The 57,671-nt window shown below is 40.5% G+C and carries 51 protein-coding genes and 1 tRNA gene (2 of these 52 cut by a window edge); 13 read left to right on the top strand and 39 right to left on the bottom strand.

Annotated features, from left to right (window positions below; translation table 11 throughout):
- The 4 genes from PR833_RS00910 to PR833_RS00895 form a co-directional block, all read left to right on the top strand.
- Window positions 1–134, top strand: partial view of a Bug family tripartite tricarboxylate transporter substrate binding protein gene (locus tag PR833_RS00910; protein WP_163885680.1) — the end only. 841 nt of this gene lie to the left of the window's left edge; the window shows 134 of its 975 coding nt (coding positions 842–975); its start codon lies off the left edge, out of view; it ends in the stop codon at window positions 132–134.
- 12 nt (window positions 135–146) lie between these two features.
- The gene (locus PR833_RS00905; protein ID WP_004921207.1) at window positions 147–578 is read left to right on the top strand and encodes a tripartite tricarboxylate transporter TctB family protein; all 432 of its coding nucleotides are present in this window, start codon (window positions 147–149) and stop codon (window positions 576–578) included.
- A gap of 10 nt (window positions 579–588) precedes the next feature.
- Window positions 589–2,106, top strand: coding sequence for a tripartite tricarboxylate transporter permease (locus PR833_RS00900; RefSeq protein ID WP_004921210.1), 1,518 nt, complete (start codon window positions 589–591; stop codon window positions 2,104–2,106).
- Window positions 2,107–2,283: 177 nt separating this feature from the next.
- Window positions 2,284–2,727: a hypothetical protein gene (locus tag PR833_RS00895; protein ID WP_004921211.1), complete on the top strand. Its 444-nt coding sequence runs from the start codon at window positions 2,284–2,286 to the stop codon at window positions 2,725–2,727.
- Between the two features lie 58 nt (window positions 2,728–2,785).
- Here the strand turns inward: PR833_RS00895 and fabB are convergent, their stop codons facing one another.
- Window positions 2,786–4,000, bottom strand: a complete 1,215-nt coding sequence (gene fabB / locus PR833_RS00890) for a beta-ketoacyl-ACP synthase I (protein ID WP_004921214.1) — start codon at window positions 3,998–4,000, stop codon at window positions 2,786–2,788.
- Window positions 4,001–4,204: 204 nt separating this feature from the next.
- Here fabB and mnmC point away from each other — a divergent pair, with 204 nt between their 5' ends.
- A complete protein-coding gene (gene mnmC, locus PR833_RS00885; RefSeq protein WP_272525822.1) occupies window positions 4,205–6,253 on the top strand; it encodes a bifunctional tRNA (5-methylaminomethyl-2-thiouridine)(34)-methyltransferase MnmD/FAD-dependent 5-carboxymethylaminomethyl-2-thiouridine(34) oxidoreductase MnmC in 2,049 nt (682 codons plus the stop codon).
- Between the two features lie 325 nt (window positions 6,254–6,578).
- On the opposite strand, the gene PR833_RS00880 is transcribed toward mnmC, so the two are convergent.
- The 29 genes from PR833_RS00880 to hutI form a co-directional block, all read right to left on the bottom strand.
- Window positions 6,579–6,977: a CrcB family protein gene (locus PR833_RS00880; protein WP_272525821.1), complete on the bottom strand. Its 399-nt coding sequence runs from the start codon at window positions 6,975–6,977 to the stop codon at window positions 6,579–6,581.
- 11 nt (window positions 6,978–6,988) lie between these two features.
- On the bottom strand, window positions 6,989–7,369 hold the full coding sequence (gene crcB, locus PR833_RS00875; RefSeq protein WP_053110469.1) for a fluoride efflux transporter CrcB: 381 nt from the start codon (window positions 7,367–7,369) through the stop codon (window positions 6,989–6,991).
- Window positions 7,370–7,414: 45 nt separating this feature from the next.
- On the bottom strand, window positions 7,415–8,011 hold the full coding sequence (locus PR833_RS00870) for an ATP-binding cassette domain-containing protein (protein ID WP_053110471.1): 597 nt from the start codon (window positions 8,009–8,011) through the stop codon (window positions 7,415–7,417).
- 34 nt (window positions 8,012–8,045) lie between these two features.
- The gene (locus PR833_RS00865) at window positions 8,046–9,281 is read right to left on the bottom strand and encodes an SLC13 family permease (RefSeq protein ID WP_053110472.1); all 1,236 of its coding nucleotides are present in this window, start codon (window positions 9,279–9,281) and stop codon (window positions 8,046–8,048) included.
- A gap of 102 nt (window positions 9,282–9,383) precedes the next feature.
- Complete coding sequence (locus PR833_RS00860) at window positions 9,384–10,559, bottom strand: ion channel (RefSeq protein WP_053110474.1); 1,176 nt, start codon at window positions 10,557–10,559, stop codon at window positions 9,384–9,386.
- 143 nt (window positions 10,560–10,702) lie between these two features.
- Window positions 10,703–11,698, bottom strand: a complete 996-nt coding sequence (gene yut, locus PR833_RS00855) for an urea transporter (RefSeq protein ID WP_053110476.1) — start codon at window positions 11,696–11,698, stop codon at window positions 10,703–10,705.
- 245 nt (window positions 11,699–11,943) lie between these two features.
- On the bottom strand, window positions 11,944–12,909 hold the full coding sequence (locus PR833_RS00850; RefSeq protein WP_053110478.1) for an urease accessory protein UreD: 966 nt from the start codon (window positions 12,907–12,909) through the stop codon (window positions 11,944–11,946).
- Between the two features lie 2 nt (window positions 12,910–12,911).
- Window positions 12,912–13,544, bottom strand: coding sequence for an urease accessory protein UreG (gene ureG, locus PR833_RS00845; protein ID WP_053110480.1), 633 nt, complete (start codon window positions 13,542–13,544; stop codon window positions 12,912–12,914).
- 30 nt (window positions 13,545–13,574) lie between these two features.
- Window positions 13,575–14,261 (bottom strand): urease accessory protein UreF, encoded by a 687-nt coding sequence (locus PR833_RS00840; protein ID WP_053110482.1) that lies wholly within the window; start codon window positions 14,259–14,261, stop codon window positions 13,575–13,577.
- Window positions 14,262–14,287: 26 nt separating this feature from the next.
- Window positions 14,288–14,959: an urease accessory protein UreE gene (gene ureE, locus PR833_RS00835; protein WP_272525820.1), complete on the bottom strand. Its 672-nt coding sequence runs from the start codon at window positions 14,957–14,959 to the stop codon at window positions 14,288–14,290.
- A gap of 81 nt (window positions 14,960–15,040) precedes the next feature.
- Window positions 15,041–16,759: an urease subunit alpha gene (locus PR833_RS00830; RefSeq protein ID WP_272525819.1), complete on the bottom strand. Its 1,719-nt coding sequence runs from the start codon at window positions 16,757–16,759 to the stop codon at window positions 15,041–15,043.
- Window positions 16,760–16,821: 62 nt separating this feature from the next.
- Window positions 16,822–17,247 carry an urease subunit beta gene (locus PR833_RS00825; RefSeq protein WP_053110488.1) on the bottom strand — a complete coding sequence of 142 codons (426 nt, stop codon included), beginning with the start codon at window positions 17,245–17,247 and terminating at the stop codon, window positions 16,822–16,824.
- 20 nt (window positions 17,248–17,267) lie between these two features.
- Entirely contained in the window at window positions 17,268–17,570 is a 303-nt protein-coding gene (locus PR833_RS00820; protein ID WP_053110491.1) for an urease subunit gamma, read from the bottom strand.
- 384 nt (window positions 17,571–17,954) lie between these two features.
- Window positions 17,955–18,734: an ATP-binding cassette domain-containing protein gene (locus tag PR833_RS00815; RefSeq protein WP_053110493.1), complete on the bottom strand. Its 780-nt coding sequence runs from the start codon at window positions 18,732–18,734 to the stop codon at window positions 17,955–17,957.
- Window positions 18,734–19,540, bottom strand: a complete 807-nt coding sequence (locus PR833_RS00810; RefSeq protein WP_053110496.1) for an ABC transporter permease — start codon at window positions 19,538–19,540, stop codon at window positions 18,734–18,736. The genes PR833_RS00815 and PR833_RS00810 overlap by 1 nt, the downstream gene beginning before the upstream one ends.
- Window positions 19,537–20,505 (bottom strand): ABC transporter permease, encoded by a 969-nt coding sequence (locus PR833_RS00805; RefSeq protein WP_272525818.1) that lies wholly within the window; start codon window positions 20,503–20,505, stop codon window positions 19,537–19,539. Before PR833_RS00805 ends, PR833_RS00810 begins: the two co-directional genes overlap by 4 nt.
- Window positions 20,505–22,052, bottom strand: a complete 1,548-nt coding sequence (locus PR833_RS00800) for an ABC transporter substrate-binding protein (RefSeq protein ID WP_231136223.1) — start codon at window positions 22,050–22,052, stop codon at window positions 20,505–20,507. The genes PR833_RS00805 and PR833_RS00800 overlap by 1 nt, the downstream gene beginning before the upstream one ends.
- A gap of 144 nt (window positions 22,053–22,196) precedes the next feature.
- The gene (locus tag PR833_RS00795) at window positions 22,197–23,441 is read right to left on the bottom strand and encodes an ammonium transporter (protein ID WP_053110501.1); all 1,245 of its coding nucleotides are present in this window, start codon (window positions 23,439–23,441) and stop codon (window positions 22,197–22,199) included.
- Between the two features lie 774 nt (window positions 23,442–24,215).
- Window positions 24,216–24,734 (bottom strand): GNAT family N-acetyltransferase, encoded by a 519-nt coding sequence (locus tag PR833_RS00790; protein WP_061063878.1) that lies wholly within the window; start codon window positions 24,732–24,734, stop codon window positions 24,216–24,218.
- Window positions 24,735–24,792: 58 nt separating this feature from the next.
- On the bottom strand, window positions 24,793–25,065 hold the full coding sequence (locus PR833_RS00785) for a YfcL family protein (protein ID WP_004921219.1): 273 nt from the start codon (window positions 25,063–25,065) through the stop codon (window positions 24,793–24,795).
- 29 nt (window positions 25,066–25,094) lie between these two features.
- Window positions 25,095–25,643, bottom strand: a complete 549-nt coding sequence (locus tag PR833_RS00780; RefSeq protein ID WP_004921221.1) for an elongation factor P hydroxylase — start codon at window positions 25,641–25,643, stop codon at window positions 25,095–25,097.
- 16 nt (window positions 25,644–25,659) lie between these two features.
- On the bottom strand, window positions 25,660–26,463 hold the full coding sequence (locus PR833_RS00775; RefSeq protein ID WP_014656286.1) for a TSUP family transporter: 804 nt from the start codon (window positions 26,461–26,463) through the stop codon (window positions 25,660–25,662).
- 170 nt (window positions 26,464–26,633) lie between these two features.
- A complete protein-coding gene (aroC, locus tag PR833_RS00770; protein WP_004921225.1) occupies window positions 26,634–27,731 on the bottom strand; it encodes a chorismate synthase in 1,098 nt (365 codons plus the stop codon).
- A 74-nt stretch (window positions 27,732–27,805) separates the two neighbouring features.
- A complete protein-coding gene (gene prmB, locus PR833_RS00765; RefSeq protein WP_004921227.1) occupies window positions 27,806–28,738 on the bottom strand; it encodes a 50S ribosomal protein L3 N(5)-glutamine methyltransferase in 933 nt (310 codons plus the stop codon).
- Window positions 28,739–28,899: 161 nt separating this feature from the next.
- Entirely contained in the window at window positions 28,900–30,297 is a 1,398-nt protein-coding gene (locus PR833_RS00760) for an amino acid permease (protein ID WP_272525817.1), read from the bottom strand.
- Window positions 30,298–30,503: 206 nt separating this feature from the next.
- Window positions 30,504–32,036, bottom strand: coding sequence for a histidine ammonia-lyase (gene hutH / locus PR833_RS00755; protein WP_040133301.1), 1,533 nt, complete (start codon window positions 32,034–32,036; stop codon window positions 30,504–30,506).
- Between the two features lie 12 nt (window positions 32,037–32,048).
- Window positions 32,049–33,734 (bottom strand): urocanate hydratase, encoded by a 1,686-nt coding sequence (gene hutU / locus PR833_RS00750; RefSeq protein WP_004921233.1) that lies wholly within the window; start codon window positions 33,732–33,734, stop codon window positions 32,049–32,051.
- Window positions 33,735–34,114: 380 nt separating this feature from the next.
- Complete coding sequence (gene hutC, locus PR833_RS00745; protein ID WP_004921235.1) at window positions 34,115–34,858, bottom strand: histidine utilization repressor; 744 nt, start codon at window positions 34,856–34,858, stop codon at window positions 34,115–34,117.
- A gap of 365 nt (window positions 34,859–35,223) precedes the next feature.
- On the bottom strand, window positions 35,224–36,462 hold the full coding sequence (gene hutI, locus PR833_RS00740; RefSeq protein WP_272525816.1) for an imidazolonepropionase: 1,239 nt from the start codon (window positions 36,460–36,462) through the stop codon (window positions 35,224–35,226).
- A 243-nt stretch (window positions 36,463–36,705) separates the two neighbouring features.
- Between hutI and smrB the strand changes: the two genes are divergently transcribed.
- The gene (gene smrB, locus PR833_RS00735; RefSeq protein ID WP_004921238.1) at window positions 36,706–37,248 is read left to right on the top strand and encodes an endonuclease SmrB; all 543 of its coding nucleotides are present in this window, start codon (window positions 36,706–36,708) and stop codon (window positions 37,246–37,248) included.
- Window positions 37,249–37,345: 97 nt separating this feature from the next.
- Here the strand turns inward: smrB and sixA are convergent, their stop codons facing one another.
- The 4 genes from sixA to PR833_RS00715 form a co-directional block, all read right to left on the bottom strand.
- Window positions 37,346–37,831, bottom strand: coding sequence for a phosphohistidine phosphatase SixA (sixA, locus tag PR833_RS00730; protein WP_004921240.1), 486 nt, complete (start codon window positions 37,829–37,831; stop codon window positions 37,346–37,348).
- 424 nt (window positions 37,832–38,255) lie between these two features.
- Window positions 38,256–40,445 carry a fatty acid oxidation complex subunit alpha FadJ gene (gene fadJ / locus PR833_RS00725; protein WP_004921242.1) on the bottom strand — a complete coding sequence of 730 codons (2,190 nt, stop codon included), beginning with the start codon at window positions 40,443–40,445 and terminating at the stop codon, window positions 38,256–38,258.
- Window positions 40,445–41,764, bottom strand: a complete 1,320-nt coding sequence (fadI, locus tag PR833_RS00720) for an acetyl-CoA C-acyltransferase FadI (protein ID WP_004921245.1) — start codon at window positions 41,762–41,764, stop codon at window positions 40,445–40,447. Before fadI ends, fadJ begins: the two co-directional genes overlap by 1 nt.
- 386 nt (window positions 41,765–42,150) lie before the next feature.
- Entirely contained in the window at window positions 42,151–42,447 is a 297-nt protein-coding gene (locus tag PR833_RS00715; RefSeq protein WP_004921249.1) for a YfcZ/YiiS family protein, read from the bottom strand.
- A 352-nt stretch (window positions 42,448–42,799) separates the two neighbouring features.
- Here PR833_RS00715 and fadL point away from each other — a divergent pair, with 352 nt between their 5' ends.
- Window positions 42,800–44,131 (top strand): long-chain fatty acid transporter FadL, encoded by a 1,332-nt coding sequence (gene fadL / locus PR833_RS00710; RefSeq protein WP_272525815.1) that lies wholly within the window; start codon window positions 42,800–42,802, stop codon window positions 44,129–44,131.
- Window positions 44,132–45,048: 917 nt separating this feature from the next.
- Here the strand turns inward: fadL and mlaA are convergent.
- The gene (mlaA, locus tag PR833_RS00705; RefSeq protein WP_014656294.1) at window positions 45,049–45,801 is read right to left on the bottom strand and encodes a phospholipid-binding lipoprotein MlaA; all 753 of its coding nucleotides are present in this window, start codon (window positions 45,799–45,801) and stop codon (window positions 45,049–45,051) included.
- Window positions 45,802–46,339: 538 nt separating this feature from the next.
- Between mlaA and PR833_RS00700 the strand changes: the two genes are divergently transcribed.
- The 6 genes from PR833_RS00700 (at window position 46,340) to PR833_RS00675 (ending at window position 54,622) form a co-directional block, all read left to right on the top strand.
- Window positions 46,340–46,414 (top strand) — tRNA-Arg (locus PR833_RS00700).
- Between the two features lie 946 nt (window positions 46,415–47,360).
- On the top strand, window positions 47,361–47,573 hold the full coding sequence (locus tag PR833_RS00695) for a HEAT repeat domain-containing protein (protein ID WP_104873590.1): 213 nt from the start codon (window positions 47,361–47,363) through the stop codon (window positions 47,571–47,573).
- A 1,495-nt stretch (window positions 47,574–49,068) separates the two neighbouring features.
- Window positions 49,069–50,301 carry a YjgN family protein gene (locus PR833_RS00690; RefSeq protein ID WP_272525814.1) on the top strand — a complete coding sequence of 411 codons (1,233 nt, stop codon included), beginning with the start codon at window positions 49,069–49,071 and terminating at the stop codon, window positions 50,299–50,301.
- Window positions 50,298–51,338, top strand: coding sequence for a M48 family metallopeptidase (locus tag PR833_RS00685; RefSeq protein WP_014656295.1), 1,041 nt, complete (start codon window positions 50,298–50,300; stop codon window positions 51,336–51,338). The genes PR833_RS00690 and PR833_RS00685 overlap by 4 nt, the downstream gene beginning before the upstream one ends.
- A 346-nt stretch (window positions 51,339–51,684) precedes the next feature.
- The gene (locus PR833_RS00680) at window positions 51,685–52,998 is read left to right on the top strand and encodes an NAD(P)/FAD-dependent oxidoreductase (protein ID WP_272525813.1); all 1,314 of its coding nucleotides are present in this window, start codon (window positions 51,685–51,687) and stop codon (window positions 52,996–52,998) included.
- Between the two features lie 373 nt (window positions 52,999–53,371).
- A complete protein-coding gene (locus tag PR833_RS00675; RefSeq protein WP_272525812.1) occupies window positions 53,372–54,622 on the top strand; it encodes an SLC13 family permease in 1,251 nt (416 codons plus the stop codon).
- A gap of 41 nt (window positions 54,623–54,663) precedes the next feature.
- Here the strand turns inward: PR833_RS00675 and PR833_RS00670 are convergent, their stop codons facing one another.
- From PR833_RS00670 to PR833_RS00655, 4 genes are all read right to left on the bottom strand, one after another.
- Window positions 54,664–55,458, bottom strand: a complete 795-nt coding sequence (locus PR833_RS00670) for a MoaF C-terminal domain-containing protein (protein ID WP_272525811.1) — start codon at window positions 55,456–55,458, stop codon at window positions 54,664–54,666.
- A gap of 9 nt (window positions 55,459–55,467) precedes the next feature.
- Window positions 55,468–56,247: an SDR family NAD(P)-dependent oxidoreductase gene (locus PR833_RS00665; RefSeq protein ID WP_004921272.1), complete on the bottom strand. Its 780-nt coding sequence runs from the start codon at window positions 56,245–56,247 to the stop codon at window positions 55,468–55,470.
- Window positions 56,248–56,431: 184 nt separating this feature from the next.
- Window positions 56,432–57,169: a cyclase family protein gene (locus tag PR833_RS00660; protein WP_040133306.1), complete on the bottom strand. Its 738-nt coding sequence runs from the start codon at window positions 57,167–57,169 to the stop codon at window positions 56,432–56,434.
- A 208-nt stretch (window positions 57,170–57,377) separates the two neighbouring features.
- Window positions 57,378–57,671: the 3' end of a MetQ/NlpA family ABC transporter substrate-binding protein gene (locus PR833_RS00655; RefSeq protein WP_004921277.1), read on the bottom strand. The gene runs 594 nt beyond the window's last position; the window shows 294 of its 888 coding nt (coding positions 595–888); its start codon lies beyond the right edge, outside the window; the stop codon is at window positions 57,378–57,380.

The following is a 57,671-nucleotide window of genomic DNA, read 5'->3' as shown; positions in this document are numbered from 1 at the left end:
ATGAGTTCAAGAAACAACGTGAGCTACGCGGGTTATTTGAATATAACTTAACAGGTCAAGAGCTGGATAGTTATGTCAAAAAAGAGATCGAGCAATACCGCGAACAAGCTCGTTCATTTGGCTTAGCGAAATAACGGAGGCCAATAATGAGCCAACGCATATTCGCCATTGTCTGGCTAATATTGTGTGGTATCGGCCTCTATATTGGCTGGGGGATACAAAGTGAATACGCCTATGAACCACTTGGCCCCCGCCCTTTTCCGATAGCCATACTTTCGTTAATGGCTTTATGCGCATTCATCTTACTTGTTGGTAAACAAGAAGCGATTGAATGGCCTAAGGCATATGTGTTACGTCGCTTAGTATTACTCATCCTTTCATTGGTTATCTATGCTTGGGTATTTGAGTGGCTAGGCTTCCCGTTATCGACCTCTCTATTGACTATCAGTATTGCGTTGCTGTTTGGCGCGACACCTATTGCTGCCATCATTTCCGGCCCAGTATTAGGTATCACGCTTTTTTATGCTTTCGACAAGCTACTGGATGTCACTTTGCCAATTGGCAACTTGTTTAATTAAGGAGATAGCCATGGAAACTTGGATGTACCTTTCACAAGGCTTTGAAGTGGCACTAATTCCACAAAACCTAGTGATCGCACTTATCGGTTGCTTTATTGGTACGGTTGTCGGTATGTTGCCTGGATTAGGGCCAGTAAACGGCGTTGCAATACTTTTACCGCTCGCTTTTGCCCTTAAACTGCCTGCTGAATCGGCTTTAATATTGTTGGCAACCGTCTACCTAGGCTGTGAATATGGCGGTCGAATCTCGTCTATTTTATTAAACGTGCCCGGTGATGCTGCCGCGATTATGACAACCCTTGATGGCTACCCTATGGCAAAACAGGGTAAAGGTGGGGTGGCGTTATCAATTTCAGCGGTAAGTTCCTTTATCGGCTCTACCATCGCTATCTTCGGGATCATTCTATTCGCCCCATTACTTGCACAATGGGCGCTGGCGTTCGGCCCCGCCGAATACTTTGCGCTCATGGTATTTGCCATCGCGTGCCTTGGCAGTATGATGAGCCAAAACCCAGTTAAATCCCTACTGGCTGCATTAATTGGCCTCGCATTCGCCACGGTGGGTGTTGATGCAAACTCTGGTGAGTACCGCTTTACTTTCAATAGTGTCAATTTATCGGATGGCATCCAATTTATTGTGCTCGTTATTGGGCTATTTTCCGTTAGTGAAATTCTATTGATGTTAGAAGGAACTGCAACAGGCCAAGGGCTGATCCGTAAAACAGGCCGTATGCTGTTCAATCGTAAAGAAGCTAAAGCTTGTGCTGGTCCTACGTTACGCTCCTCTTTTATCGGTTTTTTTGTCGGTGTCCTCCCCGGCGCGGGTGCTACCATCGCCAGTGCTATCACCTATATGACAGAGAAAAAAATCAGTGGGGCTAACAACCAGTTTGGTAACGGTGATGTACGAGGTGTTGCAGCGCCGGAAGCCGCTAATAATGCTTCAGCCTGTGGCTCATTTATCCCGATGTTGACCCTTGGTGTTCCCGGTTCAGGTACGACCGCCGTTATGATGGGCGCATTAACACTGTATAACATTACTCCAGGTCCTGGCATGTTCACGGAACAACCGGATATTGTGTGGGGATTAGTCGCGGCATTGTTGATAGCCAATATCGTTTTATTGATCATGAATATTCCATTAATTGGGCTATTCACACGCATGCTCTCTGTGCCACTTTGGTTCTTAGTACCGACAATCGCCACCATATCAGCCGTTGGAGTATACGCGGTTCACAGTACTACATTCGACTTACTACTCATGATGGGACTTGGCATATTTGGCTATATCCTACGGAAAATGAATTTCCCATTATCGCCGTTGATCCTTGGCTTTGTTCTTGGCGAGATGTTGGAACAAAATTTACGTCGCTCTTTATCTATCAGTAATGGTGATTTCGATATTCTTTGGAGTAGTTCGATTTCTCAATGCTTACTGGTAATGGCTGTACTTGTTCTCGCTCTACCACCAATTATTAAATTAATACGTAAAAAGCGCCAACACCAACCATCCACCCTCTCGGATTAAGCTTATATTATCTCATCGATTTCTCTGTAAACTTTGCCCCGACCGGTAGTTAGGGGCATTTTTTATTACTGAGCATCACATTGCATTTAGTACAAGGCGTTAAACATTCAGCAAGTCAGCCAATGTTCCCTTTACCTATTTATACTCAGTGAGCACTCTTAGACGACATTATTTGTTATGCTTAAATTGTTACAAGCTTTTTTTAAATGGCAGCCTAAGCCACTTCATCATAATCAATTTGTGACTGTATTCAATAAGCTATACCAAATCAGTAGCGAGTACCCTGCCACAATAACGTATAAAGATAATGGTGAGCTATTAGCGAAGGCGGTTGGTAAAGTCCATCTGTATTGCGATGGCAAATTGGTACTACGCCTCACTAAGAATGTCAGTGTCATTACAATTGGCGTAGTGGATAACAAAGCAAAAGTGATTAATATTAAAAAAGATGTGTTCCGTTTTCCGTCAAATACATCATCATCACATCCGCCCTATTTATCACCAAGCAGTGATTCAGACAGCCATCATCATACAAGTCGTTCTGACGATAATCATAGTGGCCACTTTTCAGGCGGTGATTCAGGTGGAGGAGATTGTGGCGGTGGCGGCGGCGGTGATTGACCATAAAAAAAGCGAGAATCGAGGTTCTCGCTTTTAATTTGATAGCGTGAAAGACCAATTAGCCTTTATATTTGCTCATCACTAACGTTGCGTTAGTCCCCCCAAAGCCAAAGCTGTTAGACATAACTGTCTCTAATGCTTGCTCTGTCGGTTTTGTAACAATATTCAGCCCTTGAGCTTTAGGGTCTAAGTTTTCGACGTTGATACTTGGTGCAATAAAGCCATGCTCTAACATTAATAAGCTATAAATGGCTTCGTGAACACCCGCAGCACCTAAAGAGTGCCCTGTCATTGCCTTAGTGGCAGAAATAGCGGGTGAGTCATTACCAAATACTTCTTGAATCGCTTCGAGCTCTTTCGTATCCCCCACAGGGGTAGAAGTACCATGTGTATTGATGTAATCAACCTTACCATCAATGCCTTGCATAGCCATTTGCATGCAACGTACTGCACCTTCACCTGAAGGGGCAACCATGTCCGCACCATCTGACGTTGCGCCATAACCAACAATTTCAGCGTAGATATGGGCACCACGAGCGAGCGCGTGCTCAAGCTCTTCAACCACCACGATACCACCGCCACCTGCAATAACAAAACCATCGCGGTCAGTATCGTAGGTTCTTGATGCTTTGCTTGGAGTATCATTGTATTTTGTTGACAATGCACCCATTGCATCGAATTCACAGGTCATTTCCCAGCTCAACTCTTCACCGCCACCTGCAAATACAACGTCTTGTTTACCTAACTGGATCAATTCAACTGCATGACCAATACAGTGTGCAGAAGTGGAGCAAGCAGAGCTGATTGAGTAGTTCACCCCTTTAATTTTAAAAGGTGTTGCTAAGCAAGCTGAGATCCCAGATGCCATAGCTCGTGTAACCATGTAAGGGCCTACACCACGAAGGCCTTTTGCACGCATACCATCAGAGCCAGCAACTTGGTTACGCGGAGAGCCCCCGCCAGAACCAACCACTAAACCAGTACGTAAATTCGAAACTTGTTCGTCTGTTAAACCCGAATCACTAATTGCCTGCTCCATAGACAGATAGGCGTAAACTGAGCAATCACTCATGAAACGGCGGATCTTACGATCAATCAGACCGTCAGTATCCATTTTTACATTACCCCAGACGTGGCTACGCAGCCCCGCCTCTTTGAATTCTTCTGAGAAAGTGATCCCGGAACGACCTTCCTTCAGAGAAGCCAGTACTTCTTCCTGGTTATTACCAATACTGGAAACAATACCCAGGCCAGTGATGACTGCACGCTTCATTCATTACCTCATGTCTTTTAATAATGTGAGTACGGGATTACAGGTTGTCACTTTAGCTTACACTTGTAAGCTGAACAAGTCCGATCAGGGTAAATATTTGTATTTTTTTTTCATCGAACATAATAACATTTTTGTTCAAAGGTAGCCTTGATGCCTGTTCGGCGCTAAAATTCAATGATTATTTGGATAAGAACAGGCATAAGTGTGAAAAAGTCAGCCGTGCAAACAGCCCGCCTTAGCTGGAATGATGAAGGTACGCCAGTATCAGAACAATTTGATGATGTCTATTTTTCTAATCAAGATGGACTTGAAGAAACTCGCTACGTTTTTTTACAAGGAAATCAATTTCCAACGCGCTTTGAAACACATCCTTTTGAAACCTGTGTTATTGCCGAAACAGGCTTTGGTACTGGGTTAAACTTTCTTACTTTATGCCAATGTTTTGAAGAGTTTAAGCAAAATCATCCCAACGCAAAACTACAACGCTTACACTTTATCAGTTTTGAAAAATACCCCCTCAGCCAAGAAGACCTAAAAGCAGCCCACAGCCGTTGGCCTGAGCTAGATCCACTCTCCCAAATGCTCTGTGAAAAATGGCCTGATCCCCTACCCGGTAACCAACGTATTATCTTAAAAAATGGGGAAATCATTCTTGATTTATGGTTTGGTGACGTAAATGAACAATTACCTCTACTTAATAGCAATTTAAACAATAAGATAGATGCTTGGTTTTTAGATGGATTTGCACCTTCTAAAAACCCACAAATGTGGAGCGAACAACTGTTCACTGCAATGGCTAAATTTGCCCGCCAAGGAGGCACTTTTGCGACCTTTACCTCTGCGGGTTTTGTGAAACGCGGATTACAACAAGCGGGTTTCACTATCAAAAAAATTAAAGGTTTTGGTCGTAAACGGGAAATGTTAACAGGCAGCTTAACGGATAAGCATGACGAAATGATGACACCTTGGTTCGCTCGTCAGCCAGCTGCAATACCAACCGATGTTGCTATCATAGGCGGAGGTCTCGCCAGTTTAACCACCGCCTATGCCTTAAATCAGCGCGGTGCTAACGTCACGCTCTATTGCAAAGACCAACAAGTGGCACAGAATGCTTCTGGCAACCGCCAAGGGGCGGTCTACCCACTTCTCAATGGGCGTGATAACCCTCTAGAGCGTTTTTTCGTCAGTGCGTTCCCTTATGCGCACCGCTTTTATCGTCATCTTTCCCAATCGGGGATCCCATTTGATAGCCAGTGGTGCGGTGTTTCTGAGCTAGCCTACCATGAAAGAAGCCGCAAAAAGATTGATGCGATGCTGCAAACTGAGTGGCCTGCTGCGTTCGCGGCTGCAAAGACACGTGAGCAGTTAACCGAGTTAGCAGGTCTTGATGTTAACCATGCTGGTATTCATTATGCTAAAGGAGGATGGCTTTGCCCCGCTCAATTATGTGAAAGCCTTATGCGCTATCTCGCTGAAAAAGGCGTTCAATTTCATTTTAATCACGATGTTGAGCAATTACAGCATTCTGAGGAAGGGTGGACTTTATCAGCGAATGTTTCCGGCAAACAGCAACAATATTTGCATCAAACGGTTGTCATTGCTAATGGTCATTTACTTACCCAGTTTCAACAAACCCAACAACTTCCAGTGACCCCCGTGAAAGGGCAAGTGAGTCATATCCCAACGACACCATCATTAAGCCAACTTAACAATGTATTATGCTATGAAGGTTATTTAACCCCAGTAAATCCCAATAACCAGCAGCACTGTATTGGGGCAAGTTACCAGCGTAACCACTTAGATTTTGCATACAGTGAAGTAGACCAGCAAGATAATCGCCAAAAACTGCTCAATAGTTTGCCCGATGTGAGTTGGCCAGAAGAGGTTGATGTTTCTGCTCAACAAGCTCGCCAAGGGATCCGCTGTGTGATCCGCGACCATATGCCACTAGTGGGGAATATCCCTCACTTTACGCAATTAATGGCAGCTTATGAAAATTTACCTGAACAGATGGAAAAACAGGCAAATATTGTACTCGCCCCAACCTATCCTAATCTCTTTATCTTAGGGGCGTTAGGCTCACGAGGGCTTTCAACCGCGCCTTTGTGTGGTGAGTTACTCGCCGCACAAATCTTTAATGAACCACTGCCTTTAGATGATGAAACATTAGCCGCATTGCACCCTAACCGCTTTTGGGTGAGAAAATTGCTCAAAGGCCGTGAAGTTAAAGTAAAACCATCGACGACCAAATAAACCAACGGTTAAAAAGCCTCTTGCAACATAGAGGCTATCATTGTGTATTGTCTCTAAACGAATTACTTTAGGTTGTTTTTTATGCGTTTACAGTACCACCGACTAAACCAATTAGTAATGTAGATATAGCAGAATATGATTAACGTGATGGTCAAAATATCCATATTTAACGTCTTCGTATCGAAACCAATAATGCTAATAAACAAAGTTGGCGATAAGATTAATAATAATAAATCAAAAAATAGCTGTAGACGATATGGCTTAGCTGAAATAACATTCCAAATCGTTTTATGAATACTCATTAAAGTAACCTCTTATTCTGAAATCAAACGCTATGGCTAGGGTTATTCTTGCACTGCTTGCTACCTAATATATAACCGAAATAAATAACAATAAACCCAACGACGACACTCAATATTAAATATACGATGCTGGTCCATAAATATTGAGGGGATTTCATTATCTCTACTGCACCGTACACAAAACTAGAAAAAGTAGATAATCCACCCATCACTCCAGTGGCAAAAAAAGCATTCATTGATTGACCAATGCGTTTACTGGTGAGTAACCCTGCAACAATACCCAATAAAAAGGAAGCACTAATATTGGCAATGAAGATATCTAAAGGAAACTGGTCTGCCATTTTCGGTACAGAAATCATTAATAGCTCACGAAAAATTGCACCAATAGCACCACCGATAAAAACTAAGATTGCAATATTCATATTTTTATCCTTTAGTTAATCAACCATGCGCCAAAAAATGCAGCAATCAGACCTGCAATAATTGACAACAATAAATAAAACAACGCTAACATTTTTTGTTTTGTTTGCGTCAGTTTTAGCGCATCAAGCTGCATACTACTAAATGTAGTATAGCCACCTAATAAGCCAGTTAATATAGCTGATTGTAGAAATGAACCATAACGGTCATCCCAATCTAACAAAAAATAACTGCTTAAAAAGCCGATTATAAAAGCACCTGATACATTAATAATGAAGGTCGATAAAGGAAACTTACCGTGATATTTTTCACCGACTAAACGTCCAACCCACCAACGCAATAATGAACCGATCCCACCACCAGCACCAACTAAGGCTATATCAAAAGCTACCATATTGAGTACCTCAATTTATTTAATTTAAAATATACTTGTTCTACTTCAAGTAGAAGATATTTCCCAAACTGACGTACATACCTTTTCTAACAGCATTTTATTATGACTAAAAATAATCATCGCTAATGGCCTGTCTTGTGATAATTCAATCAGAAATTGCCAAATATCTTTTTGTAAATGAGCATCAAGCTGAGCAGTTATTTCATCGGCTATTAATATTTTAGTGCGAGGATCTAGCGCTCTTAATAGAGCAATACGTGCAAGTTCTCCCCCTGAAAGCTCACTCGGACGTCTTTCTAACCATTCCGCTTTAATTGACAAACGCTCAAGATATTCAGCGCTTGGTTCCCATGCATCATTGACACTTGAGCCGACAGTTCTGTATGGATTAAAACTTTTCTCTGGATGTTGAGGCACTAATTGTATTGGACAATAACCTGTTGCCGGTAATGCCTTCCCTTCAAATAAAATCAAACCATTAGAAGGAGCTTGCCATTGCGCTAATACTCGGCCTAACGTGGTTTTGCCAAAGCCACTTGGTGCAGAAAGCCCTAAGCGCTCATTATTATCTAAGCAAAAAGAAAGATCGCTCCAGAGTGTATTCCCTCCCTGAGTGATATATATATTTTTTACTTCTAACATCTTTCCTTCCCCTTACACCTAACAATAGTCACTATTAGCTAAATAATATCCAACCGGTCGCAATCGACATACAGATTAAGGCAATAATACCGCCTGACTTTGTAAACTCTAAAAATGAAATTTTAATACCATGTTGGGCTGATTGATCGACAGCAATAATGCCCGCAAGGCTACCAAAAACAAAAATATTACTTGAAAAGCAAGCGCCAAAAATCAATGCTGCACCTAGTGGATCAGCGTTACCATCAGGGGAAACGAATTGAATTAACAGCATCACGGTTGGTGTTGTACCAATAAAGATACTCATAATACTTGAGACCCAAAATAGCGTAATAGGGCTACTTAGATCGATACCTTTATTTAGCAGATAATGCAAAATTTCCTGCGGAACACCAGTCTTAGCAAATGCAGCATTAATAATAAATAGGCCCATAATTAACAGTAACAAATCACCATTAACATGTTTTAACATGTCACTAGAGGCGATTTTCCTATTTAATAATAAAAAACAAGCCGCAGAGAGTGCCACTAACTCTCTAGGTAAATCTGTAAACAAAAACGCAATAATGACAATGGTAATCACAATAGCTGCTTTACCTGTTTCCCATTGATTAAATGGGATCACCGTATGCGTTTTAGGAGGTAACGACGCTTTTTGACTTTCAGGTAAATACCAATTTTTATGATAAATTAAGCTAATTGCACACCAAACAACAGGTAAAGAAAGCAATACAGGAATAGCGGTAATATGCAGCACGCCTATAAATGAAAGATCTAAGCCTTGCGCAACTATCATATTTTTAGGACTACCAATCAATGAACCTGCTGCCCCATTGTTTGCTGCGAAACAAAAGCCCAATAAAAATGGGATTGGATTCAGCCCTCTTGCTAATGTGATTGAAATTAACAATGGCGTCATTGCTACGACCACCACATCATTAGTCAATACCGAAGCAAGTACAGCACCAACAATAATAAAGACCAGTAATAACTTGGGTGGACTAATTTTGAGGATAGCCATTTCATTCGCGACTTTATGATAAAAGCCAGAAACGGTGAACGAAGCTGATACCACCATCAAACCAAACAGTAATCCAACTGCTTGATAATCAATAGAATCCCAAGAAGCTCGTGGGGTAATAAAACCAAAACCAATCATTGCCAAGGCGCCTGCAACAGCCGCCCCCGTGCGGTCAATTTTTATTCCTGGGAACGTGCCAAAAGCCATCGCGATGTAAACAAGCACGAAAATAATAATAATTGAATCCATATTTAGCTCACCATTTTTATTTTTGTATTATTTCACTTGAACCAAAATAAAATAATGAGCTGTGGTCATTCCACTGCTCATATTCAGATTTCTACTCATCTTCTAAGAATCTAGAATATTGTTCGAGAAAATAATGTTTTCAATTATTTGGCTATTGATACTCTCACCAAAAATCATTTTAATTAATACTTCACTACCTAACGATGATAAAGAGATCAACAGATCAGCATGCAGTAGTTTCAAGTTTTCGTAGTTATTATCATCATTGACTACCATAACACTTTTGATATTAGCACCAACGATCTCTTTAGCCGCCAGCATCGCAATCGTATTTTCGGCATCTGAATCTCCAAGTATAAATAATGCTTTAGCATCTGCTAAATTCACTTGGTTTAAACTTTTCTTATTGATTTGTGATGTCGTGATCACTGGAGCATTATCTGGATAATTATTTTTGTGTTCTTCTTTACACAGCACCATCACATCTAAATCACGCTTTTTTAATCCATGATAGGTATTTAACGCTAAAGGGCTAGCACCGACAATTACATAATGATCTTTCATACGGAATAATCTCTTTTTGACAATTTCTTGTGTACTCTTTGCAAACACTCCTAAAAAATAAACAATAGAAGTGGTAAAAATTGTGATACCCAATATCACAATAGAAATGGTAAATAACCTTGCTTCTACACTAATAGGAACAATATCTCCGAATCCTACGGTTGTCATACACACTAGCGCAAAATAAAACGCAGAAGAGATATCGGTTATATGAGGTTGGAATTGATCGCCAAGATACAATGATCCAAATACTGAATATCCCAGTAAAGCAATCAAACTGACAAAAGCAACAAAGCCTGCACCTGATAAGCTATGACGGTGAAATATTTTCCAATTTGCAATCAATGCAATTAATATCAGCAGTGAGAGCGTTCCCGTTAATACATTCTCTCTCGCTAAGAGCAAGTTAATGAGAACGAGAACAAACAGCATAAAGCAACTAAATACCCATCCTATTCTGATACCTAAATAAATAGGTAATGCCAAAATAATCAACACGACCCCGATAGCAAACCGAGGGATATCCAGTAATTTAATGAAACCTAATGACTGTAACCAATCAACAAAATTATGGTGTTGTGGGGACAAATTAATATTATATGACGCTAAGATAGGCAGTATTATCAATAGCCCATCAAGCAATAGCAACAATGCTAATGTTGTTCTTATCATCGTCATATTTCGAATGTATTTATAAATCGCATTCTTTTTCATATCGATATGACCTAAATTTATATTTTATACTCTCAATAATTCGAATTGCAGGTAGGTGACCAGCAAAGATAGTCGGAGAGAACTTAAATAACTGACTAGCAGAGCGTAGCCCTCCTCTGCAACTCGAAAGATAACGAGTATAATTATGATTGCCTATGTTCAGGCATAATATCTTGGTTCGGTACTAAGAATAACCATGATGCTAAAACAAATGGCATGGTTAATGTAGGTATACCAAACGGCTCCAGAATAATATCTAATGCACCTTGAACAAAAACAGTGAAGATAACTCCGATGATAGCATAGACTACCACTCGATAACTCGGCTTATTAAATGTTGAACCTAAAGCAATTGCAGTTAAAACGGCACTAAATGAATATAATCCAGTATGGATGCTAACAAAATCGCCTTTCAATAACGTGGCAATAATAAATGCTAATAGCGAACCAACAATAGCAAACACAGCAGCCCATATTGAGCTAACGGCAAGTCCAATCACAAAAATAATACCAACAATCACACTACTTAGTAAAAAGACCTCAGAAATGCCCCGGAAGATATCAGCAACAATATCACTGTGTGGAATACTACCAATTGGCTCAATAAATTGTTGTGGAAGCGCCGGTGCAGGTAAAGCAACACCTTTTATGCCTAAAAAACTGTAACTCGCTAATAAGATAGTCCAAGAAACTAATACAAAAGGAGCGGTTAATGCAGCAACTTTCCAATTTTTCAAGAAATCCATTAATGATATGGTAGCGATCACCGAAACAATGCTACCTAAAATAATCGATAACCAAACAAAAGGGGTATTTTCTAAAAAAGTAGGTAAAGCCACACCAACTAAACAACCATTATAACCATACAACCCCGAACGCAATGAGCTTGTATCCAACTTACTGATATACGCAGTCAGTGTTGATACCACTGTGCCTAATAGGCAGCCAAAGGCTACAGCAGGCATGCTTTCTAAAAATGCTCCGATAAAGATCGCGATAAAAAATAGCAGTCCAGTTAATGGATTATTTTGAAACATCACTTGAGCACAGCCGCGAAGTGTGACATCAATAAACTGTACTGTAATATTTTTATCAGCGAGCTGATTCCAAGCATTTTTATTTATTGTTGAAGTGTTCATCGTAATGTCCCTTCTATTCCTTGGCATAGGTATAGGTAGGATCGTTAATCAACGATCCTACCTGTCATTATTTGACGAATATCTTTGTAACTTAATAAGCTAAATAAGTTTATATACTCTAAATAATTTTAGGTGCAGCCAAGCGACGAACGAACTGATCACTAGCAGCATAAAAAACTATATAACTGACGTAAGAGAACGCAGTCACCATTCCTTAATGAAACAAAGTATGGCGAGTATACTTTTTAACGCCATAAAAAAGGCTTCTGTAATGTTATTCCCAGTATTTCTTCACGTGCGATTTGCCAAAAATATCTAACAGCCTCTTTCACTTTTGGACTATCAACACCCAATGCTTTAAAAATTAAACCGCAATCATTAGGTAATTGGGTTGCCCCAAATGCAATATTATTCTCTGTATCATAAATAGCTTCTAGACGCTCTAAAATACGACTATGGTGAATTTTGGGTGTTAGCAAAATAACATTGCCAAACGTATCAAATTTATCCATCACCGCAGTGGTCATTAATTGTTCTTTTTTAGGCTCTAGAATATATTTCTCAACAAATAGCTCTTTATTCGATGAAGATTCTGCTCTGATATGCGAAGAAAAAATATCAAAACCAAATTGCTCATCTTGGTGATGATATTTGCGCCCCGACATCAATATTTCAGAATATATCATTGTCGCACTCGGATGAATATTAATCCGAGTATCAGTAATAAAGCGTGAATTGCGATGAGGTATAATTGGATCAGGTAAATACTCTAAATAACCATCTTCTTCAACGATAATATTTTGGAATTGTGTTGCATAGTTTGCTTCCATCATATGCACTTTCGTTGCAGATTGTGTGGTTACATGAGCACACGCCTCCTTTTCAACAATAATATCCAACGCTTGGCGGTCGCCCTGCAATAGACAACCTGAAGTAGAAATCATGGTGACACAAGGTAACTGTGGCATCATTTCATCCCAATAGAGTGCTTTTTGCACCAGAGATGGAACACGCCGCTCCATCTCTACTAGTTCGCTGCGATATTCGCCTCGTGCAAATCTTAGCTTGAGATAACCACTTTTACCCACTGCACCGCTTTGCATTTGTTTAGGCTCATCTTGATAGATGGCAAGTTCAGGTGCATTGTTACCGAGTGTATGTGCTTGAACACGTGATGGTGTATTTGCGATATCTGCCCTGAATTGAGTCATACTTAGCCCCTTGATGATTGATGGGTAAACAAGAATTTATCCATAATCATATCAACCAGTTCTACAACACCTTCGCCAGTTTTGCAGTTCGTCATCACATATGGACGATTACCACGAACCACTTTAGTGTCGTGCTCCATCACTTCAAGGCTCGCGCCAACGTAGGGGGCTAGGTCAATTTTGTTAATGACTAAAATATCAGCCTGTACTAACCCTGGACCATTTTTACGTGGAATTTTTTCGCCTTCAGCCACATCGATAACATAGATGTAAAAATCAGCCAATGCTGGACTAAACGTTAATGTTAGGTTGTCACCACCACTTTCAATCATGATCACATCGCTATCAGGAAAACGCTCTTCCATATCTTCTACCGCAGCAATGTTCATACTTGGGTCTTCACGAACAGCTGTATGTGGACATGCACCTGTTTCAACACCCAAAATTTTCTCTTCGTCTAAAATTCCTTTTAAAGTGCGTTTAACTTGTTTCGCATCTTCAGTGGTCACAATGTCATTAGTGATAATTAACGGTTTAACTCCACGCTCAATGAGGATCGGAGTAATTACTTCAATAATTGCTGTTTTTCCTGAACCTACTGGCCCACCGATACCAATCCGAGTCATTTTTTTCATCATTGTTCCTCAAAATTTTTTAGTTAATCATCAGTTCATAAACAAGCGAACAAACGATTTTGTATGCACTGCTGCCAGCACATCAATCACCGGTACATACGAGGCCATTTGTTGAATATCGCCACATGATGCAATGTCACAAAAGATGTCAATATCTTCATTCAATTCAAACAGAATATGTTGTGTTTCATAATGCGTAACACGCATCAAGCGCATTGCCGCACTCAAAATAGTCATGGCAATACCATATTGGTGCATGACCACCACATCTCTTTCTGTTATTCCTTGAACTGCCATTACAATAGCCTGTGTCACTGGCTGGGTTCCTGCTGCTGTGCCATTTTTAATTTGTTCTAGCCACCAAGCAACTTGCTGGTTTTCAAATATATGTACTGAGATCTCAGCGAGTTTCTTTCCCATACGGGTCGTCATTATTCTCGCTTCTTCATTTAATTTACGATTGTGCACAGCCCAATCGATATTAATTAATGCTTCATTATCTTGCGCGATAACGGCTCGATGGGCAGCAACTACCGCAATACCATCAGAGCTGGCCGCAACATTGAGTGATGTACGGACAAATGACTTTAGCGTTTCTTTATCGTGCACAACGCCTTTTTGTATTGCCGACTCTACGCCATTTGAAAAGGTAAATGCACCTATAGGTAGTGCCGAGTCACCAAATTGCATGATCCTAATTAAATCAGATGCCTTCATACCACAATCCTTAACTGCAATGACCATTAATACTTATGTGTATGGCTATGCCCATGGTGATGGTCATGATCGTGATCGTGGTCATGGTCGTGATCGTGGTCATGAGAGTGGCTATGTGCATGTTGGTGAATTTGGCCAATTGCCACATGGACATGCGTATCCGTATCTTCCGCACCACCAAATAATAAACGCGCTTCTGAATGCGTCAGTTTTGGTAAAATAGACTCACCTCTTACAAAGGCGAAAGTATCTTGAGAAAAACCATGGGTACGCATGACCGATTCCATGACTTTTTCACTCACAGTTAGTGGCACATAAACTTGATTATCTTTTAAAACGGCTTTCCAGTGCTGGTTTCCTAATGCATGTCCTAGTTCAAAACTGACTCGAATTTGTTCTTCAGCATCCAAACTTTGCAAGCGCTGTAAATTAACCACCATCACGTCACGCAAAGAAATTTGCACAATAACCATCGTATTGGCAGCTTCATCAAATAAAATAACATCGCCATCAGAAAGTAGGACATTACGATCTAATGCAATACCAAGATCGAGACCATTTTCTGTATGTTTACGACAACGACTTTTCTGTGCTTCACGTTGGTCAAGTATCAAAACATCCAGCAGTGCTTTTTGACTTTTTTCTTGCCAAACTGGATCTTGTTTCACATTTCCAAGAATTTGTTCAATGATGATCATCGCATTACCTATTATGTTAATTCTGCCTGCTTGAAGGCAGGCAGAAAATAAAACAATCAAATTACTGGTTGTGTCGCAGTATTAACCAAAGAAATAACGTTGGTTCATGGCTGCTTCACTAATCGGTTGGCAAGTAGCATGTTCGCCATTCACTTTTACGGCAAAAGTTTCAGGATCAACTTCAATATTCGGAGTTTCACCATTGCGAACTAAATCACGCTTACCAATCGCACGGCAGTTGTTCACCGCCACAACTTGACGCTCTAAACCAGCTTTTTCTTTAACGCCATCATCTAATGCTGCTTGGGAAACAAATGTGACACAAGTGTCATTAACTGTTTTACCCATAGCGCCAAACATTGGACGATAGAATACGGGTTGTGGTGTTGGTAGTGACGCATTTGGATCCCCCATTGCCGCCCAGTTAATCAAGCCACCTTTAATAACCAGTTTTGGTTTAGCACCAAACATTTTTGGATCCCACAACACCAAGTCAGCCATTTTACCAACTTCGATTGAGCCTAAGATGTGACTAACACCTTGTGCAATCGCTGGGTTAATCGTGATTTTTGCAACATAACGTAAAACGCGGAAGTTATCATTGCCCGGTGCATCTTCAGGTAATTTACCACGTGAAGCTTTCATTGCATTCGCAGTTTGAATGATCCTTAACCAGTTCTCACCAACACGACCCATCGCCTGTGAGTCACTAGAGAACATAGAGATTGCTCCCATATCATGCAATACGTTTTCTGCTGCGATAGTTTCTGGACGAACACGACTTTCAGCAAACGAAACGTCTGATGGTATGTTTGGGTTTAAGTTGTGGCAAACCATGATCATATCGAACAATTCTGATTGGCTATTAACACCAAAAGGAAGTGTTGGGTTAGTTGAACTTGGCAGCACGTTTGGTTGACTAACAACTTTAATAATATCTGGTGCGTGACCACCACCAGCACCCTCAGTGTGATAGGTGTGGATAGTACGACCTTCGAAGGCTTCGATAGTATCTTCTACATAACCACCTTCGTTGAGGCTGTCTGTATGCACAGAAATTTGCACATCAAACTCATCAGCGATACGCAGTGCATGACGAATTGCGTTTCCTGTTGCACCCCAGTCTTCGTGTACTTTTAAGCCTGCTGCACCAGCAACTAATTGTTCAATTAATGGTTCACGAGTATATGAGTTACCTTTACCCAAAATACCGACATTGATTGGCAAGCCTTCAATGGCACGCAGCATAGTGCGCATGTTCCATGGACCTGCGGTTACTGTGGTACCGTTAGTGCCATCAGTTGGCCCAATACCACCACCAAAGAAAGTTGTTACACCGTTTGATAACGCAGCATAAGCCTGCTGAGGTGAAATTAAATGAATGTGGGTATCGATACCCGCAGCGGTTAAAATTAAGTGTTCACCTGAGATAGCATCAGTGGCTACACCCACCACCATTCCAGGGGTGATATTATCCTGAACATTCGGGTTACCACTTTTACCAACCCCAACAATTTTACCGTTTTTAATCCCTACGTCGGCTTTGATCACACCTAAACGTGCATCAACAATAGTGACGTTGGTAATAACGAGATCAAGAACCCCGTTATCACTGGTAAAGGTGTTATTTGCCCCCATACCATCACGTAAAGATTTACCTCCACCATAGACAGACTCTTCGCCATATCCGCGTAAGTCTTTCTCGATTTCAATATACAGATCTGTATCACCTAAACGAATTTTATCGCCGACTGTTGGGCCAAATAGGCCGCTATATTCTTGTCTAGAAATTTGTGGCATTTTATTTACCTTTATAGTTAATAAGGTACATAGCTATTTATCATTATCGATAAACAACACAATTACTGTTCTTTATGTTTATAACCGCGAGCAATCGCTTCATTTAATGCAATCGCTTTTGCTGGACGCTCTGTTGTTGCGACATTATTACCTGCCCAACCATCAACGAGGTTATTAAATCCATAAACAGTTTGTTTTCCACCGAAAGGAATAAGCGATACTTCAATTTCATCGCCTGGCTCAAAACGTATTGCAGTAGTAGAAGCAATATTTAAACGCTTACCATAAGCCGCAGCACGATCAAATTCTAATGCGTGGTTAACTTCAAAAAAGTGAAAGTGAGAGCCTATTTGTACCGGACGGTCACCGGTATTTCGCACTTTTAGTTTCGTTTCAGGTTTGCCTACATTAAATTCAATTGGGGCGTCCGCTAAAATAACCCCGCCTAAAGGTGTAGGTGCTTTTGTATCTGTTTTCGCGTTGCTCATATGCTCACCTCGTCATCAGCTTATTTTATCGGATTATGAACAGTAACCAGACGTGTACCATCAGTAAAAATAGCTTCAACTTGTACGTTTGGAATTAAATCCCACACACCATCCATAACATCTTTTTTCGTTAAGACAGTTGCGGCTTCTTTCATCACATCTTCAACGGTTTTACCATCACGTGCACCTTCTAAAGCAGTCACCGTAATAATGGCAACCGCTTCTGGATAGTTTAATTTCACACCACGGTCACGACGTTTTTGTGCAACGTCTGCGAGTGTATAAACCATCAATTTTTCAATTTCCCTTGGGGTTAATTGCATAACGCCTCCTCGATTGATAAAAGTTTGTATTTATCAATACAGATAAATATTTATTACACGCGTTAAATAGCCATATTCAAAATAATTCGAAATAAGGTCGGCAACACGCGAAAATAGACGGAGCATAAATAAACCATATGGCCCGACTAGTTGAACGTAGTCATCCCCTGAAACTTAAAGTATGACAAATATAAACAATCCGTTGCGCTATAAATCCTTGTAAAAACCAAATAACAAGTTTGTTGCATTTAAAAAATAATCATTCATATTAAAGCCATCTTATTTCACCAATAAAATAATCATTAAATGATCAATCAAAATAAGATGGTTAATGTTATTAATGATACTTAATTAAAAGTTTGTTATTTTTAAATACTAAAATGATTATTGTTTAAAATTCATAAATTGGTGCTCAGGCAAAGAACGCCATAGAGATTGGAACCATTTACCACCTCCACCATTTTGTAATTTTTCACTCGTTAATACTTCTTCAAGTGACCCATTGCGTAAAAGTGCAATGCGGTCGGCGAAACGTACAGCCATCGCAAGATCATGCGTTACCCACAAAATACCTTTTCCATCTTGGCAAAGTGACTTGATATGCTCCAATAGCTGGATTGCATGTTCATCATCCAACCAAGAAGAAATCTCATCGGCTAAGATATATTCAGCACGTGATAATGTCGCACTACAGGCTAAAACACGTTTTGCCATTCCACCTGATAATTGATTTGGATAATTATTCACCACACTGGATTGCAAGTTATATTGCTGCAAATGCAGCGCTACATCGTGCATTTTGATATGCTGCCCACTTAGCACTGCCGCCCGTTCTAGTTGAGGGCCAATTCTAATTAAGGGATTTAGAGCACTTACACCCTGTGGTATATAACATAAAGAATTACCACGATACTGCTGCTTAGTTTTTTCAGTTAGCTTATTACCATTTAAGACAATATTGCCATGACAACGCATATTATCTGGTAATAAACCTAAGCCACTTTGTAACAATAGGCTTTTACCTTCACCACTGCCCCCCACTAGCGCAACCATCTCACCGGGACGGACATCTAATGAAATATCGTTCAACAATGGCTGCCAACGTTTCTTCCCAAGCCAACGAAACTGTGCAACATCTACGGTTAAATGATCAAAACTTAACATCATGCTCCCCTTAACCATAAGTTTTGGACAGATTTGGCAAGCTGGTCAAATAACAGTACCAATCCTACTAATGCAAGACCCGGAAACATCGCTAACCACCAAGCACCTGTACTTAAATAACGCAGCGCATCAGATAATAAAATTCCTAATGATGGCTCATGTGGTGACAAACCAAAACCAAGAAAACTCAATGCAGCGCTGTGTAAAATTGCATGTGGAAACATCAATAATGTTCCAACCATCCACTGAGGTAAAATCATCGGCAGATAATCATATCGGCAACGGTATAGCGCACTGTTACCAATGCGGCGCGATAACATGATGTAATCTGCTTGTTGTACTCGCAATAACTCTGAACGTAAGATAAGCGTTAATTTTGGCCAGTGAGTTAATGCAACCGCCCAAATGACCCCCGCTTTTCCACCACCTAACGTAAAACAGATCAAGATCAGCAAAAGCAAATGTGGCAGTGCTAATAATGAGTCAATGATGCCACGCACGATATAATCCATCGTTTTGCTAAATGACGATAACCCCGCCATCACAACTGCGATTAAACCACTCGATACCGCTGCCGTCGTCCCAATCTGCAAACTGGTCGCTAAACCTTGAAATACGCGCTCCCATAAATCACGCCCTAAACTATCAGTACCGAATAAATGAACTAATGAGGGCGCTTGACGGCGATCTAATAAATTCACTTCGACATCTGTCTGTGAAAGCCATAAGGCATAAATGGCTAACACACATAAACACACTAAAGAAATTATTAACTTCAGTAAAGCTCGGTTTGGGTTATAGGTCATGACTCTCTAATCACTCCCTGATTAATCTTTTTCAATAACAAATCTGAAAGGCTATTGCTGAAAAAGATCACCACTGCACACAACATCACAATCCCCATGAGCAATGGAATATCCCCCCGTAACCCTGCATCAATCGTCGCTTGCCCTAAACCAGGGTAAGCAAATACCTTTTCAGCCAATAATGCGCCGCTGAGTAATTCCCCTACCGAAGCAAACTGCAAACACATCGCTGGTGTAATTGCATGTTTTAAAATATGAAAATTCATCATTGGCCACCCTTTATCACCCTGCGCTTTCGCATAGTGAATAAACTCACTGTTCATCACTTCTGCCACTTTAGAGCGCGTGTGTAAGGCGATATTTCCAACACCCAGCAGTCCTAGAGCAATCACGGGGAGTACTAAATGATGAATTTTTTGTGGCCATGTCGCTGTTTGTTCGTCTAAACCGATTGGCCATGCACAACAAATTGGCGCCCAATGCAACGAAACAGCAAATAATGACAGTAATAATAATCCTATCCAAAACACAGGGATCGAAGCTAATAGATAGGATAATGTTGAAATCATCCTATCTGGCCAACGATTAAGGTAACGCCCCGCAACCAATCCCAAAGCAAAACCAATAACCCCTGAAAATAACCACGCTGATATCAATAATACTAATGAAGGCGCTAATCTATCGGCTATGACTTGTGATACGGGTGTGTTATAGAGCATCGAATAGCCCATATCACCTTGTAATAGCTGCGAAAACCAACGCCAGAACTGTATCCATAATGGCTGGTCAAGCCCCCAACGAGCAGCAATAAGTGGATACTGCTCAGGGGGAACATGCATTAAATCATTACCAATATAAGCTTTTATCGGATCAATAGGTGAATAGCTTAAGAGAATAAAAACCCCTATCGCTGTCACCAACAGCAAACAAATAAATCGCAGTAAAAGCCCTATTGTTGTACGCATTATTTACAGGTCCAAGCCCAATCATCAACGTTATTCAGTACAGACCAAGAACCATGGATTTCAGGTGCACCTTTGCCTAATTCAACACAATTATCTAATAAATAGATGTGTTGAATATTCATCAACCACGCCCAAGCTGCATCACCTTGGATACCTGTTCCTGTTTGACCATTCCAATCCACTTGTTGCCATAATGGAATTGCTGCTGTTTGGTCTGGCTGACGCAACGCCTCTTCGATGATTTCATCGATAGCTGGGTTTTTATAATAACCAGGGTTGTAGAAACCAACACCCGCAGCCTTACTGCTATAGTTATGAACCAGTTCCATTGGGTCGAGGCTACCCCAACCAAACAATGTTGGGTTGGCATGCATGTAGCGCTCAACGGTTTCCCAACTTCCTGATTTTAGATCCATCTCAATACCAATAGGCTTCAAACTTGCCCTTACCGCTTGAGCTAAATCACGACGAGTGGTATCACCGCTCGCATACCAGAGAGTCAGCTTAGCAACCTTACCGTCTTTTTCTCTTAAGCCGTCTTTATTTAATTTCCAACCTGCCTCTTCTAAAATCGCTTTCGCTTTTTCTACATCACCATCTTTAAACGATGATTTCGGGTTATTCCAAGGTAATCCTTCAACCCCTGTATAGGCAGGGATAGCAAATCCTTCAAGTACCGATTCAGACAGCAATTTACGGTCGATCACATAGTTGATGGCTTTACGCACCGCCACATCGGAGGTGATATCATTACCAATTGGATTACCTTGTGCATCTTTTTCACCTGCTGGAGGAATAGGGAAAGAGATCCCTCTATTCTCTACACTATGACGTTCAACCAATTTCATATCTTTGACATTTTTAGCATTCGCTGCGATAGCCGCAGGGATACGCACGATATCAAGTTGACGACTTTGTGCCGCAGCGAAAGCCGAGTCCTCATCAAGGAATACGAAAACCATCTTATTAAAGTCGTTTTTTGGACCTGCATAGTATGGGTTTTGTTCAACGATCAGTTGCTGCCCCGGTTGAAATTCAACTAAACGATATGGACCTGCACCAACCGGATTATGTGCATACTTTTTAGCATCGTATTTATCAGCAGAAACAATACCTAATGAACCTAATACGTTAATAAAGGTACTTTGCGGCGATGATAAGGTCATCTTAACGGTTAATGGGTCAATCGCTTCAGCGTTAGCAAAGTTCCCCATATCCACTTTACCACCACTTGCTGCTGCGTTGTTATAGGTGAAAACCACATCTTTCGCTGTCAGTGGTGAACCATCAGAAAATTTTAAATCTTTCTTTAATTTTAGCGTCCAGGATTTACCATCTTCAGAATGATCATATTTCTCAAGCATATAACTATGCCATGACAAATCTGCATTCTGTTTTAAAAGTGGACTATGCAGAAGCATATAGCTGCCATGACTCCATCCTAACATTGGGTCAAACCCTTCTGTTGGCTCTGAGCCAATAGCTAGACGTAATGTATGCTGAACTTGTGGAGTCGAATCGGCCAGCGCGCCCATAGATAGTCCCATTAGACATACGGCTTGGATAGCCATGGCTAATTTCTTTTTCATATCATCCTATCCTCTTTATATTTAATTGATTTTTATAATATTGTTATTTAATAGCAGGCTTATTCAAAAACTAAGCCATCAAGATGGCTTAGATACTAAAAACTAATTGGTGTTTTCTCTATACGCATCTTCATCAAATTCAGTAATATCTAAATCATCCCCTACAGTCTGCTGATTCACTTTGACTGAAGTAAATTTATTAATGATCCATAGAATTAATAATGTAAATACGAACGACCACACGCTGGTAAAGACGACAGCAACAAATTGTTTAACAACTTGCATACCATTTCCTTCAAGTAAACCAGCAGGTCCTTTAGGGTTCCAAAGAGTTGAAGCAAATACGCCAACTAAAATAGAACCCGTGATCCCGCCAACACCATGCACACCAAATACATCGAGTGCATCATCTAAATGGCGTCTCACTAAGAAAACGAAGAAATAACACACAAGGCTCGCAATAATACCGATAATTGCCGCTGAACCGATTGATACATAACCCGAAGCAGGTGTAATTGTTGCTAACCCCGCAACAGCACCAGTTAGAAAGCCAACAAGTTTTGGCTTACCAGTGTGTAAACGCTCAATGACAAACCAAGTAACCGCCGCAAAGGCAGCTGCAATATCAGTAGTCAAAAATGCAGAAACCGTTACCGTATTCACTTGCAATTCAGAGCCGGCGTTAAAGCCGTACCAACCAAACCATAGCAAAGCTGCCCCTAACGCAATATAAGGAATATTATGCGTTCCATCTGATGGCACCATACGTTTACCAACATACAGGGCTGATGCTATCGCCGCAAAACCCGCTGTTGCATGGACAACAATCCCACCAGCAAAATCAACAACGCCCCACTTCGCGAAAATACCGTCTGGACTCCATACCATATGAACAAATGGGCAATAAACGAATAACGTCCATAGAGTCAAAAAGATCAGATAAGCAGGGAAATTAACTCTATTTGCGAAAGCACCTGTAATTAAAGCAGGTGTAATAATTGCAAACATCATCTGATAGCTAAAGTGAACCAGTATTGGTAACCCGCCATCATTCCCCGTATACATTGTTTGAGGGTTAATATTATTTAAAAATGCATAATAAAATGGATCGCCAATTATTCCATTAATCGATGGACCAAAAGATAATGAATAACCAACCATAAACCAAATAATAGCTACCCATCCCATAGAGAAGAAACTTTGGGACATTATGGTAATAACGCTTTTACGAGAGACTAAGCCGCCATAGAAAAAAGCCAGTCCTGGAGTCATTAACATAACTAAGCTTGTACACAATAGCATAAAAGCTGTATTTGGAACATCTAAAACCGACAATATATTTTCCATAAACTTTCTCACACTAGATAGTCATATATAAATCAGTGAGCTTATTATTGGTAAATAAGTTCGTTTGTAATATTAACTTACCTATATAATAGAATAAGCACAACGATTATCAACAATATTATTTAATATCATTAAAGATAAAATCCAAGCGTTCATCTAAATACAATAGTCATTACAAGTATAAAGTGATTATCATTATAATACTCACATTATGTTAATTATAAATTATATTAATTAAATTAATTCACCTAATGGCTAATAAATAAAGTTTCTTTTTGGATTATCTTAATTAGATAAAATATATAAAGCAAAATTTGTTGTGTGAAAATAACCAAATAAAATCCAGACTGAAAAGTCGAATGAAAGTTAGTTATTAATTAAATAATAGACAATAATATTTTATCTTTGTTTGCTTAAGAAATTAGCAATGATATTTATATTATATTTATCGCAATAAAACACTAGAACACATTCCTACTAACAACAGATATGCTATTTTATTTATATTGTCGACATAACAATAAAAACATTAAAAATGTTGATTTTTTATGACGTCTAAAACACGAAAATTTGTTTAATTATTTTAATGGGATAAAAATTTAATAATTATCACTATACCGATAAAAATAAGTTAAACATTAAACATATACATTTTATACCGATAGCGAACTTCTAATAACTAATCACCTTAAATAGTCGATACATGATTAATCATGCGTTATATTTCTTCAATACAACTCAATTATTTAATAGTATACCCAATACCTATCTAAATTATTCAGTTATATCAATACGCATTGCGCATCTTTGTTCAGCTTTAAACCCTGCATTCACCTCCTGTTGTAATATAACAGCCAATTCAGCGGTTAACTCGCTCGATTGTATTACCGAAAAACCTAATCTTTCATAATACGGTGCATTCCAAGGGATTTCACGGAAAGTGGTTAGCGTCACATAGTCAAAGTGATGTTGTAACGCATATTGGAGAATATGCTGAATTAATGCCCGACCTACGCCCTTACCCTGCCACGATTGGCACACAGAAATTTCACCAATATGGAGGCTATGCGTTAATTTGTCGACATTAATAAAGCCAATGGGCTGATCGTCATTATCTACCGCCACCCATTCCCTATTGTCCTGAATAAACTGTAGATGATCTTGCTCTGATTGCACTTCATCGTCAGCAATCCAAGCAAATTGATGATGACCACGAAAGACTTGCGCGGCAGAGCGCTCGATAGCAGGGAGTTTTTTTGCGTCGCGCGGCTGTGCTTGGCGAATATGAAACATAAAATAAACCTATAAAAAAGAGGAGCTTCCTCCTCTTAATAATCAATATAGTGTGTGATTAACGCACGTCATCCAGTAAGGATTTCCACATACCTAAAACCAGTACTTGATCTGGTGGGGTGAGCTCTCCCCCTTTAATTGCCTGCTGAATACTCTCTTCAACACGTTGATAAAGTGCATCAACACTGGTTTCATTCTCTTGTTCAAGCTCTGCGACAGCAAGGGTTAGATGCCCACGCAAATAGCCGCCCGCAAATAATTCATCGTCACTTGCGTGTTCGACCATATCATCAATTTTTGTCAGTATGCGTGTTTCAAAATCCGCAAGCATGCTTAATCCTTACTCTCGTTAATGTGTCATTAGGCAAAAATATCTTCCGGATAAGGGAAGTCTTCTGCACAAAGTGGTGGAGTATTGTAAAACGTTTGTAACGCGTTCACAAAGCGTAATGGCCTTTCAGGAATACCATTTGCTAAATATTCCATCACTTGGCCATGTACTTTGCGCTGAAATGCGATACGGTCAGGCTCAAAATCCCCTTCTAGATTGTCGCAACTGACATTAAAAGGAATGCCAGCCGCTACACAAAATAACCAATCTAACGCCTGAGGTTTGATTTCAACGACTTCAAATGCACATTGCGTTTTTTCATCACGACCATCGGGGCAATACCAGTAGCCATAATCGACTTGCTGGCGTCTTGCCTCTCCCGCAATGCACCAATGCGAAATTTCATGCAGTGCGCTGGTAAAAAAACCATGTGCAAAGACAATGCGATGATAAGGTGTTTGCTCATCGGCCGGTAAATAAACTGGCTCATCGTCACCTTTCACCAATTTGGTGTTGTACTCTTCGCCAAAGCACTGTTCAAAAATATCAATCAACTGCTGATAATGATGTTTAATCATGGAAATTCAAATCATTTTAAAATAATGAAACAACCCAAGCTTTGATAGCATCGCCATGGCTGTCATGGAGCAATTTAATACTCATCAGCAAAGAGATGATCACAATCATTGGCCTGATCAGTTTTTGCCCTTTCGTTAACACCAAGCGAGCGCCTAGTCTTGCGCCAACCATTTGGCCGATAAGCATAACAAAACCGAGCACCCAAAGAACATGACCTCCGATAATAAAAAATATTAAAGAGCCAAAATTTGAGGCAAAGTTCAGTAACTTAGCATGGGCAGTCGCTTTTGCAAGGTTATACCCCAACAATAACACATAGCCTAATGCTAAAAATGACCCAGTTCCCGGCCCAAATGCGCCATCATAAAAACCCATCGTCATACCAACAGCAACCCCAAAAACAGGCATACTAATACGTTGCTTACGATCTTGTGCACCAATTGACGGTGTTAACAAAAAGTACAGGCCAACGCAGATAACCATGATAGGCAAGAGCTGTTTGAGAAAATCCGTATTAATCATTTGGATCAAGATGGCGCCTAACATGGCACCAATGATCGTCATGATAAAGGGGAACATTTGCTCTCGTAAGTTAATCGCTTTACGTCGAACAAAATAGAGTGACGATGAGAACGAACCTCCAACTGCTTGGAGTTTGTTAGTTGCAAGTGCCTCAACAGGCGTTATACCGACAGAAAGTAATGCAGGGATGGTTAATAACCCCCCGCCGCCAGCTATGGAGTCAATAAATCCCGCGAACAATGCAACACAGAAAAGTAATAAATAAATTTCAGGTGCAACAACAGTCAGCCAATCCATTTTTAATCCAAGTAACAGAATTGCCATTACGGCGATACGTAATCTACTCTGCCGCTGATAAACAAATACAAGCCCACAGAGTATCACTGCCCAGATGAGGTATTTTTAAGGAGGCGTCATCCAAACCTTCATATTAACAATAAGGGAGACGATGCCCCCTTACGCACTCTTTACGACAATCCTGAAAATGGTTTCATTGTGGGTATAACATCAGCACATTGCCCACGGTGACGCAAATAGTGGTCCATCAATACAATCGCCATCATTGCTTCTGCAATAGGTACGGCTCGAATACCAACACAAGGGTCATGTCGACCTTTGGTGATCATTTCGACTTCTTCACCATCACGATTTAGCGTTTTACCTGAAACGGTAATACTGGAGGTTGGCTTCATCGCGATATGCGCAATAATAGGTTGGCTGCTACTTATCCCCCCTAGAATGCCCCCAGCGTGGTTTGAAGTGAAGCCCTCGCGAGTGATTTCATCGCGGTTTTCACTCCCTTTCAGGCCAATTACTCCAAAACCATCCCCAATTTCAACCCCTTTAACAGCATTAATACTCATTAAAGCATGAGCAATATCTGCATCTAAGCGGTCAAATACAGGCTCTCCCAATCCTGCTGGTACATTCTCAGCCACGACAGTCACTTTCGCGCCAATCGAATCTCCCTCTTTTTTTAGCCCTCTTAGTAACTCATCTAGCGCTTCTAATTGACTAGGGTCAGGGCTGAAAAAAGGGTTTTGCTCAACAATAGACCAATCTTTGATTTCACATTTCACTGGCCCCATTTGTGTCAAACAGGCACGTATCGTGATCCCCAATTTTTCTTGTAGGTATTTTTTAGCGATTGCCCCAGCCGCAACACGCATAGCCGTTTCACGAGCAGAAGAGCGCCCGCCTCCACGGTAGTCGCGCTGACCATATTTTTGTTCGTAGGTATAATCTGCGTGCCCTGGTCTAAAGACATCTTTAATTGCGCTGTAGTCTTGAGAACGTTGATCGGTATTTTCAATCAATAGGCCTATGCTGGTTCCCGTAGTGACACCATTAAATACCCCAGATAGAATTTTGACCTGATCAGGCTCTCGACGTGCAGTAGTATAACGAGACGTTCCCGGACGGCGGCGGTCAAGATCCCCTTGTAGATCGGCTTCTGTTAATGCTAGCCCTGGTGGCACACCATCAATGATGCACCCCAAAGCCAAGCCATGAGATTCCCCAAAAGTGGTAACCCGAAACAGTTGCCCTATTGAATTTCCTGCCATACCAAATTCCTAATTAATATTTCATGATTGTTATTTTGATGTTGTGGTTGATTAGAATGCCGCGCAATATTTTCTTAATCAATATAAAGTTGAAAATGAGCATGATGTTCAACTAATTGCTCACGCGTCAACATAAATACTCCATCACCACCATACTCAAACTCTAACCAAATAAAGGGAATTTCTGGGTATTGTTCAATCAGATGTACCATACTGTTACCGACTTCGCAGATCAATACACCCTCATCACTCAGAAAGCGTGGTGCATTTGCTAAAATACGACGCACCAATTTTAAACCATCGCTTCCCGCCGCTAGCGCCAATTCAGGCTCAACGCGGAACTCTTCCGGTAAATCATCCATATCCTCAGCATCAACATAAGGTGGATTAGTCACAATTAAATCATACTTAACGTCAGGCATATCCCTAAACAGATCAGAGCGGATAGGAATAACGCGGTGCTCTAAACCATGATTCGCAATATTGTGTTCAGTAACGGCAAGCACATCGGTCGAGATATCGACCGCATCCACTTCCGCTTCAGGGAATTCATACGCACAGGCGATTGCGATACAGCCACTCCCTGTACACATATCAAGTATCGTTCGCGGCTCATCAGCCAACAAGCCAACAAAATGGTTGTTGATAAGTTCTCCAATTGGTGAACGAGGAATTAATACACGCTCATCCACATAGAACTCATGTCCACAGAACCACGAACAGTTAGTCAGGTAAGCCACTGGAACACGCTCATTAATACGACGCAATACACGTTCAATGATACGATGACGCTCCGTTGGAGTCAGGCGCGAGGTCAATAGTTCATCCGGTACATCAAGAGGTAAGTAAAGCGTTGGTAGCACTAATTGTAACGCTTCATCCCATGCATTATCAGTACCGTGACCATAATAAACATTGGCAGCATTAAAGCGGCTCATTGTCCAACGTAAAATGTCCTGAATGGTATGAAGCTCAGCAACAGCTTCATCAACGAAGATCTTTTCCAAGAAGGGTTTCTCCAGACTGTATATCGAAAGTGTTCAAGTTTGCCACGAAGTGAGACACAAATCAGCAGATTAATACAATAAAATCGCGAGGAAAACAGAGGGGAAGCTATTTAATGTCAAAAGGCCCCCTGTTTAAACTGGAGGCCTCTTAGGATAAGTCGTTATTCTACCGACTCAGCGTTGTAATTTACGTCAGTCTCCGCATTGGGTTGTTTAACCCACAGTGCATAAACGACGGCTAAAATCACCAACCAAACAATACCCACATATAAAGCAATACGTGTATCTTCAAAATAACCGAGTACCCCAAAGATAAATAGCATAAATATGATGGCAAGTGCTGGACCAACTGGCCATAATGGTACAGGGAATTTCAGTTTACTCACCTGCTCTGGCGTCATTTTGCGGCGCATGGCTACCTGTGATACCAAGATCATCATCCATACCCAAATCGTGGCAAAGGTTGCAATCGATGCAATCACTAAGAACACTTTTTCAGGGATCAGATAATTCAATACCACCCCAACCAGCAAAATAATTGACATCACCAGTACGGTCATCCATGGCACACCATTTTTGGTCAGTTTAGTGAATACTTTCGGCGCCTGCCCTTCGTGTGCCATACCATACATCATACGGCCCGCCCCAAAGATGTCACTGTTGATAGCGGAGATTGCTGCGGTGATCACTACCACGTTCAAAATGTTTGCAGCCGATGCAATGCCTAGGCTATCAAAAATTTGTACGAATGGACTGCCTTGGTGACCAATTTGATTCCAAGGGTAGATACACATTAAGACAAATAAAGTTAAGACATAAAAGAGTAGGATACGAATTGGTACCGCATTGATAGCACGAGGAATTGTTACGTCAGGATTTTTAGCTTCACTTGCCGTAATACCAATGACTTCAATGCCCCCAAAGGCGAACATTACCACGGCAAACGATGCGATAACCCCTCCGATCCCATTTGGCATAAAGCCACCGTGCTCAAATAGGTTTGTAATACCGACTGCATGCTCAGAGGCTTGCCCAAAGCCAAACACCATAATCGCCGCACCGCCGATGATCATCGCGATAATTGCAACAATTTTGATGATAGAGAGCCAGAACTCCATTTCACCAAATACTTTTACATGACAAAGGTTAATTGCCCCGATAAAACAGATGATACTCAAAACCCAGATCCACTGAGCGACCTCAGGAAACCAGAGCTTCATATAAAAACCAAATGCGGTGACGTCTGCTAAGCAGACAATGAGCATTTCAAAAACATATGTCCAACCAGCAAAAAAACCTGCTCGTGGACCTAAATAGTGACTTGCATACTGTGAGAAGGAGCCAGCAAGGGGGTTATGTACCGCCATTTCCCCTAGGGCGCGCATCACCATAAAAACCGCCGCGCCACCAATAATATAAGCAATTAAAACCGCAGGGCCTGCCGTTTCAATCGCTTTTGCTGAACCATAAAAAAGACCTGTACCAATCGCTGCCCCGAGGGCCATAAACCGGATGTGACGCGCAGAAAGTCCACGCGTAAGTTTTGTTGTGCTTTGCATGATTTATCCTTCGTTTTTTATATACCCTAAATCATTCAAGCTACTTATCAGAATGATGAGTAGACACAAGCTCACTAAGGTGACAGACAGATATCTATCTCTCATGTCGCTTGAAGATTAATGGGTACTATTTTTAATAATGGTCGTGCAGATAAATACTACAAGCGGCCGATACATTGCCGACCGCTTATTATTTGCGTGATGTATTATTTAGGAAAAACCGAGTTTTCAGGGAACAATGTTGATAGCTTTTGTTCCGTAATGAGCTGAATTGCCGCATCAATATCAGGGGCAAAATAGCGGTCTTTATCATAATACGCGACTTTATCACGCAATATGTGACGAGCTTTTTCTAATACCTCGCTTGATTTTAAGCCCTCACGGAAGTCGATCCCTTGACATGCCGATAACCATTCAATGGCTAAAATGCCTGTTACATTTTTTGCCATTTCCCACAAGCGGCGGCCTGCTGCTGGCGCCATAGAGACATGGTCCTCTTGGTTTGCCGAGGTCGGTAAACTATCAACACTGGATGGGTGTGCTAATGCTTTATTTTCACTCGCCAATGCTGCCGCAGTTACCTGAGCAATCATAAAACCAGAGTTGACCCCGCCATTATTAACGAGGAATGGTGGCAATTGAGACATGTGCGTATCCATCAATAACGCAATACGTCGTTCAGACAGTGCACCGATTTCGGCTAAAGCAAGCGCGATGTTGTCCGCAGCCATTGCCACTGGCTCCGCGTGGAAGTTACCGCCAGAGATAATGTCACCATTATCAGTAAAGACTAATGGGTTGTCAGAAACAGCATTCGACTCGATTAAAATTACCTCAGCCGCTTGACGAATTTGCGTCAAACAGGCCCCCATCACTTGAGGCTGGCAACGTAACGAATAAGGGTCTTGTACTTTAACGCAATTTTCATGAGATTGAGCCAACTCACTCGTTGGTGTTAACACCTCACGAAATAGTCTTGCAACATCAATTTGCCCTTTTTGACCACGCACCTCGTGGACGCGCGCATCAAATGGTTTGCGTGACCCCAATGCCGCTTCCACACTCAGAGAGCCACAAACAATACCGCTTAGCAGCAAGTTCTCAGCTTCAAATAACCCTTTTAGCGCAAACGCCGTTGATACTTGGGTACCGTTTAATAGTGCTAGACCTTCTTTCGCTTCCAGTTTCAACGGTTTTAGCCCTGCTTTTTCAAGTGCCGATTTAGCGCTGAGCCATTTACCTTGATAGCGTGCTTTCCCTTCGCCAAGTAGCAGCAAACTCATATGCGCTAAAGGTGCTAAATCACCAGAAGCACCAACTGAACCTTTAGCAGGAATAAAGGGATAAACTTGGTGATTCACTAACGCGATTAGGGCTTCAATCACTTCTAATCGAATACCAGAGAAGCCACGAGCTAAACTATTAATTTTTAAAACCATAATCAGACGAACCAATTCGTCATCAAGCGGTTCACCCACGCCCGCTGCATGTGACATCACAATAGAGCGTTGCAGCGATTGCAGATCTTTTGCAGCGATTCGGGTATTGGCTAATAAACCGAATCCTGTATTAATACCGTATGCCGTCTTATCTTCAGCAATAATCTTATTTACCGTTGCCACACTTTTTTCGATTGCCAAATGAGAGCGTTTATCGAGAGCAACCGTTACAGGCTGTGCAAGCACAATACGCAAATCATTCAGTGACATTTTTCCTGGATGGATAGTTAACTTAGTCATGCCCGGCTCCTCTTAGCGTGTTTTTAACATCGGTAGGTTAAGATTTTTTTCTTGTGCGCACTGAATCGCTATATCATAACCCGCATCAGCGTGGCGCATGACACCTGTCGCAGGGTCATTGTGTAGAACACGAGCAATCCGCTCAGCAGCTTCATCAGTGCCATCGCACACAATCACCACCCCTGAATGTTGAGAGAAGCCCATACCGACCCCTCCACCATGGTGTAATGAAACCCATGTTGCTCCACTTGCTGTATTCAATAAGGCATTCAGTAAAGGCCAATCAGAGACGGCATCTGAACCATCTTTCATCGCTTCTGTTTCGCGGTTTGGGCTAGCAACTGATCCTGAATCAAGGTGATCTCGACCAATCACGATCGGCGCTGAAACTTCACCGCTTCTTACCATTTCATTAAAAGCTAAACCTAATTTCGCCCTATCCCCCAAGCCAACCCAACAAATACGTGCGGGTAAGCCTTGGAAACTGATACGTTCACGCGCCATATCTAACCAACGATGTAAATGCTTATCGTCAGGTAAAAGCTGTTTTACTTTTGCATCTGTTTTATAAATATCTTCAGGATCACCGGATAACGCCACCCAGCGGAAAGGACCAATACCGCGACAGAATAATGGGCGAATATAAGCAGGTACAAACCCAGGGAAATCAAAAGCATTTTTGACGCCCATTTCAAGGGCCATTTGACGGATATTGTTACCATAATCAAATGTTGGAATGCCTTGTTTTTGGAAGGCGAGCATCGCTTTAACATGTTCAGCCATCGATGCTTTTGCTGCTTTCGCTGTGCCTTCAGGATCTTTCACGCTACGCTCGCGATACTCTTCCCAACTCATCCCAACAGGTAAATAACCATTGAGAGGATCGTGAGCACTCGTTTGGTCGGTAACCATATCTGGGCGAACGCCACGTTTCACTAACTCTGGTAAGATTTCAGCCGCGTTAGCACATAAGGCGATTGATACAGCTTTCCCTTCCGAGGTGTATTTTTTGATACGCGCCAATGCATCATCCAGATCGGTCGCTTGCTCATCCACATAACGGGTACGCAAGCGAAAATCAATACGGCTTTGTTGACATTCAATATTCAGTGAACAGGCACCCGCGAGTGTTGCTGCTAACGGCTGCGCCCCGCCCATACCGCCTAACCCTGCCGTGAGTACCCAGCGCCCAGTTAAGTCACCATTATAATGTTGGCGCCCTGCTTCAACGAAAGTTTCATAAGTCCCTTGAACAATGCCTTGGCTACCAATGTAAATCCAGCTACCCGCCGTCATTTGACCATACATTGCCAACCCTTTCGCATCCAATTCGTTAAAGTGTTCCCAGTTAGCCCAATGTGGTACAAGGTTTGAGTTTGCGATTAATACGCGAGGGGCATTTTCATGGGTTTTAAAGACGCCAACGGGCTTGCCAGATTGGACCAGTAGAGTTTCATCACTCTCTAAATTTTTAAGTGTTTCAACAATTTTGTCATAGCACTGCCAATTACGTGCCGCACGACCAATACCGCCATAAACGACCAGTTCATGTGGATTTTCGGCAACATCAGGATCTAGGTTATTCATCAGCATACGTAAAGGGGCTTCAGTCAACCAGCTTTTCGCGCTGAGAGTGTTACCTCGTGGTGCTCTGATATCACCATTTCTGTATTTATTATTTATCGTTGTCACATTCATACCCTCTTTCGATAGATTCAGCTTGTACTGATAACGTCTTTATATAGGTATAGTTGTATATACATGTACAATCAATACCCTATTTAACATCAAAATTGAGAATGAAATGCAGATAAATAATAATTACATATTATGTTTCAATGGATTATAAAAAAACCACATCAAATTGGTGGTTAAATTTTCTTCTAAATCTGCCAGTGAGATCACATTAAATTTACAATTAATTCACATATTTCAAGGGTTTTAGCGGGAAATATCAAAATTCACCATGAGATTAAGATAAACCTTCTACTCATGGTCAATATAGACGTGATTTTCAACATTTATTCGATAAAATACGCTAGGAAAGCAACCCCATAAAATAGCGTTGCCTTGAGATACTAAGAGGTAAAATGCCCTTTCAATTTATAGCGATGCCCCGGAAATAATAATTTCGTGCTAGTCACCACAAATGATTGGGACCATGTACGTCTTGAAATTAATAAGCAAGAAGAGCCTAACGCAATATTCAGCCATTTAGCGGCGCGCTCATCGGCTTCAATGGCCTCAACGATATGCTCACCTTCTGTTAATGGCGCCACCATAGAAAGGTAATCATGAGGAGTGATGGTCAAAAAGTCTTGTTGTAGATAATCAGGAGCCGCTAGCGCATTGACATACCGATCTTCAATTTGCACTGGTACATCATTTTCGTAATGAATAATAATTGAATGGAATACCCTTGTTTCAGGGGCGATATTCAATTCCGCAGCCAACGAAACCGATGCAGCAACCTCTTCTAGCTTGATAATTTTACAGCTATATTGATGATTTCTTGCCAGAATTTCGGACTCGATGCTATGAACTTCAAATAGCGCTGATTGGCCTTTTGGCTCTGCGACGAATGTACCGACCCCTTGAACCCTGACTAACAGCCCTTCTGCTGTCAGCTCCCTTAATGCACGATTTGCCGTCATACGGCTACATTCGAATTGTTTGACCAATTCAGATTCCGAGGGAACACGATCATTCGCCTGCCACTCACCTGTATGGATTTTTTCTGTTATTAACTGTTTTACTTGCAAATAGAGCGGGATCGGGTTGTCTCTATTACCTTTTTTTTCTGCTGTCACAATCGTTTCCATTTTAAAAAGTAAAATGCCAAACCCTTAAAGTAAAAACTTAGGGTTACCGTTATACTATTAAGTTGTGCTATCAAATAGCGGATATTCTGACAGTCGCAAATAAAACTTAACCCTCTGTAAATATCCTACAAGTCTATTTACCAATTAAAGGCTAACAAAAACCCCTTACGGCATATATTACCACACAACAAATTGATAATGTTGGCAACACCAAACAATAGGAATTTTATGATTTAATGAATTTCTAACAAAAATAACTAATAATCAGCTGATTTTATCGACATTATTCTATTTGAAGGAACGGTTTATATTCTCATCCCGTTCCTACTCCACCAGCGTGCAAACTATCTGATACTTTAATTCACTTATGAGTTATGATGACTAATATTGCCTTGATAAACTCGCGTATATAATGGCTGGCTACCTTGCTCATAAATCATCTCAACGGGGTCAACCGCATTCCAAACCACAAAGTCAGCCTGATAGCCGACCTTAAGCTGTCCATGGCTTGCCTCGCGACCTAATGCTTTCGCAGCATGACAAGTAACTCCAGCCCATACTTCTTCAGGTGTTAATCTAAATAGTACAGCAGCCATATTCATGATCATACGTAGTGAAGCGAAAGGGCTTGTGCCAGGGTTAAAATCCGTTGATACCGCCATTGGTATTTGATGTTCACGCAACAGTTCTATAGGTGGCAATTTTTTCTCTCTCAAGAAATAAAAGGCGCCCGGAAGTAAAACGGCTACTGTTCCACTCTCTTTTAGTGCACGAATACCATTAAGATCAAGATACTCAATATGATCAACCGATAATCCCCGATAACTAGCAACCAGTTCGCTGCCTCCAAGGTTGGACAACTGCTCAACATGCCCCTTGACTGGGATCCCCAATTTTTGTGCGGCTGCAAATAGTTTTTGGCTCTGTTCTAGCGAAAAGCCCACCGTCTCACAAAAGACGTCAACGGCTTCAAATAACCCTTGCTGCCACAATGTTGGCATAATATCCGTACAAATTAGATCAATATATTCATCAGCTTTATCTTTATACTCAGGCGGTACCGTATGCGCTGATAGCAAAGTTGAACTGACTGTTACTGGGTATGCTTCGGCTAATTTTTTGGCAACCATGAGCTGTTTTTGCTCACTCTTCAAATCCAAGCCATAGCCTGACTTCATCTCAATGGTTGTGACACCTTCACGGATCAGCGCCTCTAATCGCGGTTGTGAAACCTGATAGAGTTCATCTTCATTTAACGCTCGCGTGGCACGTACAGTAGAGTTAATCCCACCACCTTGTTGGCTAATAGTCTCATAAGAGACACCATTCATCCGCTGCTCCCACTCGGCCGCACGATTGCCACCAAAAACCAAATGCGTATGGCAATCAATTAAACCTGGTGTAATTAAGCGCCCTTCTAGATCCACTACTTTACAATTAGCTGTATCTAACTCACCTTTTGGTTCAATCGCCACGATCTTATTCTCTCGCGTGACCATATCGTGATTTTCTAAGAGTCCATATGCCACGTTAGATCCCAGATCCATTGTAGCAATGCGGCCATTTCGCCAGACGACATCATGAGCAAGTGTTTTAAATGACATAACAGATCCTATGGGTTTAATAAGTACATTTACCACTGCAATAGATAACAGGTATATATATGTATATACAATTAGTCAATACAGCTACAATTGTCAATGTAAACTGCCCATAACGTTAAAATTTTGTTAGTTAAATCTTATAATCCACAGCTATAACCTTCGTCACCAAAAATAGGTTACACTAATGTAGATAAGTACTATCTGAAAAAGATAATTAAACAGCTAGCTAAGATAATTAATCGAATGAAAAATAAATTTGAATTAGACAAAGATGACATTCATCTATTTAAAGAAGCTATTCGCGGCACAAAAAAGATAGCACAAGATCAAATCTTGCATACTCCTGTGCGAACAAAAGTCACTCATCCTTCAAGTAAAAAAGTCCAACAAGAACAAATCGATGCTTCATTTTATTTTTCAGATGAATTTCAACCTCAATTGGAAGATGAAGGCCCAACTCGCTATTTGAAACCCGGCTCTAGCCCTTACGAACTGAAAAAATTGCGTCGAGGCGATTATGTTCCTGAACTTTTTCTTGATTTGCATGGCTTAACGCAATTAGAAGCGAAACAGGAAATTGGGGCGCTGATTGCCGCATGTAAACGCGAAAATGTCTTTTGTGCGTGCATTATGCACGGCCATGGTAAGCATATTTTAAAGCAGCAAACGCCCCTGTGGTTAGCCCAACACCCAGATATTCTTGCTTTTCATCAAGCACCTAAAGAATGGGGCGGGAATGCGTCACTACTCTTATTAATTGAAACTCAAGAACACATTAGGCGCTAGCAATTTTCAGCGTCTTCATATTACACAATACAACTTTAGCCATTTTTCATCACGACAACAGACCGTTTAAAAGCCCCTAGGGGCTAACTGGTCGCCATTACTGATTGACTGAGAGTAATTGAGCTGGGCTGAGCATCCAATCTAAATGGGCTTTATGGTGCTTCACATCCATTTCAATGCAGGCAATCGAAGAAGTGATAAACATCGGAGGTGCTTCATGAGGGCATAACTCTGAAACTAAATACCCGACAAGAGGTAGATGAGATACCACCAATACGGCATTCGCTCCCATTATTGCTAGGTCACGAATATGATCTGCCACAAATGCCGCATTCCCACCGGGTGTTAACATCTCCATTACCGTAGCTTGTTCAGGTAGGCTAAGATGTTCACGGACAGTTTGTAGTGTTTGCTCTGCTCGAAGATAAGGACTTACTAGGACATGATCAATCTCTGGATGACGTTTATTCAACCATTGAGCCATCAATACCGAATCATCTTTCCCTTTTTGAGTTAACGCTCTTGCCGCATCACTTGCAGCCTGTAGTGCGGCATCACCATGACGCATAATATAAACTTGCATAATCCACCATCTGAGTAGCCTAGCAAATAGCACTGGCTAATCTTTTTGTTAAAATAATTTATTGTCAGAGTCACCATCAGTGGGGCGAAAAGTGATTCTGCATCAAACTACCGACAAATAAAATGATTTAAGTAATTTTTTGCGTTTAATTTTGTCTGAAAAGCATGCAGCAGTGGCCTAATTACCTTATTGCTCCCGCTCCCATCGGCCCCTCTGACCTACCAATTAACTACATTAGAGGCCATCTAACTTTTTCTATTTTCAATCAATAAAAAACCCGATGATTGCTATATTAAAGCAAATACATCAGGCTTTTTGGTTACATCATCGTACCTTAAAATACACAGTTGTACGCTAAGTGGTATTTCAGGTTGTTAATTAAAGAAGCCACCGTTATGGCTGCTTGAAAGTGGCTTCACAATACTCAACTTTTGTTTGCTGGAAAAAAGGTTTCATTTGTTTGTGCCATCTGACACAAGCGTTCACAAGGGCGGAATTTATCACCGTAACGCTCAGCTAACTGATTCATCGTATCTACTGTTTTTTGAATACCTAAGTTATCCATATATCGGAATGGCCCACCAAAAAATGGCGGGAAGCCAATACCAAATACCGCGCCAATATCCCCATCTCGTGCATTTTGGATAATATTCTCATCTAAACAGCGAACAGCCTCATTGAGCATCAACATCACACAGCGTTCAGCAATATCAATTTTGCTCAAATGATTTTGTGGCTGAATACCGATTAATGAATAGATACTGCTATCTACCTGACGCTTTTTAGATTTTTTCCAGAACATCAATTTAGATGCGGGTTGATGCCCATACAAATAAAAGCCTTTCCCATTTTTCTTGCCTTTACGGTCGTCTTTATTCACTTTATCCAGAAGCTCAGGAGCCTTAAACCTATCACCAAAGCGATTGACTAAAATAGGTAAAATTTTAGTTCCGACATCAATACCGACTTCATCTAATAAGTTAAATGGCCCAACAGGGAAGCCAAAATCAACAAGCGCACTATCAATATGTTCAATTGATTCGCCACTCATTAAACATTCAGCCGCTTCACACAAATAAGGCGCTAAAATACGATTCACATAAAAGCCTGCATCATCCCCCACAACAATGGCCGTTTTACCTTGGCGTTTCGCAAAAGCCACCACCGTCGCAATGGTTTCTGCATCTGTTTGCTGATGAGGGATCACTTCAACCAGAGGCATTTTGTCAACAGGGCTAAAATAATGTAGGCCAATCACTTTTTCAGGGTGGGCTGCATTTTCAGCGATTTGATGAATAGGTAATGAAGAAGTGTTCGAGGCAAAAATCGCCTTCCCGTGGGTGACCTCTTGTACCTCTGCAACCATCTTTTGTTTTAGTGAGAGATCTTCAAAGACAGCTTCAACCACAATATCAGCATGCTCAAACCCTTGATAATTTAGCGTGCCTGATATTTTTGCCATCACTGCATTACGCTCGCGAGCAAGCATGCGCCTTTTATTAACTCTTTGCGTTAATAGATCCCAGCTATAACGCAGTGAATGGGTAATGCCTTTCTCATTAATATCTTTAATACGGACAGGAAGATCACCTTTCATTGCGGTGACAAATGCAATCCCCCCTCCCATTAAACCGCCACCTAACACACCAATCTGCTTAAATGCGAGTGGTTTTGCACTAGACCCCGTTTCATTTTTTAATGCCGTTGTCGCAAAGAATAAGCTTCTTAGTGCGGCTGACTCTGGTGTCATCACTAACTCGCCAAACGCTTTGGCTTCTGCCTCATATCCGGCTTTAGCCCCTTTTTCTACCCCTGTTTTGACAACCTGAATAATTTTCTCTGGAGCAGGATAATGGCCTTTCGTTTTGCGCATTACGGTTTGTTTGGCGCTGGAAAAGACTTTATTACGTAATAAATTACTGCTTAATAAACGATGTTGCCAATGAATAGGCGCGCGTTGGATTTTACCTTTTTTCGCCATTGCAATAGCGACATCTAACAGAATGGTTTCAGGCACGACATCATCCACTAACCCCATTTTTAGTGCCTGTTTCGCGCGTAACTGTTTACCCGTTAACATCATATCCAGTGCATTTGGTATGCCAATTAATTTTGGTAAACGTTGGGTTCCACCTGAGCCGGGAAGTAAGCCTAATTGGACTTCAGGTAGGCCTAAACGCGTTTTATCGTCATTCGAGCACACTCTGACATGGCATGCTAATGCAAGTTCTAACCCACCACCGAGACAGGCTCCATGGATTGCCGCAACAATAGGTAAAGGATAGTTTTCTAGCTTTTCGAAAAGCAGGTGCCCTTCTCGAGATAACTCACTGGCTTGCTCTTTACTTTGGCAGTTAGCAATCATGCTAATATCCGCGCCCGCGATAAAACTGTCTTTTTTCCCAGAGGTGATCACCAATCCTTTTAAACCAGGTGTCGACTGTGCTTGCTGTAAAATAGAGAGGAACTGTTGTGCAAACTCAGCCTTCAATGTGTTGACCTTTTCATTTGGTACGTCAATGAAAATGACACCCACTGTTTGGGCATGAACTTCAAGGCGAAAAGCTTCATGCACGAGGCCGGCTTGAACCCCTGTTTCTGAATGGTGCGTCATTATTCCACCTCCAAAATCATTGCAGCGCCCAACCCACCAGCAGCACATGCTGTTGTTAAACCAAACCCACCACCTCGGCGACGTAATTCATGCAGTGTTTGTGTCACCATACGCGCTCCTGTTGCTGCGAATGGATGACCATAAGCAATAGACCCACCAAGCACATTGAACTTATCCATATCTACTTCACCAATTTCTTTTGATAACCCCAATTTTTCTTGAGCAAATTGGCGACTAGAAAAGAGTTTAAGATTCGCTAGCGTCTGAGCGGCAAAAGCTTCATGCATATCGATTAATGTCAAATCTTGTAGCGTCAACCCCGCACGTTTAAGCGCTATTGGTGTCGCATAAGAAGGGCCTAACAGCATATCTTGCCAAACATCAATAGCAGAGAAAGCAAAGCTACGTATATAACCTAATGGGGTATAACCTAATGCTTTAGCACGAGATTCCGTCATCATTAGCACGGCGGCCGCTCCGTCGGTCAGTGGTGTACTATTGGCTGCCGTCACCGTACCGTGTTTACGATCAAATGCAGGTTTTAACTTTGCATAAGAAGATAAAACTGAATTTGTACGGATATTATTATCTTGAGTGAAGGCTTGTTTGAATGGCGGCATGTAAGCACTCATCACCTCTTGCTCCAAAACACCACTTTCCCAAGCTTTGGTCGCGAGCAGATGTGAGCGATGCGCAAGTTCATCTTGCTGCTCACGAGTGATATGATACGTTTTCGCCATTTGCTCCGCCGTATCCCCCATCCGTAAACCTGTCGAATATTCTGCAACGGCGGGTGCGACAGGTAACAGATCTTTTAGACGTAATTTCGACATCAATGAAAGCTTTTGCCCGAATGACTTCGCTTTACTTAATGACAAAAGCGTTGCTGCAAGTTTCTTGGAAACCCCGATAGGTAATACAGAAGATGAATCTGCACCTCCAGCAATACCAACTGAGATATGACCAGCCATCATACTCTCAGCAATATTTGCCATAGCCTGGAAACTCGTCGCACAAGCGCGAGAAACACTATAGGCATCCGTCGAGACACTCATACCTGTACCGAGCACTATCTCCCGCGCAATATTCGGGGCTTCCGGCATTTGTACCACTTGCCCAAACACCAGCTGTTCAATAAGTTGTTTTTCAATACCGCTTCGACTTAGCAGTTCTGCAACAACAGCTTTTCCCAGATCAACCGCAGCAATACCTTGATATGCTGTGGCTTGCTTGGCAAAAGGTAAACGGAGGCCGCTAATAATTGCTATCCTCTCTTTTGCTGCATAAGTGCTTTCGCCATGATGGGAAAGTTGATTCATGGTAGCTCCTGCTAAAAAGTGATAAACCGTTTTTTATGACCTCTAAACCTTTCATGCTGGTTTCTGTAGCCACAAGTGAAACCCGCACTTTAAAATAATAGGTGTAACTTATTTATATTTAACCGATTCTCGTAACCTGTTAAAAAAGTGCTTGTGGCTAACTGACCCTCGCCAAAGAGGTCTGACCTGTTTAATATTGTTAACATAAACGTTACATTCAGAAAATAGCGACATTAAGAAAATGCGAGCTTGCACACAACTTAATGAATATTAATGAAAGCAGAAAAGAGTTGAGCAGAAAATAAAGGGAATTAAATAGAAAAACACCTTCACTATAGCGCAATTAGACTATAGTGAAGGAGATAAAGAGTTAATCAGTTGTTTGATTAGCGTAAGCCTAATTGAAAAATCAGACTTTCTGCTTCACAACTAAAAGTAAAGTTTGCAGACAACTCAACACCACCTTCAACATTGGTGATGGAATGGTCGATAGCACAAGGTTCTGACTCAACAGATTTGGCCTTTTCAGTTAGCTGTTTCAACATAGATTCCGCTTCTTCATGGCTCGCGAAAACATGCTGATACGATGCAGTGCAATCTTTATTATCTAAAACTGTACCCACATCTACACAGCAGCAAGCAGCAGTTTCTTCCGCGCTACAACGGTTAATCGCATCAGTCATTTTACTCTCCAAATCAACAAACTGTTAAGTTGCTATCATAACGCTGAAAAAGAGAGAAAAACCAGTGTATATCAAGCCTATTCCCTGACTATCTGAGATAAGTTTGATCTAACCCCATAAATACTCATCAATGACAGAATTACGCCCAACGGATGTTGCCATTTTGTTAAATACATCGCAATTTTGAAAACAATTTGTATATAAACGAAAAACATGCTTGCAACATATGAGGTGGTCAGACCTATACTCTAGTAACTGGTCTGATTTGTCATAGAGGCAAGCGACCCTACAATTCTGCGCTTCTTGCGATAGAAGTCGCCTAATATACATAATAAACAAGAGGGTTTTGGTCATGAGCCAGAAAAACCTATTTACTCGATCAGCTTTAGCAATAGCAGTGGCAATAGTTTCATCTAATGCGGGCGCCGCTGGTTTTTTGCTTAATGAATATTCCACATCTGCGCTCGGACGTGCATTTTCGGGAGCCGGCGCACTCGGTGACAACGCAAGTGAAGGTAGTCGTAACCCTGCTGCAATGATGTTATTTGATCGCCCAGCCATTTCAGTCGGTGCAGTTTATATTGACCCAAGTGTTGATATTAAAGGGCGTGGAGCATCTCCTTTAGGCAGTAACTTAACCGCAAATGATATTGCACCAAGCGCTCTCGTGCCTAACGCGCATTTCATTTTCCCTATCAATGATAAGTGGGCGGTAGGTACATCAATGACCACCAACTTTGGCCTCGCAACTGACTTTAGTAAAAACTATGCAGCAGGCCCTATTGGCGGTAAAACTGACCTGAAAACAGCCAACTTAAATTTAAGTGGTGCATACCGTTTAAATGATAACTTTAGTTTTGGTTTAGGTGTCAATGCGGTTTATGCCGATGCTGAAATCACTCGCCATGCAGGTGATTTAGGTAAATTAACACCAAAACTTGGATTACCACCTATTCCTGCTAGTACAACAATGGCAAAACTGACAGGCGATGATTGGGGCTACGGCTGGAACGCAGGTATCCTCTACGAACTCAATCCAGATAACCGTTTTAGTTTAACCTATCGTTCTAAAGTTACCGTCAAGTTTAAAGATGGTAAGTACTCAAATGACCTTCCAAGTAATAACCCTTACCTTAATGGCGCTGGTATTGTCGGCACTGATGGTGAAAAAATCAAAGGTAAGCTTGACCTAAACCTTCCTGATATTTGGGAGTTCTCAGGTTACCATAAAGTTGCTCCAAAATGGGCATTGCACTACAGCGTAGCTTATACTGGCTGGAGTGAATTCAAAGATTTAACAGCATATCGTAGTAGTGATGAAAAGCAATTATTCCACAAGGCTGAAAACTTTAAAGATGCTTGGCGTTTCGCAGTAGGTACAACCTATTACTATGATGATAACTGGACATTCCGTACAGGTATCGCCTATGACGAAAGCCCTGTACCGACAAAATACCGTTCAATTTCCATCCCAGACCAAGATCGCTATTGGTTAAGTGCGGGTACAACCTATGCATTTAATGAAAATGCTTCTGTAGACTTGGGTATTTCTTATATGTACGGTAAAAAAGTCAACATATCTGAGAAGCTAGTAGAAACTAACGCACTGCCACTTCCTGCTTATGAGTTTAAATCTGAAGGGTCAGCCTGGTTGTATGGTGTGAACTTCAACTACACATTCTAATTGTGTCGATGCAAATAAATAACAGGGGATGATCCCTCTGCCAAACCGTTAGCTAACCCCATGCTTTTCTACATGGGGTTTCTTGTTTAAGGAACATAATCGTTAAAATGATTCTCCCATTATCTTCTGAACGTCATTAATGAAAACGATAACTCATTTTAATTGGCACCAATCTCTCTTTTTAGTCCTAAAAGGATAAAAAGAGTATTAACCTAGTTACTGTCTCCATCTTATATGTCGTAGCTGCAATAAACCGAAAATACGGACAAGCAGAAATAAAAACTCTCACACCAAAAATTTACCTTTTTACAAAATAATTAACTGATTTACATTCGATTTTCTTGATAATAAGTAACCATTAATTATTAAAACAGAAAAATACACTACTTTAAATCCCCCTAAAAGTGAGTTTGAGGCCGTTCAGACCTGAAGTGCTCTTGACTTTTATCCCTGTAAATCTATAAATTAAATTGTGGCTTGAATGTTATCTTAGTATTAACTAATGATTTATCGGGCTTATCACTGTAAAACTATTTCAATTTCTTCTTTCTCGATCACTTCGTTGTAAATAGTTTTGCAATTCATTTTCATAACATCACACACCCTGCATGTTCTTGTCACTACGCCTAGTACAATGTAGTCATTGTCTGGTTCGGCGTAGCGCCGCTAGCATATAGGAAAAATAAATTAACGTTTAAGCAATAATCGTAAGCTAACCGTTAATTCTAAAGAGGTTAATATGACGATATAGAGAGGAGGTATTTATGGGAACACTGTTTACGGTTGGCTTTATTGGTGTTTTAGGTGTTATTGCTCTGATTGATGCAATCACTTCTCGAGGAAAACGAGGCAATGAATAATACTCTTATCACTCTCTGATGCCATACATAGCAAAAGAGAGTGATAGCTTCCTGTCATTAATCGATAGAATCTAAATCATCTTCGATAGCTGAGGCATTTGGATTTTCCGTCGCTTTTAACTCCCCACCACTTGATAAGAAATCATTTCGCTGGAAATATGCTTCGCGCATCAACAAATAAGGATCAGACGAATTTTTCAGCAATCCATCCGAATCGAGTAGCTGGGAACGCGTTTCGATGCCTTCTAAGGCCCATTTACCTGCCGACATCCAGAATGTCAGATAGCTCAACATTGGGTAAAGATCATCAACTAAATTACCGCCCTCTTCACGTGGTGTAAAACTACCGTAACCAGGTAACACCACATAAGGACCATAACCTACATCATAGTAACCCAATGTGTTACCAAAACGTTTAGGATCTTCTTTTGCTAACTGCGGGTTAGCCATTGAAGCTACATCAATGAGTCCTCCAACACCAAAGACGGTGTTAAGGAAGAAACGGTTAAAGTGTTTAAACCCTTGGCTGACTTCACCTCGTAAAAAGCTGTTCAGCATGCTGGCTGGCTCTTCAAGGTTGACAAAGAAGTTCGTTAAACCATTTCGTGCGGGCATAGGTACATAATCGCGCCAAGCAACGGCAACCGGCCTTAAGATATAGGGATCTAACACATTGTAGTTAAAATTGAACATCGCTCGGTTAAAACCTTCAAGCGGATCTGAGCGCTCCTGAGTTTCAGGATTAATTGAGCTTGAACACCCAACAAGCAAAACCCCCGCAAGAAGAACGCCACTCATGCGAAACTTCATAATACTCTCCATTCCCTGTACCACCAGCCATGGCACTTCAATTCAAATTATAAACCAATGCGTTTATATTAAAACCAAATAAATATAATTGTTAACCAATTTGAGTGCTCAATATGACCAAGCAACCATAACGCTAAGTATACATTATTAAGTATATTGTTTTTATAAGAAAAGTGATCAAATGCACGATTGGCTAACTGTATCCGTTACAATGGAGTAATAAACAGTACAGTGTTCACGAGGCTTAGAATGGGCTTTTTAAGATAAGCGATAAACATCGGCGCTCACTGAGTTTACTTAGCATTACTCATCAAAAATGCGAATCTCGATTTACGGCTTATCCCTGCATAGGATGAGCAATTCACGCCATAATTACCCTCAATAATAACATTACGTGTTTTTATAGTTTCATTAACATATCGCGCAAAAGATCACCTAAAACTATAGTTTATTACTCTTTTATAAAAGAAATTCCACGTAACAACTTGATTCAATTAGAAGTCAGAAGTAGAATGCCGGACGTTGTAACATAATTTATGTCCCCTTAGTTAAATGGATATAACGAGCCCCTCCTAAGGGCTAGTTGTAGGTTCGATTCCTGCAGGGGACGCCACTGTAAGCCAATAAACCCGCTATCCTCCCACTAAAAACCTGCTTTACCTGTCCGTTGAGTTAAATAATACTAAACTGAATAAATATTTCTCAGGGGAATATGGGGTCTCACACACTTTTATTACCCCAATGAAACTAAACGTAATTCCAAGATAACGCCTATAAACAAACCGATGATGATGATTGATGTTTTAATGTATCGTCCACTGGCGCAAAATTTTAATAAACTCGACAAAAAGAAAAACTTCATACTATCGAGTTATATCCTGCCATTAGTTTTGTGTGTCTTGCTGCACGACAAAACTGGAACTGCTCTGGCAAATTCTGTCCGTTACCCTATAGCAGCAATGATTTTCTCTTGTACACCATTAATCGACATTGAGTATCAATGCCCTAATGTGGCTAAGTCTGTTCAGCTCTTCATGCTATCAATTATTTAGCATTACTGCGGCATTGACTGTGTTTTGTCGGCTTTACATCACCGCATAGCGTATTAGCACATTAGGCACTAACAATAGTAATCAACTTGCCTGCTAATGCCCTCTAAACCGTTTTTTATACGTCAAGCCTGTATTTTACTTTCGGCCTCCTTTCCGGTTTCATCTCGTCATGAATAAGTTAACACTGTTCCTTGTTGCTTGCGCGCGTGTAAAAGGTTTTCATCTCAAAGTCACTTATTAGCCACCATAGCTAATAGACAACATTAATCAAGCCCCCCATCAAAAAGCGATTGATTCCTCAAAGGCATGTTATTCAAGGCCCCACATTGCTTTAACTAAATCCCAGCACTGTGACATCCATTACCCGTTTAAGTTAGATTCCAAACATATTCCGAGTTAAAATAACAATTAATTTCATTTAGTGCTCAATAAATGAATGAAAATATTCTTTAATTCCATTTAATATATCAAAATGAGAAATCAAATATGGATTTGAAGGTAAGTTATATGGAAAATAATATAATTCATACACTCGTTGAATTAACAAATAGAGGTAATGACGATGTTAAAATAGCCGCAATCACCGCTCTCGGAGATTACAAGGCAACGATTGAACAGCAAACTGCTATTTCTAGGCTTATTGAGTTGTGCAAGGACCCCAATAAGGATGTGGCAATTTCAGCCATAAAAGCCTTAAGTAAGCTTGCAGAATTCTTTTAACTTATTGTAAACACTCCGTTCTAATGTAATTTAGCAAATACATCGCCTGCTGTTCGTTCTCAGCTATCATCACTAATCTTGTTCAACTGCTACATTAGGTCGTGCGGTATCTCCATGATTCTGTTTTGTCAATAACGAAGCCGACATGACCATCTCCGATATGTGAAAAAATACAATACAACCGCATTTAAGTTAAAATAAGTTTACGCCATCGCTAAGATATGAGCGAGAAGAACGAATGCCATAACGCACTATCATTACATTGGCGAAGCCTACTCATTAAGGAGCTGGTTTAGCTATCCCGACTAATCCACGAAGTTTGGGTCGATAGAAAATAAATCTAATTACAGGATAAATAGCATCCTCCATGAATGCATTCACCTGCCTAACGCAATGCTTTGCAACGTCTAAGTTTATCACTGTTTTTTCTGATAACGCATCTAAAACATTTTATGAGCTTTTGTATTATGTATAGCATTTAATAACAGCCTCACGAAAGGGATTACTGCTTAGTAAAAATTATTATTAATACGCATTTCAACAAACTCACATTACCTTTTATCACCTATTCCGCTTATCATGGCGTCCCCTGTAGGAATCGAACCTACAACTAGCCCTTAAGAAGGATTCGTTATGTCCATTTAACTAAAGGGATATAAATTACCTTACAACGTTCGGATATTTCTTACTTCTAACTCATTCTCCATTTTGTGTGGAGAGTGAAAGTAACCATCATTAATATCTGAAATTACATATCTTCTAATCTAAATAACGTATCCGTATTTTTTACTATTCATTAGCTAAGTAACATCAATACAAATCCTCTATCCCGATGGAATATATTTTTTGTCTCTGGTAGTTGTTGCACTCCCTATTAACTGTGCGACCTATCATTTTTATTTCCTTAGATAAAGAGATTTTTACTGTTATCAATGTTGAACCAACAGAGTCGATAAATCAAAAATGCTATTGTCACTCGCTATAAATGAACCACTATAGTATCGGCAATCCCAATAATCTAAAAAAAGAAAGCTTTCCATTTCATGATAAAAATCATCAAATCCAGACATGTCTCATATAAAGTGTGAATCATACAGTACATTCATTCAAAATAGGATAATTCTTGAATTAACTCTTTTACTCTATTAAAGCTAATAAACAACCACAAGTTGTCCCTTTATGAAGATAAAAATTCTCATATGATGATTTATTTATATTGAGTTTTACTTAATAATAATTTAGATTAAGTCACAAAATTTGTGATTGGTAAAGCTGGGAATTTACATTTTTAACGAATAAACCGTTGTATCATATTTAGCTTGCTGTATTTTATACTTGAAAATTCACTAACTACTGTCATTTTCATCTAAATACACATCACTATGCGTTATATCTCATTAGTTTCAGCCTAATTGTCTACGTATAGCGTTTTAAAATGTAAGTTACTTTTTATATCCCCAGCACACTGTAAATAAAACATAAATAGAGTAACCTTATGGAAAACGCAACAAAAAACCTTTTGGATATCGATATTGAAAAGGAAGATATACGTAGTCAAGTTCATCATGTTAAATTTCATGGTGACAATACTGAGTATTTCTTTATATGGATAGTGAATGTTTTATTGACGATACTCACTCTAGGTATATATTCAGCTTGGGCCACCGTCAGAACCCAACGCTACTTCTTAGGTAATACTGAGGTTAATGGCTCACGTCTTGAGTATCATGCTTCACCTGTAAGGATTCTAGTATCTAGGCTTATTATATTTTTCTTTTTTGCATTATATTTAGCCGTTAACTATCTTTTCCAACCAATAGCATATGTTATTCTGTCCCTGTTTTTCTTGATGCTACCTTACTTTATTATTCGCTCATGTCGTTTCCATGCCATTATGACAAGCTATAGAAATGTAAGATTTAATTTTCTCGGCAGTTATAAAAAAGGGTATTGGTACTTTTTTATCCTTCCATTATTACTTTTATTAGGTGCAATTGCTTTTTCATTCTTGGTAGGACAAGTCATAGGTTTAATCGCTATCTTTAGTTCAGCGAATACCAATGAACATATAAATCTGAGTAGATACTTTATCGGCACATACGCGACTTTGTTATTAATAGCGATTTCTTTATATGCCATTTTTGCAATAAGAACCAAACAATTGTATGAGTATTTCGCAAATAACTTTTACTTTGGCAAATCTGCATTTAAGCTAAAAATGAATTATCGGGCAGTGGCTAAAATTTATAGTATCGCTTTTTTAATACTGGTTCCTTTCATCATCTTAAGCGGGTTTAGCATCATCTCTATGATAAAAACCGTTATCATACACGAAAGCAACTTCAGTGAGTTAGAACCACCTGTTTTTTTGTTTTTATTCATATATTTATACTTATACGTAGGGTTTTTCTTCTCTTATAGTTACATTCATATCATGATGAGACGTGAGTTTTTCAATAAATTAGAATTCAGTAACGAGCTAAAATTTAGCTCATCCATCACCTATTTTTCTTACCTAATTTTACTGTTCTCTAATAGTCTTATTATTATATTTACGCTAGGGTTAGCTACGCCTATTGCTCAAATTCGCCATGCACGATATTTCGCCATGAACACTAAAATTACAGGCGATATGTCTCTAGAGAATGAACTCGCTCATGATGAGACTCACTCCAATTCTTTTCATGATGAAACGCTTGATTCCTTCGACTTTGGATTATCGTTGTGAACATAGTGGGTGAATATACTTATAATAAAAAGGCACTGAAACACAGTGCCTTTATTGAGTTAGATAATGATAAGCATCAAATTACTCTTCACGTTAACGATGAAGTTAAAACATATCTATACCAAGATATTCATTTATCAAAACCACTAGGAACACTACCAGACTCTATCTATTTTTCTGATGGTGGATGTTTTACCTGTGATAAAGAGCAACATTTACGTAACAAACTCGTTCTGAAAAAAGGCAAACTCCATTTTGGTGTTATTCACTTTTTAGAACGTTATAAAATGGCTAGCCTGTATTTACTAGCCTGTATTATTCCTATGGTATATCTCTTTTTCCAATTCTTTCTACCATCAATGGCATCGATTATTGCTAAAGAGACTCCTGTTCGAATTCAAATGCACCTTGGCCAAGAAACACTCGTACTCTTAGATGAAAGTGTACTTGAACCAAGTAAATTGCCATTAAAAAAGCAGCAAAAACTTAAGGCGCTATTTGAAAGAATTACACCTCAAGAATTTAATAATTATGATTTAAAACCACGGCTTATTTTTAGAGACTACCCGAAACAAGCCAACGCATTAACATTAACTGACGGTACAATCATCATTACTGATGAGTTAGTTAACTTAATTGAAGATGAAAATGAACTTGTTTCCGTTTTATTACATGAAATGGGCCATCATTATCATCATCATATAATGAATTCTTTAGTGAGTTCATCATCGTTAAAATTTGTCAGCATGTGGATACTGCGCAAATCATCAGGGATTGAAGACATATTGTTAAATTCAGGTAATCAATTAATGACATTGAGCTACTCTCGGGATATGGAATTAGAAGCTGACCAATTTGCTATTGAGTATATGTTAAAACAAGAACGCCCTTTAGAGATGATGGAATCAATATTTATCAAGCTGGCTAACATATCACCTGAAATGAAGAGTAAGCTATTAAGTACCCATCCTCTATGGAAAGAGCGCTTAAATGCGATAGATGCATCTAAACCCTATAGTCAGGATAAAAAACACTAATCACCTCGCTAACATCCCTTTTTATCAATCACTGAATAGAGAATCCCCAATAATATGGAGATTCTCTATTTGCCTTATTGGTAAAAAAATCAACATATAACTGATTATTAATGGAATATTTATACGTTCGATATAGATAGCGTTTATGAAAACAATATGCCGCGTTTTACCACTCTGTTACCACACGAGCATCGCTCTGTTTTATGTGAAATTGAGTTTTCTTCACTATCAAAAAATCAAATTTACGTTATAGTCATGATCTTTAAGTGTTATTTAACCTTTTGATTATGATGTCAATACCCATCATATATCGTCGCTAGCACAAGATATTATTAGGCAAAATTAGATGAAATACGCATCCGTGCCATTTAATCAAAACGAAAATGGTTGGTTAAATGAAACTTCACGCACTCCCCGATATCCGACCTTAAATCAAAATACCGACGCAGATTGGGTAGTTATAGGTTCCGGCTACGCGGGTTTATCTTTTGCAAGAAGACTTGCACACAACAATCCGAACCTTAAAATTATTCTCCTTGATTGCGCAACGGCAGCCGAAAGTTCATCTGCTCGAAATTCAGGATTTATTATTGGGTTACCTCATAATATTGGCAGTTCAACGGCCGAACTAAAGAAAGCCCAATTTTATCGCACGTTGCTTGAAGAAGGCATTCATCAGCTCGCGACATTAACTGAACAGTTTGCGATTGAGTGTGACTGGGAAAGTGCCGGCAAATATCATTGCCAAGTTGATAAAAAGAATGAAGGTGTTTTACAAGAGTATGTCGATAATCTCAATACAATGAGTGAACCTTATCAATTACTCGATAAGGAGATGCTCTATCACAAATTAGGTACGCATTTTTATCATAAAGGGATATACACACCAAATTCAATTCTCGTTAATCCAGCAAAATTGGTGGTAGGCTTAGCACGCTCATTACCTGAGAATGTAAAGGTGTATAATTACACTCCCGTTATGGCAATACAGCCTGGCGCCACCATACAGGTACTGACTCCTTATGGCAATATTCGTACAGCAAACATTATGTTAGCAACGAATGCACTCTCTAGAGAATTAACACCAATTAATCATAACCAAGCAGCAATGGCGACATTTGCCAGTATCACAGCCCCACTTTCTCTCGAACAACAACAACGCTTACCTGCGATGAAGAGCTGGGGCTTAACACCTGTGAATGCTATTGCTGGCGCAACGTTACGCTATACCAAAGATCAGCGTATATTGATCCGCCAGCATGTTACCCCTGCGATATGTGGGCGGATCAGTGCAGAACAAACTTATCGAGTGACACAACAGCATCAACAGCTATTCAATAAAATCTACCCGCAATTAGCCGACGTTCCGATAACAAATACTTGGTCCGGTACAATCAGCGTTACCAGAAATGGTGCTCCTATTTGGGGCAAACTCATGAAAGGCGTGTATAGCGCGGGCGGTTGTAATGGCGCTGGGATCTCAAAACAAACCATAGCAGGAACATTATTGGCAGATTATGCTTTAGGAGTTGATAACCCTTTAATTGATGCCATGCAGCAACTTGGGCAAGCGAACTATTTGCCACCATCACCGATATTGGATATTGCAATCCACGCCTCATTACTGAAAGAAAGATATATTGGGAGAACGGAAGTATAATGGCAATCGAGTGAACTCTCCCATTCTAGTTTGATCTACATTCCGCACTAACCAATGGAACCCTTTTATCGCGTCATTTATTGGACCATTGGTTTCCCATCAGTAAGAAATTTTACTGCAATTTGCTGCCTATTCATGCTAACACCATAGCCTACGTTATGTGATTGAACCTTTGCCCAATAAACCTGCTGTGAATGCTATTCAACGGTTATGATCGCCATCCATCGAATATTTTTTATTTAACTCAGACTGATTAGGATTATCATTAAATGACTTTTCACAACTTATTATTATTTAAAGGTTATTCTAACTTGCTTCATTGATCCTTCACCGCTAAATTACCCGTAATTTTACTAATATGAGTGAATGGTTTATGAGCCTCACAATCATTATCTTTTTACTTGTTTATATTGCGATGGGGTTTGGTAAGCTCCCCGGTTTTAAAGTGGATAGAACCGGTGCTGCTGTTATTGGTGCCTTAGCCATGATGGCTGTCGGTAGTATTACCCCTCCTCAAGCATGGAATGCGATCGATTATCGTACTATTGGTATGTTATTTGGGTTGATGGTGGTTTCCGCCTCTTTTGTCGTATCTGGATTTTACAGCTGGACGGCAAACCGCGTTGCCATGCTCAAAGTCAGTGCCCCTGTGTTACTCGCTGTACTCATTGCTGTAGGTGGTTTACTTTCTGCTTTATTGACCAATGATGTTGTTGTGGTGGCAATGACCCCATTATTAGTTTCTATTACATTGTCACGGGGATTAAACCCTGTCCCTTTTTTGTTAGGGTTTTGCTTTGCTGCAAATAATGGCGCTTCTGGCTCCTTGATCGGTAGCCCACAAAATATGATCGCAGCCCAAGGGCTAGATATTTCATTTGTTGGGTTACTCCAAGCTTCGGCTGTACCAGCCTTACTCTCATTACCACTGACTTGGGCTGTTTTAGTTTTTCTTTATCGGAGCCGTTGGTATCTGGCGAAAACATCCGTGGATGGAGCCGCGGCCCCCCCTACTCCATCTACTGATCCTGCAACAAAACTTGATGTATGGGAAACCAGTAAAGCGGGCATTATTACGTTAATTGTTATTATCGCTTTCGTCATCAGTGATATTCCAAGAGAGCTTATTGCATTAACTGCGGCTGGGTTTTTATTGCTAAATCGCTCAATTGCATCAAGTGATATGCTGAAATTAGTTGATGGTAATCTGTTATTACTGATTATGGGATTATTTGTCGTCAATGCTGCATTTGCATCAACGGGATTGCCTCAGCAAATGTTAAATGATTTACGGAATAACGGTGTTGAGCTAAATAACCCTATCGTACTTTTCTTGATCACTGGTGTGTTAAGTACCATTGTTGGTAATAACCCCGCAGTAATGTTACTGGTGCCTTTCTTATCATCCAGCGGTAATACCGACTCATTAGGTGCCGCCTTAGTACTTGGCTCGGGTTTTTCAAGTAATTTATTCGTCTTTGGTAGCCTTGCCGGTATCATTGTGGTCGAACAAGCTGCCGCTTATGGTGTGAAAATTTCGTTTTCGGAATTTGCCAAATCAGGAGGGATCGTCGCTTTATTATGTATGCTACTAGCAGCAGCATGGATAGTCTTGGTGCTTTAAGCAGAATGCCACTCGCGTAATAGCGAGTGGCATATAAATAATTATTTCAGATAGCTGGTTTTATTTAAAATAGTGGCATGCGCCCCAACGGGAAATAGGCTAACCGCACTAAAGGCCTGATCCTGATACCCCATGATCCCACCATCCGTCCTCATCATATCTAAATCAATCAGGATAATGCCGAGTGTTGGAATAATTTTCTCACGCCAAATAAATAAATATAGCTGCTCTGATACCTTAATATAGTGGCAGCGGTCAACATCAGCTAACCCCTTTTCGACCCCATCTAAACAATGCCACGCATAAAACTGTTCGTTAAGATAAACATGTTCATAGCGCTCTTTTGGGTTATAGGTATACATATTGCGCATACCAATTAATTCAGATGTGTAGGCCGGTAAGGAGCGTTGAGCCTCTCCTAAAGTGCCAAAATAAATCTCCACTTCGACATCTGTCAAAGGGCGATTTTGCTCTACTTTACTAAAGGCAGAAATGCGGATATCTGCTTCGTCAGGGAGTTTACCTTGCACTAATACACAGTTACCGTCTTTTTCATTGATAATTAAGGTAACACTGGCTTGCCAATCATCTGGGGAGATAAAATTGACGAAATAAACCCCTGAACGAATTGAGGTAACACGGCAATCAATTGTCACACCTTGCCATTCAATTTGTTGATCTGCTGGAAAAGAAATATCTTCTTGCCGGTCTTTTTCAGCGAATCTCAATTGAAATGTTTTACCTGTTAATTGGTTATTGGTTTCTAAAATATAGCTATCTGGAGCAAAACCATCTGACAATGCGCCAACTTGGATAAAAGCCACTTCTTCAATCATAATAGCTCCTTAAGTAAAAGCGAGTGTAGGTAAATCAACGACGCTTGCACCACCATCAATAACCAGTGCAGCACCTGTAATCATTGATGCGTCAGTAGAGCATAAGAATCGGCATGCCAATGCGACCTCTTTTGCCGTTGCAGGGCGCTGTAACGGTACATCACGGCATACATATCGATAAGCGTCATCTAATGTAAATTGATGCTGCTCCATTAAAGGCTGCATCTCTTCATCTGCCATTGGTGTTCTAACCCAGCCGGGACAAACCGCATTCGCTCTGACACCTTGATGACCATAATCACGTGCAACGGAGCGCATCAATCCTATTAAGGCGTGTTTGGCTGTCACATACCCACACGCTTCCGGACCTGCGGCCAACGATGCCAGTGAGCCGACAAATAAGACATTACCGTGACTTTGCGTTAATAGGGGTATACAACCACGAACACTCGCAAAAGCACTATCAAGATTAGCTTTCATCGCTTGATGCCACTGTTGGTCATTCATATCTTCAACACGCCCCAACCCCATTCCGCCTGCATTGCACACCAGCACATCAATAGTGCTCGTATGTTGCTTAATTTGTGGCAAAATAATTTCGTTCCATGAAGTTTCAGTTGAGACATCAGCAACGATAGCAATGGCACCTGTTTCAAGTGCAACTGCATTTAGCGGCTCTGCACGCCGTCCAACAATAAAAACTTGATCCCCTTGCTGTGTGAATAGTTGCGCACACGCCGCACCAATCCCTGTGCCACCTCCTGTAATGATGACGGATCTTGAGTTCATTCAACCCCCCTATCGCTGGAATTGTTAAAGCAACGTTAATTTATTTATTAATATAGAAATAAATAACCTTCGTTGACCATCGATCTAAGGAACGATATTCAGCAAAATACGGAGGTCGCGAATAAATTTATCGCTAAAAGGTATCAACCTGCCTCACAACAGGTTGATAAAGATAAGGGAAGCATTAAGGTAAGATAGCAAAAGAACGCACGGGAAAACCGCTCGCATTATTAGGTTTGGCAACAATATTAAAAATAACCGCCCCTCTCGTCGGTAATTTGTCCAGATTGGTCATCAATTCAATTTGATAGGTGTCCTGCTCTAGAACATAGTATTCACCTAATAATGCATTATGGCGACGAAAATCCTTAGCCGCATCGGTGTCAAAGGTTTCATGGCCTATTGCTTTGATCCCCCTTTCCTCAAATAAGAATTTCAATGCATCAATCCCCCAACCCGGTATCTGATTATTTCCCTCTGCATCTTTGTTATCCATCGCCTCCTGAGATGGCCAGCGATGACTCCAGTCAGTCCGTAGTGCAACAAAAGTATCAGGCTCTATTTTTCCGTACTCTTGTTCAAAATTGAGTACATCTTGACGTGAAAATGCAAACGTAGGGTCTTGCTTCGCTCTTTTTGATTGGTCAATCACAATTAGGGGTAAAACTAACTCTTTTAGTTCTAATTCATGTAGATAGCGTTTCCCTTCAACGAAATGGCAGGGGGCGTCAATGTGTGTGCCATATTGGCCTGGAAAAGTAAATTGTTGGGCAAAAAAACCATCTGGATAATCAAATAATGTCTTTATGCTTGCCGATTCAAACATAAAAAAATGCGGTGAATCTTTATCAAAAGGATGCGTTAAATCAACCCATGTTTTTGACTTTAATAATTTAAGTGCTGTGATTAAGTCATTTTCCATAATATTCCCCTGATGATGTGTTAATTCAATTTTTAATTTTTAGCTTGTTCAATAACTAATTAACGAAAAAAACACAATTTGTCTAGATCAGTAAAGAGAGGAATTTTCATATTAAAAATAGAAGAGAAAATCGTATCACTCAAATAAAAAACCACCTAATATAAATATTAGGTGGTCAAATGTAACATAATAAAAAATAATAAATAGACTAGGGTTTTGGATAATTAGCCCATGCTTGAGGTTCAATAAAACCATCATAAATAGACTGAGAACGAATGTAATCAGCGTATTCTTTAGATTCAAAAGCCTCTTTTAAATCTTTTGCCCATTGGGAATTCACATTGTCTTGCATAACAGTCACAATCACCCGATGCTCTAATGGTGAATTTTCTACAACCAGCCCATCGGCAATACGCTGACCAGCGCTGGCAACATAGTTGCCGTTAACAACAACAAAATCAACATCATCTAATAAACGTAACCCCTGAGCTGCATCGGTTTC

This window comes from Providencia sp. PROV189 (assembly GCF_028480065.1).
GTDB classification, from domain to species: Bacteria; Pseudomonadota; Gammaproteobacteria; order Enterobacterales; family Enterobacteriaceae; genus Providencia; species Providencia stuartii.
This window is presented reverse-complemented; position numbering and strand designations above follow the sequence as displayed.

Coding starts and splice junctions, on each gene's coding strand:
- PR833_RS00905 (WP_004921207.1), top strand. CDS start 147: ATGAGCCAACGCATATTCGCCATTGTCTGGCTAATATTGTGTGGTATC.
- PR833_RS00900 (WP_004921210.1), top strand. CDS start 589: ATGGAAACTTGGATGTACCTTTCACAAGGCTTTGAAGTGGCACTAATT.
- PR833_RS00895 (WP_004921211.1), top strand. CDS start 2,284: ATGCTTAAATTGTTACAAGCTTTTTTTAAATGGCAGCCTAAGCCACTT.
- fabB (WP_004921214.1), bottom strand. CDS start 4,000: ATGAAGCGTGCAGTCATCACTGGCCTGGGTATTGTTTCCAGTATTGGT.
- PR833_RS00880 (WP_272525821.1), bottom strand. CDS start 6,977: ATGAATATTGCAATCTTAGTTTTTATCGGTGGTGCTATTGGTGCAATT.
- crcB (WP_053110469.1), bottom strand. CDS start 7,369: ATGGTAGCTTTTGATATAGCCTTAGTTGGTGCTGGTGGTGGGATCGGT.
- PR833_RS00870 (WP_053110471.1), bottom strand. CDS start 8,011: ATGTTAGAAGTAAAAAATATATATATCACTCAGGGAGGGAATACACTC.
- PR833_RS00865 (WP_053110472.1), bottom strand. CDS start 9,281: ATGGATTCAATTATTATTATTTTCGTGCTTGTTTACATCGCGATGGCT.
- PR833_RS00860 (WP_053110474.1), bottom strand. CDS start 10,559: ATGAAAAAGAATGCGATTTATAAATACATTCGAAATATGACGATGATA.
- yut (WP_053110476.1), bottom strand. CDS start 11,698: ATGAACACTTCAACAATAAATAAAAATGCTTGGAATCAGCTCGCTGAT.
- PR833_RS00850 (WP_053110478.1), bottom strand. CDS start 12,909: ATGACTCAATTCAGGGCAGATATCGCAAATACACCATCACGTGTTCAA.
- ureG (WP_053110480.1), bottom strand. CDS start 13,544: ATGAAAAAAATGACTCGGATTGGTATCGGTGGGCCAGTAGGTTCAGGA.
- PR833_RS00840 (WP_053110482.1), bottom strand. CDS start 14,261: ATGAAGGCATCTGATTTAATTAGGATCATGCAATTTGGTGACTCGGCA.
- ureE (WP_272525820.1), bottom strand. CDS start 14,959: ATGATCATCATTGAACAAATTCTTGGAAATGTGAAACAAGATCCAGTT.
- PR833_RS00830 (WP_272525819.1), bottom strand. CDS start 16,759: ATGCCACAAATTTCTAGACAAGAATATAGCGGCCTATTTGGCCCAACA.
- PR833_RS00825 (WP_053110488.1), bottom strand. CDS start 17,247: ATGAGCAACGCGAAAACAGATACAAAAGCACCTACACCTTTAGGCGGG.
- PR833_RS00820 (WP_053110491.1), bottom strand. CDS start 17,570: ATGCAATTAACCCCAAGGGAAATTGAAAAATTGATGGTTTATACACTC.
- PR833_RS00815 (WP_053110493.1), bottom strand. CDS start 18,734: ATGTTAAGTTTTGATCATTTAACCGTAGATGTTGCACAGTTTCGTTGG.
- PR833_RS00810 (WP_053110496.1), bottom strand. CDS start 19,540: ATGACCTATAACCCAAACCGAGCTTTACTGAAGTTAATAATTTCTTTA.
- PR833_RS00805 (WP_272525818.1), bottom strand. CDS start 20,505: ATGCGTACAACAATAGGGCTTTTACTGCGATTTATTTGTTTGCTGTTG.
- PR833_RS00800 (WP_231136223.1), bottom strand. CDS start 22,052: ATGGGACTATCTATGGGCGCGCTGGCCGATTCGACTCCACAAGTTCAG.
- PR833_RS00795 (WP_053110501.1), bottom strand. CDS start 23,441: ATGGAAAATATATTGTCGGTTTTAGATGTTCCAAATACAGCTTTTATG.
- PR833_RS00790 (WP_061063878.1), bottom strand. CDS start 24,734: ATGTTTCATATTCGCCAAGCACAGCCGCGCGACGCAAAAAAACTCCCT.
- PR833_RS00785 (WP_004921219.1), bottom strand. CDS start 25,065: ATGCTTGCGGATTTTGAAACACGCATACTGACAAAAATTGATGATATG.
- PR833_RS00780 (WP_004921221.1), bottom strand. CDS start 25,643: ATGATTAAACATCATTATCAGCAGTTGATTGATATTTTTGAACAGTGC.
- PR833_RS00775 (WP_014656286.1), bottom strand. CDS start 26,463: ATGGATTGGCTGACTGTTGTTGCACCTGAAATTTATTTATTACTTTTC.
- aroC (WP_004921225.1), bottom strand. CDS start 27,731: ATGGCAGGAAATTCAATAGGGCAACTGTTTCGGGTTACCACTTTTGGG.
- PR833_RS00760 (WP_272525817.1), bottom strand. CDS start 30,297: ATGCAAAGCACAACAAAACTTACGCGTGGACTTTCTGCGCGTCACATC.
- hutH (WP_040133301.1), bottom strand. CDS start 32,036: ATGACTAAGTTAACTATCCATCCAGGAAAAATGTCACTGAATGATTTG.
- hutU (WP_004921233.1), bottom strand. CDS start 33,734: ATGAATGTGACAACGATAAATAATAAATACAGAAATGGTGATATCAGA.
- hutC (WP_004921235.1), bottom strand. CDS start 34,858: ATGGAAACGATTGTGACAGCAGAAAAAAAAGGTAATAGAGACAACCCG.
- hutI (WP_272525816.1), bottom strand. CDS start 36,462: ATGTCATTTAAAACACTTGCTCATGATGTCGTCTGGCGAAATGGCCGC.
- smrB (WP_004921238.1), top strand. CDS start 36,706: ATGAAAAATAAATTTGAATTAGACAAAGATGACATTCATCTATTTAAA.
- sixA (WP_004921240.1), bottom strand. CDS start 37,831: ATGCAAGTTTATATTATGCGTCATGGTGATGCCGCACTACAGGCTGCA.
- fadJ (WP_004921242.1), bottom strand. CDS start 40,445: ATGACGCACCATTCAGAAACAGGGGTTCAAGCCGGCCTCGTGCATGAA.
- fadI (WP_004921245.1), bottom strand. CDS start 41,764: ATGAATCAACTTTCCCATCATGGCGAAAGCACTTATGCAGCAAAAGAG.
- PR833_RS00715 (WP_004921249.1), bottom strand. CDS start 42,447: ATGACTGATGCGATTAACCGTTGTAGCGCGGAAGAAACTGCTGCTTGC.
- fadL (WP_272525815.1), top strand. CDS start 42,800: ATGAGCCAGAAAAACCTATTTACTCGATCAGCTTTAGCAATAGCAGTG.
- mlaA (WP_014656294.1), bottom strand. CDS start 45,801: ATGAAGTTTCGCATGAGTGGCGTTCTTCTTGCGGGGGTTTTGCTTGTT.
- PR833_RS00695 (WP_104873590.1), top strand. CDS start 47,361: ATGGAAAATAATATAATTCATACACTCGTTGAATTAACAAATAGAGGT.
- PR833_RS00690 (WP_272525814.1), top strand. CDS start 49,069: ATGGAAAACGCAACAAAAAACCTTTTGGATATCGATATTGAAAAGGAA.
- PR833_RS00680 (WP_272525813.1), top strand. CDS start 51,685: ATGAAATACGCATCCGTGCCATTTAATCAAAACGAAAATGGTTGGTTA.
- PR833_RS00675 (WP_272525812.1), top strand. CDS start 53,372: ATGAGCCTCACAATCATTATCTTTTTACTTGTTTATATTGCGATGGGG.
- PR833_RS00670 (WP_272525811.1), bottom strand. CDS start 55,458: ATGATTGAAGAAGTGGCTTTTATCCAAGTTGGCGCATTGTCAGATGGT.
- PR833_RS00665 (WP_004921272.1), bottom strand. CDS start 56,247: ATGAACTCAAGATCCGTCATCATTACAGGAGGTGGCACAGGGATTGGT.
- PR833_RS00660 (WP_040133306.1), bottom strand. CDS start 57,169: ATGGAAAATGACTTAATCACAGCACTTAAATTATTAAAGTCAAAAACA.